The 54,703-nt window shown below is 63.1% G+C and carries 58 protein-coding genes, 1 pseudogene and 1 riboswitch (2 of these 60 only partly in view); of the genes and pseudogenes, 21 read left to right on the top strand and 38 right to left on the bottom strand.

Annotated features, from left to right (window positions below; translation table 11 throughout):
* Both ctaD and coxB read right to left on the bottom strand, forming a co-directional pair.
* Positions 1-374, bottom strand: partial view of a cytochrome c oxidase subunit I gene (gene ctaD, locus FJ977_RS04460; RefSeq protein ID WP_140768894.1) — the beginning only. 1,279 nt of this gene lie to the left of the window's left edge; 374 of the gene's 1,653 nt are visible here — the first part of the coding sequence; the start codon lies at positions 372-374; its stop codon lies off the left edge, out of view.
* A gap of 38 nt (positions 375-412) precedes the next feature.
* On the bottom strand, positions 413-1,429 hold the full coding sequence (gene coxB, locus FJ977_RS04465) for a cytochrome c oxidase subunit II (protein ID WP_181179586.1): 1,017 nt from the start codon (positions 1,427-1,429) through the stop codon (positions 413-415).
* Positions 1,430-1,688: 259 nt separating this feature from the next.
* On the opposite strand from coxB, the gene FJ977_RS04470 reads away from it, so the two are divergent.
* The 5 genes from FJ977_RS04470 (at position 1,689) to FJ977_RS04490 (ending at position 5,932) form a co-directional block, all read left to right on the top strand.
* Positions 1,689-2,249 (top strand): invasion associated locus B family protein, encoded by a 561-nt coding sequence (locus FJ977_RS04470; protein ID WP_140768898.1) that lies wholly within the window; start codon positions 1,689-1,691, stop codon positions 2,247-2,249.
* Between the two features lie 76 nt (positions 2,250-2,325).
* Positions 2,326-2,793 carry a YbjN domain-containing protein gene (locus FJ977_RS04475; protein WP_181179589.1) on the top strand — a complete coding sequence of 156 codons (468 nt, stop codon included), beginning with the start codon at positions 2,326-2,328 and terminating at the stop codon, positions 2,791-2,793.
* Positions 2,794-2,910: 117 nt separating this feature from the next.
* Positions 2,911-4,323, top strand: coding sequence for a metalloprotease TldD (gene tldD, locus FJ977_RS04480; RefSeq protein WP_140768902.1), 1,413 nt, complete (start codon positions 2,911-2,913; stop codon positions 4,321-4,323).
* Between the two features lie 66 nt (positions 4,324-4,389).
* Positions 4,390-5,097, top strand: coding sequence for an NAD-dependent deacylase (locus tag FJ977_RS04485; RefSeq protein WP_140768904.1), 708 nt, complete (start codon positions 4,390-4,392; stop codon positions 5,095-5,097).
* 145 nt (positions 5,098-5,242) lie between these two features.
* A complete protein-coding gene (locus FJ977_RS04490; protein ID WP_181179592.1) occupies positions 5,243-5,932 on the top strand; it encodes a transglutaminase-like cysteine peptidase in 690 nt (229 codons plus the stop codon).
* Between the two features lie 164 nt (positions 5,933-6,096).
* Here FJ977_RS04490 and FJ977_RS36610 read toward each other — a convergent pair whose 3' ends face one another.
* From FJ977_RS36610 to FJ977_RS04510, 5 genes are all read right to left on the bottom strand, one after another.
* Positions 6,097-6,222, bottom strand: coding sequence for a hypothetical protein (locus FJ977_RS36610; protein ID WP_274534531.1), 126 nt, complete (start codon positions 6,220-6,222; stop codon positions 6,097-6,099).
* Positions 6,212-6,556, bottom strand: a complete 345-nt coding sequence (locus FJ977_RS36195) for a hypothetical protein (protein ID WP_246682815.1) — start codon at positions 6,554-6,556, stop codon at positions 6,212-6,214. The genes FJ977_RS36610 and FJ977_RS36195 overlap by 11 nt, the downstream gene beginning before the upstream one ends.
* Positions 6,557-6,612: 56 nt before the next feature.
* Positions 6,613-8,988 carry a caspase domain-containing protein gene (locus FJ977_RS04500; protein ID WP_140768910.1) on the bottom strand — a complete coding sequence of 792 codons (2,376 nt, stop codon included), beginning with the start codon at positions 8,986-8,988 and terminating at the stop codon, positions 6,613-6,615.
* 136 nt (positions 8,989-9,124) lie between these two features.
* On the bottom strand, positions 9,125-10,369 hold the full coding sequence (locus tag FJ977_RS04505) for a class I SAM-dependent RNA methyltransferase (RefSeq protein ID WP_140768912.1): 1,245 nt from the start codon (positions 10,367-10,369) through the stop codon (positions 9,125-9,127).
* Complete coding sequence (locus FJ977_RS04510) at positions 10,366-11,130, bottom strand: TlyA family RNA methyltransferase (RefSeq protein WP_140768914.1); 765 nt, start codon at positions 11,128-11,130, stop codon at positions 10,366-10,368. The genes FJ977_RS04505 and FJ977_RS04510 overlap by 4 nt, the downstream gene beginning before the upstream one ends.
* 165 nt (positions 11,131-11,295) lie before the next feature.
* Between FJ977_RS04510 and FJ977_RS04515 the strand changes: the two genes are divergently transcribed.
* Positions 11,296-11,697, top strand: coding sequence for a GFA family protein (locus tag FJ977_RS04515; protein ID WP_140768916.1), 402 nt, complete (start codon positions 11,296-11,298; stop codon positions 11,695-11,697).
* On the opposite strand, the gene FJ977_RS04520 is transcribed toward FJ977_RS04515, so the two are convergent.
* The 6 genes from FJ977_RS04520 to FJ977_RS04545 all read right to left on the bottom strand — a co-directional run bounded on the left by FJ977_RS04520 (position 11,694) and on the right by FJ977_RS04545 (position 16,673).
* Positions 11,694-11,987, bottom strand: coding sequence for a hypothetical protein (locus FJ977_RS04520; RefSeq protein WP_140768918.1), 294 nt, complete (start codon positions 11,985-11,987; stop codon positions 11,694-11,696). The genes FJ977_RS04515 and FJ977_RS04520 overlap by 4 nt on opposite strands.
* Positions 11,988-12,135: 148 nt before the next feature.
* Positions 12,136-14,049 (bottom strand): 1-deoxy-D-xylulose-5-phosphate synthase, encoded by a 1,914-nt coding sequence (gene dxs / locus FJ977_RS04525; protein ID WP_140768920.1) that lies wholly within the window; start codon positions 14,047-14,049, stop codon positions 12,136-12,138.
* Between the two features lie 102 nt (positions 14,050-14,151).
* Positions 14,152-15,072: a pirin family protein gene (locus FJ977_RS04530; RefSeq protein ID WP_140768922.1), complete on the bottom strand. Its 921-nt coding sequence runs from the start codon at positions 15,070-15,072 to the stop codon at positions 14,152-14,154.
* Positions 15,073-15,112: 40 nt separating this feature from the next.
* Positions 15,113-15,379, bottom strand: a complete 267-nt coding sequence (locus FJ977_RS04535) for a DUF2277 domain-containing protein (protein WP_140768924.1) — start codon at positions 15,377-15,379, stop codon at positions 15,113-15,115.
* A 112-nt stretch (positions 15,380-15,491) separates the two neighbouring features.
* Positions 15,492-15,743 (bottom strand): exodeoxyribonuclease VII small subunit, encoded by a 252-nt coding sequence (locus tag FJ977_RS04540; RefSeq protein WP_056565628.1) that lies wholly within the window; start codon positions 15,741-15,743, stop codon positions 15,492-15,494.
* A 3-nt stretch (positions 15,744-15,746) separates the two neighbouring features.
* The gene (locus FJ977_RS04545; RefSeq protein ID WP_140768926.1) at positions 15,747-16,673 is read right to left on the bottom strand and encodes a histone deacetylase family protein; all 927 of its coding nucleotides are present in this window, start codon (positions 16,671-16,673) and stop codon (positions 15,747-15,749) included.
* A gap of 177 nt (positions 16,674-16,850) precedes the next feature.
* A riboswitch (cobalamin riboswitch) is annotated at positions 16,851-17,033 on the top strand.
* Between the two features lie 92 nt (positions 17,034-17,125).
* Between FJ977_RS04545 and bluB the strand changes: the two are divergent.
* Positions 17,126-17,710 (top strand): annotated as a pseudogene (bluB, locus tag FJ977_RS36200) (5,6-dimethylbenzimidazole synthase); the annotation flags it as partial.
* 122 nt (positions 17,711-17,832) lie between these two features.
* Here the strand turns inward: bluB and FJ977_RS04555 are convergent.
* Entirely contained in the window at positions 17,833-18,816 is a 984-nt protein-coding gene (locus FJ977_RS04555) for a hypothetical protein (RefSeq protein ID WP_246682816.1), read from the bottom strand.
* A 92-nt stretch (positions 18,817-18,908) separates the two neighbouring features.
* Positions 18,909-19,517 carry a TetR/AcrR family transcriptional regulator gene (locus tag FJ977_RS04560; RefSeq protein WP_140768930.1) on the bottom strand — a complete coding sequence of 203 codons (609 nt, stop codon included), beginning with the start codon at positions 19,515-19,517 and terminating at the stop codon, positions 18,909-18,911.
* 120 nt (positions 19,518-19,637) lie between these two features.
* Between FJ977_RS04560 and FJ977_RS04565 the strand changes: the two genes are divergently transcribed.
* Positions 19,638-20,861 (top strand): MFS transporter, encoded by a 1,224-nt coding sequence (locus tag FJ977_RS04565; protein ID WP_140768932.1) that lies wholly within the window; start codon positions 19,638-19,640, stop codon positions 20,859-20,861.
* A gap of 57 nt (positions 20,862-20,918) precedes the next feature.
* Here the strand turns inward: FJ977_RS04565 and ribB are convergent, their stop codons facing one another.
* Both ribB and aroC read right to left on the bottom strand, forming a co-directional pair.
* A complete protein-coding gene (gene ribB, locus FJ977_RS04570; protein ID WP_140768934.1) occupies positions 20,919-22,019 on the bottom strand; it encodes a 3,4-dihydroxy-2-butanone-4-phosphate synthase in 1,101 nt (366 codons plus the stop codon).
* A 116-nt stretch (positions 22,020-22,135) separates the two neighbouring features.
* Positions 22,136-23,242 (bottom strand): chorismate synthase, encoded by a 1,107-nt coding sequence (gene aroC / locus FJ977_RS04575; protein ID WP_140768936.1) that lies wholly within the window; start codon positions 23,240-23,242, stop codon positions 22,136-22,138.
* 184 nt (positions 23,243-23,426) lie between these two features.
* On the opposite strand from aroC, the gene FJ977_RS04580 reads away from it, so the two are divergent.
* Positions 23,427-23,687, top strand: coding sequence for a DUF1344 domain-containing protein (locus FJ977_RS04580; protein ID WP_056564015.1), 261 nt, complete (start codon positions 23,427-23,429; stop codon positions 23,685-23,687).
* A 10-nt stretch (positions 23,688-23,697) separates the two neighbouring features.
* Here FJ977_RS04580 and FJ977_RS04585 read toward each other — a convergent pair whose 3' ends face one another.
* From FJ977_RS04585 to FJ977_RS04600, 4 genes are all read right to left on the bottom strand, one after another.
* The gene (locus tag FJ977_RS04585; RefSeq protein WP_140768938.1) at positions 23,698-24,285 is read right to left on the bottom strand and encodes a histidine phosphatase family protein; all 588 of its coding nucleotides are present in this window, start codon (positions 24,283-24,285) and stop codon (positions 23,698-23,700) included.
* Positions 24,286-24,337: 52 nt separating this feature from the next.
* On the bottom strand, positions 24,338-25,159 hold the full coding sequence (fabI, locus tag FJ977_RS04590; RefSeq protein WP_140768940.1) for an enoyl-ACP reductase FabI: 822 nt from the start codon (positions 25,157-25,159) through the stop codon (positions 24,338-24,340).
* A gap of 105 nt (positions 25,160-25,264) precedes the next feature.
* Positions 25,265-26,191, bottom strand: a complete 927-nt coding sequence (locus tag FJ977_RS04595; RefSeq protein WP_140768942.1) for a DnaJ C-terminal domain-containing protein — start codon at positions 26,189-26,191, stop codon at positions 25,265-25,267.
* Between the two features lie 100 nt (positions 26,192-26,291).
* Complete coding sequence (locus FJ977_RS04600; RefSeq protein WP_140768944.1) at positions 26,292-26,753, bottom strand: RT0821/Lpp0805 family surface protein; 462 nt, start codon at positions 26,751-26,753, stop codon at positions 26,292-26,294.
* A 40-nt stretch (positions 26,754-26,793) separates the two neighbouring features.
* Here FJ977_RS04600 and pdxH point away from each other — a divergent pair, with 40 nt between their 5' ends.
* On the top strand, positions 26,794-27,411 hold the full coding sequence (gene pdxH, locus FJ977_RS04605; protein WP_140768946.1) for a pyridoxamine 5'-phosphate oxidase: 618 nt from the start codon (positions 26,794-26,796) through the stop codon (positions 27,409-27,411).
* 7 nt (positions 27,412-27,418) lie between these two features.
* Here pdxH and FJ977_RS04610 read toward each other — a convergent pair whose 3' ends face one another.
* Together FJ977_RS04610 and FJ977_RS04615 are read right to left on the bottom strand one after the other, a co-directional pair.
* Positions 27,419-28,168, bottom strand: a complete 750-nt coding sequence (locus FJ977_RS04610; protein ID WP_140768948.1) for a crotonase/enoyl-CoA hydratase family protein — start codon at positions 28,166-28,168, stop codon at positions 27,419-27,421.
* A gap of 19 nt (positions 28,169-28,187) precedes the next feature.
* The gene (locus FJ977_RS04615; protein WP_140768950.1) at positions 28,188-29,957 is read right to left on the bottom strand and encodes an acyl-CoA dehydrogenase family protein; all 1,770 of its coding nucleotides are present in this window, start codon (positions 29,955-29,957) and stop codon (positions 28,188-28,190) included.
* A gap of 213 nt (positions 29,958-30,170) precedes the next feature.
* Here FJ977_RS04615 and FJ977_RS04620 point away from each other — a divergent pair, with 213 nt between their 5' ends.
* Positions 30,171-30,407: a hypothetical protein gene (locus FJ977_RS04620; protein WP_140768952.1), complete on the top strand. Its 237-nt coding sequence runs from the start codon at positions 30,171-30,173 to the stop codon at positions 30,405-30,407.
* A gap of 65 nt (positions 30,408-30,472) precedes the next feature.
* Here FJ977_RS04620 and FJ977_RS04625 read toward each other — a convergent pair whose 3' ends face one another.
* Entirely contained in the window at positions 30,473-31,573 is a 1,101-nt protein-coding gene (locus FJ977_RS04625; protein ID WP_246682817.1) for an autotransporter domain-containing protein, read from the bottom strand.
* Between the two features lie 428 nt (positions 31,574-32,001).
* Between FJ977_RS04625 and FJ977_RS04630 the strand changes: the two genes are divergently transcribed.
* The gene (locus FJ977_RS04630) at positions 32,002-33,444 is read left to right on the top strand and encodes a caspase family protein (RefSeq protein WP_140768956.1); all 1,443 of its coding nucleotides are present in this window, start codon (positions 32,002-32,004) and stop codon (positions 33,442-33,444) included.
* A 245-nt stretch (positions 33,445-33,689) separates the two neighbouring features.
* Positions 33,690-34,787: a glycoside hydrolase family 25 protein gene (locus FJ977_RS04635; protein ID WP_181179594.1), complete on the top strand. Its 1,098-nt coding sequence runs from the start codon at positions 33,690-33,692 to the stop codon at positions 34,785-34,787.
* 17 nt (positions 34,788-34,804) lie between these two features.
* On the opposite strand, the gene purD is transcribed toward FJ977_RS04635, so the two are convergent.
* Together purD and FJ977_RS04645 are read right to left on the bottom strand one after the other, a co-directional pair.
* Positions 34,805-36,082: a phosphoribosylamine--glycine ligase gene (purD, locus tag FJ977_RS04640; RefSeq protein WP_140768960.1), complete on the bottom strand. Its 1,278-nt coding sequence runs from the start codon at positions 36,080-36,082 to the stop codon at positions 34,805-34,807.
* Positions 36,083-36,235: 153 nt separating this feature from the next.
* Complete coding sequence (locus FJ977_RS04645; RefSeq protein WP_140768962.1) at positions 36,236-37,057, bottom strand: phytanoyl-CoA dioxygenase family protein; 822 nt, start codon at positions 37,055-37,057, stop codon at positions 36,236-36,238.
* 90 nt (positions 37,058-37,147) lie between these two features.
* Here FJ977_RS04645 and FJ977_RS04650 point away from each other — a divergent pair, with 90 nt between their 5' ends.
* Both FJ977_RS04650 and ubiA read left to right on the top strand, forming a co-directional pair.
* Complete coding sequence (locus tag FJ977_RS04650; RefSeq protein ID WP_140768964.1) at positions 37,148-38,059, top strand: LysR family transcriptional regulator; 912 nt, start codon at positions 37,148-37,150, stop codon at positions 38,057-38,059.
* A gap of 68 nt (positions 38,060-38,127) precedes the next feature.
* Positions 38,128-39,111, top strand: coding sequence for a 4-hydroxybenzoate octaprenyltransferase (gene ubiA / locus FJ977_RS04655; RefSeq protein WP_181179661.1), 984 nt, complete (start codon positions 38,128-38,130; stop codon positions 39,109-39,111).
* A 95-nt stretch (positions 39,112-39,206) separates the two neighbouring features.
* On the opposite strand, the gene FJ977_RS04660 is transcribed toward ubiA, so the two are convergent.
* From FJ977_RS04660 to FJ977_RS04670, 3 genes are all read right to left on the bottom strand, one after another.
* Positions 39,207-39,773, bottom strand: coding sequence for a DUF6101 family protein (locus tag FJ977_RS04660; RefSeq protein ID WP_140768968.1), 567 nt, complete (start codon positions 39,771-39,773; stop codon positions 39,207-39,209).
* A 184-nt stretch (positions 39,774-39,957) separates the two neighbouring features.
* Positions 39,958-41,388: an FAD-binding oxidoreductase gene (locus FJ977_RS04665; RefSeq protein WP_140768970.1), complete on the bottom strand. Its 1,431-nt coding sequence runs from the start codon at positions 41,386-41,388 to the stop codon at positions 39,958-39,960.
* A gap of 9 nt (positions 41,389-41,397) precedes the next feature.
* On the bottom strand, positions 41,398-42,372 hold the full coding sequence (locus FJ977_RS04670; protein WP_140768972.1) for an L-threonylcarbamoyladenylate synthase: 975 nt from the start codon (positions 42,370-42,372) through the stop codon (positions 41,398-41,400).
* 178 nt (positions 42,373-42,550) lie between these two features.
* Here FJ977_RS04670 and FJ977_RS04675 point away from each other — a divergent pair, with 178 nt between their 5' ends.
* Together FJ977_RS04675 and FJ977_RS04680 are read left to right on the top strand one after the other, a co-directional pair.
* Positions 42,551-42,991: a hypothetical protein gene (locus FJ977_RS04675; protein WP_140768974.1), complete on the top strand. Its 441-nt coding sequence runs from the start codon at positions 42,551-42,553 to the stop codon at positions 42,989-42,991.
* Between the two features lie 178 nt (positions 42,992-43,169).
* Positions 43,170-43,559 (top strand): hypothetical protein, encoded by a 390-nt coding sequence (locus tag FJ977_RS04680; protein ID WP_140768976.1) that lies wholly within the window; start codon positions 43,170-43,172, stop codon positions 43,557-43,559.
* A 78-nt stretch (positions 43,560-43,637) separates the two neighbouring features.
* On the opposite strand, the gene FJ977_RS04685 is transcribed toward FJ977_RS04680, so the two are convergent.
* From FJ977_RS04685 to FJ977_RS04695, 3 genes are all read right to left on the bottom strand, one after another.
* Positions 43,638-43,931, bottom strand: coding sequence for an ATPase (locus FJ977_RS04685; RefSeq protein ID WP_140768978.1), 294 nt, complete (start codon positions 43,929-43,931; stop codon positions 43,638-43,640).
* 110 nt (positions 43,932-44,041) lie between these two features.
* On the bottom strand, positions 44,042-46,420 hold the full coding sequence (glyS, locus tag FJ977_RS04690; RefSeq protein ID WP_140768980.1) for a glycine--tRNA ligase subunit beta: 2,379 nt from the start codon (positions 46,418-46,420) through the stop codon (positions 44,042-44,044).
* Positions 46,421-46,496: 76 nt separating this feature from the next.
* The gene (locus FJ977_RS04695) at positions 46,497-46,889 is read right to left on the bottom strand and encodes a DUF559 domain-containing protein (RefSeq protein WP_140768982.1); all 393 of its coding nucleotides are present in this window, start codon (positions 46,887-46,889) and stop codon (positions 46,497-46,499) included.
* Positions 46,890-47,148: 259 nt separating this feature from the next.
* Between FJ977_RS04695 and FJ977_RS35695 the strand changes: the two genes are divergently transcribed.
* Entirely contained in the window at positions 47,149-47,325 is a 177-nt protein-coding gene (locus tag FJ977_RS35695) for a hypothetical protein (RefSeq protein WP_181179597.1), read from the top strand.
* A gap of 1 nt (position 47,326) precedes the next feature.
* Here the strand turns inward: FJ977_RS35695 and FJ977_RS04700 are convergent, their stop codons facing one another.
* The gene (locus tag FJ977_RS04700) at positions 47,327-48,247 is read right to left on the bottom strand and encodes a glycine--tRNA ligase subunit alpha (RefSeq protein ID WP_181179663.1); all 921 of its coding nucleotides are present in this window, start codon (positions 48,245-48,247) and stop codon (positions 47,327-47,329) included.
* 228 nt (positions 48,248-48,475) lie between these two features.
* Here FJ977_RS04700 and FJ977_RS04705 point away from each other — a divergent pair, with 228 nt between their 5' ends.
* On the top strand, positions 48,476-48,937 hold the full coding sequence (locus FJ977_RS04705) for a GNAT family N-acetyltransferase (RefSeq protein WP_140768986.1): 462 nt from the start codon (positions 48,476-48,478) through the stop codon (positions 48,935-48,937).
* Between the two features lie 68 nt (positions 48,938-49,005).
* Here FJ977_RS04705 and FJ977_RS04710 read toward each other — a convergent pair whose 3' ends face one another.
* The 5 genes from FJ977_RS04710 to FJ977_RS04730 all read right to left on the bottom strand — a co-directional run bounded on the left by FJ977_RS04710 (position 49,006) and on the right by FJ977_RS04730 (position 53,969).
* Positions 49,006-50,781, bottom strand: a complete 1,776-nt coding sequence (locus FJ977_RS04710; RefSeq protein WP_140768988.1) for a tetratricopeptide repeat protein — start codon at positions 50,779-50,781, stop codon at positions 49,006-49,008.
* 183 nt (positions 50,782-50,964) lie between these two features.
* A complete protein-coding gene (locus FJ977_RS04715) occupies positions 50,965-51,402 on the bottom strand; it encodes a DUF1284 domain-containing protein (protein WP_140768990.1) in 438 nt (145 codons plus the stop codon).
* Positions 51,399-51,992, bottom strand: a complete 594-nt coding sequence (locus FJ977_RS04720) for a biotin transporter BioY (RefSeq protein WP_140768992.1) — start codon at positions 51,990-51,992, stop codon at positions 51,399-51,401. Before FJ977_RS04720 ends, FJ977_RS04715 begins: the two co-directional genes overlap by 4 nt.
* Positions 51,993-52,176: 184 nt before the next feature.
* A complete protein-coding gene (locus FJ977_RS04725; protein WP_140768994.1) occupies positions 52,177-52,845 on the bottom strand; it encodes a GntR family transcriptional regulator in 669 nt (222 codons plus the stop codon).
* 107 nt (positions 52,846-52,952) lie between these two features.
* Entirely contained in the window at positions 52,953-53,969 is a 1,017-nt protein-coding gene (locus tag FJ977_RS04730; protein WP_140768996.1) for a polyprenyl synthetase family protein, read from the bottom strand.
* A gap of 199 nt (positions 53,970-54,168) precedes the next feature.
* On the opposite strand from FJ977_RS04730, the gene FJ977_RS04735 reads away from it, so the two are divergent.
* Positions 54,169-54,393 carry a DUF2007 domain-containing protein gene (locus FJ977_RS04735; RefSeq protein ID WP_056564102.1) on the top strand — a complete coding sequence of 75 codons (225 nt, stop codon included), beginning with the start codon at positions 54,169-54,171 and terminating at the stop codon, positions 54,391-54,393.
* Positions 54,393-54,703, top strand: partial view of a methyltransferase gene (locus FJ977_RS04740; RefSeq protein ID WP_140768998.1) — the 5' portion only. Its footprint extends 505 nt past the window's final position; the window shows 311 of its 816 coding nt (coding positions 1-311); it begins with the start codon at positions 54,393-54,395; its stop codon lies beyond the right edge, outside the window. The genes FJ977_RS04735 and FJ977_RS04740 overlap by 1 nt, the downstream gene beginning before the upstream one ends.

Raw genomic sequence — 54,703 nt, forward strand, 5'->3', positions numbered from 1 at the left:
ATGTCGGGAGCGCCGATCATGATCGGCACCATCCAGTTGGCGAAGCCGCCGATCAGGGCCGGCATGACCATGAAGAAGATCATGATCAGCGCGTGCGCGGTGGCAAAGGCATTGTACATGCTCTTGCCGCCATCGATCGCGGCGTCACCGTTCATGCCGTAGACCATCTGCGCCAGACCGCTGAAGATCTGGATGCCAGGCTCCTGCAGTTCCATACGGATGGCAACCGACAGGGCGCCGCCGATGATGCCGGCCATGATCGCGAAGATCAGGTAGAGCGTACCGATGTCCTTGTGGTTGGTCGAATAAACCCAGCGCACCCAACCGTGATAAGGCTTGTGGTCGTGCCCGTCGTGAGCTGCAGCGTCTGCCATGTTCCGCTCCGTTCCCTAAATCTTGCTAACCCGCGGCATCAATTGCCGGCGGCCGCTACCTTGTTCTGGCCTTCGACCTCGGCCATGAGCGTCTTGTTGGCGCCGGGCAGGTCGGTCTTGGCTGCCGCCAGCCAGGTCTTGAACTGCGCATCCGAGACGACACGAATGGCGATCGGCATGAAGGCATGGTCCTTGCCGCAAAGCTGCGAACACTGGCCATAATAGAGGCCTTCCTTCTCGGCCTTGAACCAGGTCTCGTTGGTACGCCCCGGAATGGCGTCGATCTTGATGCCGAAGGACGGCATGGCGAAGGAGTGGATCACGTCGGTCGCGGTGACAAGCACGCGCGTCATCGTGTTGACCGGCACCACCAACTCATTGTCGACGGCGAGCAGGCGCGGATAGACCTTGCGATCCTCCTTGCCTGCCTTGGCGCGATCGCCATCCTGGAGAATGGCCGAATTGAAGGAAAGCGTGTTGTCGGTCTGGTACTCGTAATCCCAGTTCCACTGGTTGCCGGTCGCCTTGACGGTCAGCTTGGCTTCTTCCGGCGGGGTGTACTGCGCGGTCAAGAGCTGGAACGAGGGAATGGCAAGGCAGAGCAGGACCACGACCGGTCCAACAGTCCAGATCACCTCGATCAGCGTGTTGTGGCTGGTCTTGGAGGGGACCGGATTTGCGCTCGCGCGGAATTTCACGATGCAGTAGGCGAGGAGAAGCAGCACCAGAACGGTGATCGGGACGATGAACCACATCGTGTAGTTTCCGAACCACTCGATCTGCCGCATCATATCGGTCGCCGGCGCCTGGAAGGTCGTCTCCCACGCCACGGGCTGATCGGCATGGGCGGATGTGCCGGCAAAAATCGTGGCAGCGGCACAAGCACTCAGAAACTTGGCACTTGCTAGAAACCTGGCGCCAGCTAGGAAATTTCTCATCGCCCTCTTCGTCTCCCAGTTCCTCGCGGCTGCGCCAACGAGAATAACGAACAATGCCGGGACGGGAATCCCGACAGTCTCAAGGTGGTTCAAACCATACTCTTTTTCCCTCCGCAAGAAAGGAGCGGAGGAAACTGTGCGGCATTTTTGCGCGCAAGCTGGCACGGCTCTTCCGTGGCGGCGGCCACGGCGGCGAATCGCGGATGTTCGGCGGGTCGCCCGCCTCATGCCGGCGGAGCGCGCGAAGCGTCGTAATTCAGGCAAAATTGGCAGGGAAAAGCGCTGTATTGCCTGTTTCGGGACAGTTCGGACGCGGTCACGTCCTTTACTTGGCATTGGCGCGGCTTAAAGTGCCGTGATTCGCAATGGAGCCGTCATGAACTCTTGGCTTTCGAGACTGAGGCACACGAGACCGGGGCTTTCGACAGCCCTGGCGAAGGTCATGTTTCTCGCCGTCATGTCCACAGCCGGTCTGTTCGTCGCGAATGAGGCCGATGCGGCCCAGCCGAGCGGCACGGTGCGCTCGACGCATGGCGCCTGGTCGATCATCTGCGACACGCCGGCAGGCGCGACCTCCGAGCAATGCGTCATGATGCAGAATGTCGTTGCCGAGGATCGTCCGGAGATGGGACTGTCGGTGGTCGTGCTGCGCACCGCCGACAACAAGGCCGAGATCCTGCGCGTGCTGGCGCCGCTAGGCGTGCTGTTGCCCAACGGGCTCGGCCTCAACGTCGACGGCAAGGATATCGGCCGCGCCTATTTCGTGCGCTGCTTCCAGGACGGCTGCTACGCCGAGGTCATCCTCGAAAAGCCGCTCCTCGACACGCTGAAGACCGGCACGTCGGCGACGTTCATCGTCTTCCAGACACCTGAAGAAGGCATAGGCATCCCTGTCGATCTCAAGGGATTTGCCGAGGGTTTCGCCGCCCTTCCCTGAGAGCAGGACGCTTGCGAGGAAACCGGTCCTGACGCAGAATTCCCCAGGGATGAGGGTTTTGGCGGTGGGGGTAACAATGCGCTCGTTTTCCTGGCTTCTATCCACTGGTCTGGTTCTGACGGGCGCGGTTTCCGCTGCGTGGGCTGAAGATACCGAAATCATCACGTCGCCTGATCCGGCCGCAATTCTCGACATTGCCAAGGGTTACGGCTCGGCCAAGCTCGACAAGGACGACGGTGGCGACCCCATGGTCTCCGGCCGGCTCCAAGGCATGAAATATGTCATCTACTTCTATGGCTGCGAAAACCACGAGAAGTGCAAATCCATCCAGTTTTCCTCGGGATACACCGATGCCTTCACGGCCGAGCAAGCCAATGCCTGGAACAAGAAGTATCGCTGGGTCAATGCGTTTTCGGGTGACGGATCCAACTTCAAGATGGATGTCAACTTCATCGGCGGCATAACCAAAACCAATCTTGAAGAACAGTTCTCGAACTGGGATTCAATGACCACCAACATCAAGGACTTCATCAACCAGAAGTGACGCCGGCGGCCTGTCGGCGGCCGCATTTGCCCTCATGGCGCGTCGGGACGATTGTCTCGGCGCGGCTTCGCGCCTACATCGTGGGAAACAAGCTCTCTTCCCACGAATGGATGCGCCATGAACAGCCTGATCGGCCAATTCGACATTTCAGACGATCGTATCAAGCAGATCGTTGCCGACACCATAAACGGCGCCGACGACGGCGAACTGTTTCTCGAATACAGCGAGAGCGAAGCGCTGATGTTCGACAATGGCCGGTTGAAGACCGCCAACTTCAACACCGACCAGGGCTTTGGCCTGCGTGCGGTCGCCGGTGAAGCCAGTGGCTACGCTCATTCGAGCGACCTCTCCGAGGCCTCGCTGCTGCGCGCCGCTGCTGCCGTTGCGACCGTCAAGGGCGGCTATTCCGGCATGCTTGCCACTCCGCCCGCCCGCACCAACCGCCATCTCTACGGCGACGGGAACCCGATCCCCTCGCCTTCCTTCGAGGCCAAGGCAAAGCTGTTGCAGGAAATCGACGCCTGGCTGCGCGCCGAGGATCCGCGCGTGCGCCAGGTGACGGCCTCGCTCGCCGCGTCCTGGCAGCATGTCGAGATCGTACGCGCGGACGGTCAGGTGGTGCGCGATATCAGGCCTCTGGTCCGCATCAACGTCTCGGTCGTGGTTGGCGACGGCGACCGCCAGGAAAGCGGCTCCTACGGCATGGGCGGACGCAAGGCCTTTGGCGAATTCCTGATCGAGGACAGTTGGAAGCATGCCGCCAGGGAAGCGCTCCGTCAGGCGCTGGTCAATCTCGAGGCCATTCCCGCCCCGGCCGGTACATTCGACATCGTGCTGTCCAGCGGCTGGCCGGGCGTCATGCTGCACGAAGCCGTCGGGCACGGGCTGGAAGGCGACTTCAACCGCAAGAAGACTTCGGCCTTCGCCGGCCTTTTGGGCCAGCAAGTCGCCGCCAAGGGCGTCACCGTGGTTGACGACGGCACAATCCCGGAGCGGCGTGGCTCGCTCACCGTCGACGACGAAGGCACGCCGTCGGCCCGCAACGTGCTGATCGAGGACGGCAAGCTGGTCGGCTACATGCAGGACCGGCAGAATGCCCGGCTGATGGGCATGAAGGCCACCGGCAACGGAAGGCGCGAGGGCTATGCGCACCAGCCGATGCCGCGCATGACCAACACCTACATGACTTCTGGCGACATGGAGCCGGAAGAGATCATCGCCTCGGTCAAGAACGGCATCTATGCCGTCTCCTTCGGCGGCGGCCAGGTCGACATCACTTCGGGCAAATTCGTGTTCGGCTGCACCGAGGCCTACATGATCGAGAACGGCAAGGTAACACAGCCGATCAAGGGGGCGATGCTGATCGGCAACGGGCCTGATGCCATGCACCGCGTCTCGATGGTCGGCAACGACATGAAGCTCGACAATGGCATTGGCATGTGCGGCAAGGCCGGACAGGGCGTACCGGTCGGCGTCGGCCAGCCGCATCTCAGGATGAACCAGATGACGGTTGGCGGCACAAGGGTTTGAGGCCTTGGAGCCGTTTCAATAACATCATCGGCCACAGTGATGTTTCCGAATGCAGGCGGCCCGACTATGCCCAGATCAAGGATCGTCATCCTGACAGGTGCCGGCATTTCGGCGGAATCGGGCGTCGCGACCTTTCGCGATCCCGACGGTGTCTGGGCGAAATTCAACCTCGAAGACGTTGCGACGCCGGAAGGTTTTGCCCGCGATCCCGCCAAGGTGCAGGACTTCTACAACATGCGCCGGCGACAAATGGACAGCGTCGAGCCGAACGTGGCCCATGCGGCACTGGCGAGGCTGGAACGCGAAGTCCGAGGCGACATCCTCCTCGTCACCCAGAACATCGACGATCTGCATGAGCGCGCCGGCTCGAGAAACCTGATCCATATGCATGGAGAACTCGGCCGCGCGCTTTGCCAGGACTGCGGCGCAAGCAGCGTCTGGGCCGCCGACATCGCCGTTCAATCCGGATGCCCAGCCTGCGGTGCGAAGGGACGGTTGCGGCCTGATGTGGTCTGGTTCGGCGAGATGCCTTACCGCATGGAAGAGATCGGTGAGGCGTTGACGCGTTGCGATCTGTTCGTGGCGATCGGAACGAGCGGCAGTGTCTATCCGGCGGCGGGTTTTGTCGAAGAGGCGCGCGCCGCCGGCGCCTTGACGATCGAACTCAACCTGAAATGCGCCGGCTGGGCCTCCCGCTTCGACGACCAGATGGAAGGACCGGCGACGCAAGTGGTGCCTGCCTTCGTCGAACGTATTCTCTCGGCGACAGGCTGACGCTGACGTTTTCCGGCCTGAATCCTGGCCGGCACCTTGAAGTGAACACAATCCAAGTTAGGAAATTGTTAAGTGTTTAACTGCCTGGGCTGCATTTGCGCACGAACGCAGCACCAGTTCCCTCGTTGCGGTGGTGGTTTTGGCAATGCGGCATTCCTCCGTCCTGACCTCGTCTATCCTGCTTGGCTTCGTTTCGTTGATCGGTGCGACGTCGCTGCAAGTCAGCCCGGCGGCGGCGCAGTCGACCTTGTTCAAGCGAATATCGACGCGCCCATCCACGGATGGGTCACTCTCCGCCGCCGTTGGCGGCTCCACCAGCGTCCCCTACGGTTGGATCGATTTCTGCCATCGCCGACCAAAGGAGTGCAAGGTGCCCGCTCTCCCGGCCGCCAGCGTCAAGCTGACCGCGCAGAACCTGCGCACCCTCGAGCGGATAAATCAGAAGGCGAACAGGTCCATCAAACCCGTCAGCAATTTCGACCACTGGGGCACGATGACGGACCACTGGGATTACCCGGTTGACGGCAAGGGCGACTGCAAGATCTACGCACTCTACAAGCGCAAGCTTCTTCAGGAGGCTGGATTTCCCCGGCAGTCGCTGCTGATGACCGTGGTGCACGACCTTGACAATGAAGGCCACACCATCCTGACGGTGAAAACCGACAAAGGCGATCTGGTCCTCGACAATCTGGTCGACGAAATCAGGCCCTGGAACGCAACAGGCTACTATTTCCTGAAACGGCAGTCGCAGCAGAACCCGAATGTCTGGGTGTCGATCAACCAGCGAGGTGGCACGCCGAAGGCCATCACGAATGTTGCCAAACTCGTGAACTGAACGGCCTGGCGATCCGGCCATCCAGGCGTTTGGTGGGTTTCATCCGCCCTTGATCTGGCCCAGGCGAACAGATCTCGGACGGAAACCCGGTTCACATTTTCCGGAATTGCCGCCAGCCTTGCTGGCAGGCTGGCGGCGAAACCTTCACCCGCGAAGGCGGCTGATCAGCCGGCCTTGCCGCCGTTCTTCTTGCAGTCGGCCCGGAACTTCTCGCGTGCCTTGCCGTGCAGCTTCTGGGCATCGGCAAGCGCGGAACATTGCTTCGAAATCGCGGTTTTCTCAGGCGTCATGGCAGTCGTCTTTGCCTTCTTCGCTGGGGCGGTCGTTGTGGTGGCCGGCGCCGTCGTGGTCGCTGCCGTCGTCGCTGCCGCGGCAGCTCCCGTCGCAATGAACCCGGCCAGGGCGATGGACGTCAGAACGCTTGCAATCCTCATTGTGGTCACTCCCTTTGGCACCCCACCCGACATCGACTGGTAACAGCGAGCCGAGGCACTGCGCAATCTTGGCCGTGGCCAACCACGCAGTTGTGATCTGATCGCAGGTCGCCGCCGCGGCCCGCCATGTTTTGCCGCCGGCCGGCAAAGCCGACTCGCCCCACACCACGCGACCAGCAACGCGCTTCAAGCCTTTGTCCTAGGCATGTCCCGACCCAAGCGGATCACCTTTTGGGGGGACATGCGCTATTTCTTGCAAGCGGGCTCACTGGGATGCCCGCAAGACGGCTTCCTGGCAGCTGGCGGCTGCGGCGGCCTTGGCTGTGCCTGCCGCTGCACCTGCTGCTTCGGCTGGGCGTGGAACTCTGGCCTCTGCGGCCTGGGCTGCACCTGCTGCCTCGGCTGGGCGTGGAATTCCGGCCTCTGCGGCCTGGGCTGCCCCTGCACTTTCAGCTGCGGGTTGCCGTTGTTGACCTTGAATTTCTGCTGGACATTGCCACCACTGTTGCCGTTGGCAGGTAACTTGTGGAATTTGGGAGCCTTGCCATCGCCCTTGAGCCCATTGCCTTGCCCGTTGGCCTGGGCGTTCGTCTGGCCACTGCCCTGATTGTGAAGTTTCCTGAACTTGCCGTTAGGCGGATTCTGGCCTGAATTCTGGCTATTGAGCGCCGATGGGTTGTTCGCTCGATTCGCCGCAGGCGTGCCGTTGACGCCCGGGATCTTGCGGAGCTTCTTGCCGGTACCGTTCTGGCCCTGGCCATTGGTCCCGTTTTGCCCATTCACCACCGGGTTGCCGGTCACGGCGGCGTTTCCACCTGCCGTGACCTGCTTGTTCAAGAGCTTCCTGGACTTGTTGTTGGGCAGGTTCTGTCCATTCAGCACCGGCTTGCCATTGACGAGCGGCAGGGTCTTGCCGTCAGCGCCGGGCAAGGCATGACCTGTCAGCTTGTCGGCAGGCAATGTCTTCGACAGCGGCCTGGCACCGCCCGGCTGTTGGCCACCCTGCCCCGGCTTCAGCGGCAGGCCGCCGGGGTTCTGTTTGGACAGCACGGTTTCCTTTTTCTGCAGGAAAGCCGGCAACGCCACCTTGGTCGCCAGGGCGGCAGCACCCAGGCCCACGGCGCCAGCAGTCAGCTTCTGGCCGGTGAGGCCACCGCCCTGGTTGTTGGTCTCGTTGATCGTCGTGTTGTTGATGATCGTGGTGTTGTGGATGTTGTTGAAGATGACGTCGTTCGGCGGCGGGAAAATGTCGTGTGGCGGGTTGACCCAGGTAGGCACCGGCACAAAGACAGGCGTCGGCAGCACGAATATCCCGACCGGCGGCGGCGGAGGTGGCAATTCGATGAAGTCGCGCGGCCGCGGCGGCAGGAAGATCACCGCCACGGGCGGCGGCGGGTCGAAGTCGAATTCCGGATCGTCGAAATAGAGCACGGGCCGGTCGACATAGACGATCTCTTCCGGCGGTGGCGGCGGCACGTCATAGTCATAGACCGCGAAATTCTGCGGCGGCTCCAGGGCAGCGTCGAAATGCTCGAGCCTGCGGCGGGCGTCCCAGGCATGGGGGCCATGCGGATAGCGATCGAGATAGGACCAGTAGGCTTCGGGCGTGTCCCTGAGCCAGGTCTGGCGCCAGGTGATCGCCTCGCGCCGCGCCGCCAGGATCGCGCGCACGCGCTTGGCCATCGGGTCATGCGGATAAGCGACGATGAAATCTTCGTAGCCGCGCATCGTGTCGCGATCCAGAGCCGCGATATAGGCATCATGCGCGTCGAAATCGCGTATCTCCTTGGTTCGGTTGGTACGCACCTCGGCGGCGGAGACCTGCGGCGCCGGAGCATCCGGGCCGCGGTCGAAGAAGACAAAGGGATCGGTGATCTTGGAGGCGTTCCAAGGCACCTCCGCGCCATCAGTCACTTCATTGACCCGCAGCCGCGTGCGGTCAAACACATCGCCCAGTTGCAGGCCACCATCCCTGATCATCTCGGCAAGCGCCTGGGCATAGGCCCCATAGGGTCCCTTGCCTTCCGGCGCGACCGTGCCCGGGGCTGCGTTGAAGGCAATCAGCATGTTCGGGTCGGGATCGACCAGTGCGAGGCCACCGGCCAGCGGCTGGTTCGACTTGGCGAAGGAATTTGGCCGCGCCGCATCGAGCACGACGATGTTGACCTTCGTCGGCAGCGCGGCGAGCGGCTTGGTGAGGTCGGAAACCCGCACCGCGGCCATCGGCACGTCAGCCGCATTGGCGATCTCGGCATCGACGGGCGCGAAATAGTTCTCGCCTTCGAACTGCAATCCCTGCCCGGCCAGATAGACAAACACCACCGCGTCGGGGCCGGCTGCGGTCACCTTGGCGAGGAAATCGCGATAGGCGCCACGCAGCGATTCCTGGTCGACGTCACGCGCGCCCACCACGTCGAACCCGGCCGCCTGCAATGTCTGGGCGATCAAGCCCGCATCATTGGCCGGCGTTGTCAGCGCGCTAGCGGGATAGGCGGCATTGCCGATGACGAAGGCAAGGCGCTTTTCGCCTTGCGCCAGCGCCCCGGTCGTCGAGCCGAATGCCAAAATGGAGAGGGCGAGGAAGAAAGCGAGGAATTTCAAGACCGTCCGCATTACGATCATCCGTCAGGTAAGATGCTTCCGCCCCAGAGCCCAGACTAGGCTTGCGCAAAAAGGCGGCTTTGCGGCGTTAATCCGGCGTCTTTCGGTATCGCGCGGTCGATTGCCCAGTTTCAACGAAACGTGATCATTCTCCGGCTCAGCCGCGCCTTTTCCTGGGCTTTTCCAGCAGGGCGACCGCCTCGACATGCGGCGACCACAGGAACTGGTCGATCGGCGTCACGCTTTTCAGGGTGTAGCCGCCGTCGAGGAGGATGCGCAGGTCGCGAGCCAGCGTCACCGGGTTGCAGGACACGGCGGCAACGAATGGAACATCCGAGCGGGCGATCTGCTTCGACTGGTCCTCGGCACCCGCTCGCGGCGGATCGAAGACAAGGCCGTCAAAGGCGTTCAACTCCTTGAAGGTCAAGGGTCGGCGGAACAGGTCGCGGCGTTCGCCCGTCACCCGCTTGATGCCAGTCGCGAAGCGCGATCCCCGGTCGAGCGCCGAAAGTGCCGCCGCATCGCCCTCCACCGCATGGACTTCCGACTTCGCTGCAAGCCGGAGCGCAAAGCTGCCGCAGCCTGCGAAAAGATCGGCGATCTTCTTGGCGCGCTTCAGATGCCCGCCGACAATCTCGGCCATGGTCTGCTCGGCTGCTTCGGTTGCCTGCAGGAAGGCACCCGGCGGCACGGCGACCGCGACGCTGCCGAACATCACCACGGGCTTTCTCGGTTCGATGATGATCTCGTCATCGATGGACAGCCTGGCAAAGCCTTGCGCAAGGACAAAATTGGACGCGATGCGGCGCTGGTGTTCGCCGAGCTTGCCGGACTCATGCACCGCGACATCGAGGCCGGAACCCGTCACGGTGACGGCCATCCGGAACGATTTGGTGGTGGCGCATATCAAGTCTGCGAGCGCCTTCAACTGGCCAAGCGCTCCGACGATTCCGGGCAGCGAGATCGGACATTCCGATATGGAAATGATTTCCGGCGACAGATGGCGATTGAAGCCGAGCAGCATGCCCGTATCGGTGCGACGCGCGGCAAGCACGACACGGCGTCGCGTCTGCGGCGCGCAGGCAACCAGCGCGTCGATGTCGCACTCGATGCCCTTGCCCTTCAGGGCGTGCACCACCTTCTCGCGTTTCCACTGGCGATAGGCTTCGGCCTCGAAATGCTGGAGGGCACAGCCTCCGCACTCCGTGAAATGGCGGCAGGCCGGCTCTATGCGCAGCGGCGAAACCTCCAGCACCGCCATCAACGTGGCGCGATCCCGCTCGCGCGCGGCGGTGACGGTCTCGCCGGGCAGCGTGAAGGGAATGAACAGATCGCCGCCTTCGGTCTCGGCAATGCCGTCGCCCTGGGCGCCAAGCTTTTTGATGGTGAAGCGCGCGCTCATCGATCCTTGATTCCACCGAGCAGGAATTCGCGATTGCCGTCGCCGCCTTCGATTGGCGACAGATGCAGGCCGAGCGAGCGCCAGCCGGGCACGGCGTCCAGCCAATCCTGCAGCAGGCCGGCGACCCGGGCGGCATCGAAGGGGTCTTTCAAGAGACCGCCCTTGCCGATGGCCTCGCGACCCGCCTCGAATTGCGGCTTGACCAGAAAGACCGCGGCGGCACCGGGCTTCGCAATGGCGAGCGCCGGCGGCAGCGCCAACTTCAGCGAGATAAAGCTGACGTCGGAGACGATGAAACCTGGAACACGGCCGGCAAGATCGGCGATGGTGAGATCGCGTGCATTCAGCCCCTCGATGACCGTCACGCGGGGATCGCCACCAACATCAGGATGTATCTGGCCGTGACCGACATCGATCGCCGTGACATGGGAGGCGCCGCGTTCGAGCAGCACCTGGGTAAACCCGCCGGTCGAGGCGCCGATGTCGACCGCTTCGCAGCCTTCTGGGTCTAGGCTGAAGTGGTCGAGCCCGCCGATCAGCTTCAGCGCCGCGCGCGAGACATAGCCTTGCGCCGGATCATCGATGGCAACAAGGCATTGCGGCGAAACGTTCTGACCGGGCTTGCGGGCAATGGAGCCATCGACCGTCACCGTGCCACGCTCGACCGCGTCGCGGGCACGCGAGCGGCTGGCAAACAGTCCGCGCTGGACGAGCAGGTCGTCGAGCCGCTGGCGGGTGCTGGCTGGCAGAGGCGAGTTCATCGGCCTTCATGGCGAAAGCCGGCGGCGAAGGCAAGGACATTGGGCCGAACAAGCAAAGAGCGGCGAGCGCACCAGGCCGCGCCGTGGCTTGCGTGCATCGCATCGGGTTCGGCAAAATGGTAATCGAGGAGGAGAACCTCCATCGTCGGAACCCGGGGACAACGAATGCTGACGGGAACCTGCCACTGTGGCGCAACCCACTGGACCCTTGAGGGCGATCCCGGGCCGGTCACCGCCTGCAACTGCACGCTCTGCCGCCGCTATGGCGTGCTCTGGGCCTATGACTATGTCGATGAGCGCATTCGCGTCGCGGGGCCGATGGCCAGCTACACGCGCGCCGGAAAGGATACGCCTTCGCTCGAAATCCTGTTCTGCCCGACCTGCGCCTGCGTGCTCGCCTGGCGCGGGCTGCGCGCCGGTGCCTCCGGTCGAACACGCATCGCCGTCAATGTGCGGCTGGCGCCGCCCGAGGCCGTCGCCGATCTGCCGATCGACCATTTCGATGGGCTCGACACTTACGACGACCTGCCTCGCGATGGCCGCTGCGTGCGCGACATGTGGTTCTAGAAGATAGTGCGCGACACCTGGCGCTCGACGGCGGGAGACAAGCCGTCGTGCCGATCCCTTGAAGCTTGCTCACCTGGGTGCTCGGCGGCAACCGCGGACGCCGGCACAGGGTCAGGCAGGACCACAAGCTGCGGCACCTGCTTGTAGGAAAAACCGCCACGGATATCGCCCATCTTGCCGGCGACGATGCCCACTGCCGCCCTTTCGAGATTGCGGTCGTAGCGCGTCTCGGCGGCGGCGGGTGCCGCGATGATGGCCAGAAAAACCACGCCGCACAGAAGCGTCTTCATTGTTATTATCTCCCTGCCTGACGTCGATCTAGCAGGGCGCCGTTGAAAAACGGCCAAGGGACACGGTAAGCAAAACGCCAAACGGCAGTGTTAACAATGCGTTATGAAATCAAGCCGGCAAATTGATTCAAGCGCTTGAGGTTTTGATTCAGGCGCGCTGGGCGCGGGCCGTATGCCCGAGCGCGGTGAAAACGGTGCGCACGATGCCGGCGGCATCGAGGCCAGCATCGGCATACATTTTTTCCGGCTTGGCGTGGTCGGCGAACACGTCGGGCAGCACCAGCGGGCGCACCTTCAGGCCGCTTTCCAGCAGTCCTTCATGGGCGAGGAACTGCAGCACGTGGCTGGCGAAGCCGCCAATGGCGCCCTCCTCCACCGTCACCAGAACCTCGTGCGAGCGAGCCAGCCGCCGGATAAGATCCTCGTCGAGCGGCTTGGCGAAGCGGGCATCGGCGACGGTGGTGGAAAGCCCGGCCGCGCCGAGTTCCTCGGCAGCGATCAGACAATCCTGCAAGCGCGTGCCGAAGGACAGCAGCGCCACCTTTGTGCCTTCCCTGACGATGCGGCCCTTGCCGAGTTCGAGAACCGAACCGCGCTCCGGCATGTCGACGCCGACGCCATTGCCACGCGGATAGCGGAAGGCGATCGGGCCGTCATCATAACTTGCCGCGGTGCGCACCATGTGGCGAAGTTCCGCCTCGTCGGCGGCGGCCATCACGACAAAGCCCGGCAGGCTTGCCAGGAAGGTGGTGTCGAAGGCACCGCAATGAGTGGCTCCATCGGCGCCGACGAAGCCGGCGCGGTCGATGGGGAAACGAACCGGCAGTTTCTGGATCGCGACGTCGTGGACGACCTGGTCGTAGGCGCGCTGCAGAAAGGTCGAATAGATCGCCGCGAACGGCTTGTAGCCTTCGGTCGCCAGGCCCGCCGCGAAGGTGACCGCGTGCTGCTCGGCGATGCCGACATCGAAGGTCCTGGCCGGAAACACTTCGCCGAACAGGTCGAGACCGGTGCCGCTCGGCATGGCGGCGGTGACCGCGACGATGCGATCGTCCTCACGAGCCTCCTGGATCAGGCTTTCGGCGAACACCTTGGTGTAGGCCGGCGCGTTGGCCGGCGCCTTGGCCTGCGCGCCGGTAATAACGTCGAACTTGTTGACGCCATGATATTTGTCGGCGGCGGCTTCCGCCGGCGCGTAGCCCTTGCCCTTCTGGGTGACGACATGGATCAGCACCGGGCCTTCGCCATTGTCGCGGACGTTTTTCAGGACCGGGATCAGATGCTCAAGATTGTGACCGTCGATCGGGCCGATATGGTAGAAGCCGAGCTCCTCGAACAAGGTGCCGCCGGTGACGTAGCCGCGCGCATGCTCGACCGCCCTTGTAATGGCACGATCGGCGCGCTTGCCGAGATAGGACGTCAGTTTCTTGCCGAAGTCGCGCAGGCCGGCATAGGCCTTGCCCGACGCCAGCCGCGCCAGATAGGCGCTCATCGCACCGGTCGGCGGCGCGATCGACATGTCGTTGTCGTTGAGGATGACGATGAGCCGGGCATCGAGCGCGCCGGCATTGTTCATGGCCTCATAGGCCATGCCGGCAGACATGGCGCCGTCGCCGATGACGGCGATGACATTGTTGCGGCCGCCGGAGAGGTCGCGGGCAGCGGCCATGCCAAGGCCTGCCGATATCGAAGTCGAGGAATGGGCGGCGCCGAAGGGATCGTATTCGCTCTCGGCGCGGCGGGTGAAGCCGGACAGGCCGCCTTCCTGGCGCAGCGTACGGATGCGATCGCGGCGGCCGGTCAGAATCTTGTGTGGATAGGCCTGATGGCCGACATCCCAGATCAGCCGGTCGTCCGGGGTGTTGAAGACATAGTGCAGGGCGATCGTCAGTTCGACCACGCCAAGGCCGGCGCCAAGGTGACCACCGGTGCGGGACACCGCGTCGACCAGCTCGAGGCGAAGTTCTGATGCCAGTTGCGGCAGTTCGCTCTCGTCAAGCGCACGCAAATCCGCCGGAATGCGGACCTTGTCGAGAAGCGGCGTATGCGGCGTTGCGTTCACGGGAGCTCGGGCTTTCTGTTCAACGGCGGGATAGGCCGCCGGCCTGCGAAAGTAAATGCGTGTCGGCGACGCGGATCAAGCAGGTCCCCTCGCCGATTTTGCTCAGCTCTCCGGCAGCGGAATAAACTCTTTCGCGTCCCCGGGAACGATATCGAAGCGGCCCGTCTTCCATTCCTGCTTGGCCTGTTCGATGCGCTCCTTGGAGGAAGAGACGAAATTCCACCAGATGTAGCGCTGCGAGCCGAGCGAGGCGCCGCCGAACAGCATGAAATGCGCACCGGTTTGCGACGACACGATGATCTCGTCGCCGGGCCGGAACACCAGCAGGCGTTCAGCCGGGAAGACGTCACCCGAAATCGTGACCTCGCCTTCCAGTGTGTAGATGGCGCGCTCCTCGGCATCGGCCGGAATCTTTATGCTGGCGCCGGGCGCCAGCCTGAGGTCGGCATAGAGCGTCTCGGCGTCGGCCCGTACCGGGGAACGCAGTCCCTGGAAGTCACCGATCACAACGCGGCCTTTGACGCCTTCGGCATCGATCTCGGGCAGCCGCAAGGCAGCGGTGTTCTCGAATACGGGCGCCACTTCCTCCTTGCCGTCCGGCAGTGCCAGCCATGTCTGCAGGCCGGAGATCGACATCGGCGCGCCGCGCAATTCCTCGGGCGTGCGCTCGGAGTGCACGATGCCACGGCCGGCGGTCATCAGGTTCACGTCACCGGGCTGGATGACCATTTCGGTACCGAGCGAATCGCGGTGCCTGATCTTGCCGTCGAACAGATAGGTCACCGTCGACAGGCCGATATGCGGATGCGGACGGACGTCGAGCGCCTGGCCTGCACGCAGGATCGCCGGACCCATGCGATCGAAGAAGATGAACGGCCCCACCAGCCGCCTCCTGGCGGTCGGCAAGGCGCGACGGACCTCGAAGCCGCCAATGTCCTTGGCGTTCGGGATGACCATTAGTTCGATCTGGTCGCTGGCAAAGGCGTCGCCGGCCTCAGGGTCTTTCCCCGGGAAGAAGCTCATGAACTCTCCTTATCAGCGTTCGGTGACCGCTTTGGCGGCATCAGGCAAAGCGGATCGCCGCCTTTGCCCGCAGTTTGGCGGCCACTTCTTCGCGGTTGCGCGGATGCTGGTTGGTTTCGAGCGAATCGAGAAGTTCGCGCGCCGATGCCGCGATGGTCTCCACGGCGTGGTCGAACGCATGCTGGTTCTGTTTCGAAGGCCGCGTCGTTCCGCTCAGCTTGCGGACAAATTGAAGGGCTGCGTCACGCACTTCGTCATTGGTTGCAGGCGGATCAAAATTGAACAGGGTCTTGATGTTTCTGCACATCGCTTCCGTATCTCCTCTTGTCCTGGAGCTGTTTCAATCGGGACGAGTTTTATCCTCAATCATGATCGTGTCCAAAAACCGGTGAGGCAAGACCATGGTTCGCGGCCATGCCTCAGTCCGCGTCGAGCGGTTCCGTTCCAACCGGTTTGCCGTCGCGCGACAGCCTGATCTTCTCGACCTTGTCCTCGGCCGCCTTCAGCAGCCGGTCGCAATGCGCCTTCAGGGCCTCACCACGCTCATAGATGCGGATCGACTGGTCGAGCGGCACATCGCCGCGCTCCAGATCATCGACGATCTTCTCCAGCGCGTCGAGTGCCTGCTCGAAGCTCATCGCCTTGACGTCTTCGTTGGTCTCAGCAGCCATCATTCATCCTTTCATCAGTCGCCCGACATGGGCGGCGACCGAAAATGCCAGTCCCTGCAGATCGTAGCCGCCCTCAAGCAGGCTGACGAGCCGGTTGCCGCTGTGGCGGGCGGCGCGCTGCATCAGCTGGCCGGTCGCCCAGTCGAAATCGTCCTCGGTCAGGTTGATCTCGGCCAACGGATCACGGTGATGCGCGTCGAAACCGGCCGAAATGATGATCAGGTCGGGTGCGAAATTGTCGAGCGCCGGCAGGACGCGCGACAGGAAGGCATCGCGAAACACCTCGCTGCCTGTCTGCGGCGCCAGTGGTGCGTTGACGATGTTACCGGCGCCGGTCTCGCTCTTTGCGCCAGTGCCGGGATAAAGCGGCATCTGGTGCGTCGAGCAATAGAGCACCGAGGGATCGTCCCAGAAAATATCCTGCGTGCCATTGCCGTGGTGCACATCCCAGTCGACGACAGCGACACGCTCGACGCCGTGCTTCTTCTGCGCATAGCGGGCCGCGATCGCGGCCGTGTTGAAGAAGCAAAAGCCCATTGCGGTGGTCTTTTCGGCATGGTGGCCGGGTGGCCGGGCGGCGACGAAGACATTGTCGGCGCGGCCCGCGAAGACGTCGTCGACGGCCGCGTTGGCAGCGCCGATCGCGGTTATCACCGCCTGCCAGCTCTTCGGGCTGGCGGTGGTGTCGGCATCGATGCGGGCAATGCCCTCGTCAGGGATGGCGGCGCGCACGCGCGCGACGAAATCGGCCGGATGCGCGTAAAGGATGGTGGCCTCGTCGCCTTCAGGCGCCTTGACGCGGTCAAGCTCGGCAAAGGCTTCGTCGTCAAGCACGCGCTCGATGGCGCGCAAGCGGTCCGGCCGCTCGGGGTGACCGGGGGGCGTGATGTGCTCAAGGAAGATCGGATGCGTGTAGAGACGAGTGGCCATGGTCCCTATCTAGTGCCCCAACGCCGCGATGGCCATGCGTCGCGGCCCGATGGCTGGGGAAAATCACTTCTGCGTCCATTGGCGTCGCTGTGGGGATTGGCGCCGCGAACACTTCGGCATAAGGTCGCCGTCACTGCCTGGTGCCCGCCAGTTTGTTTGTCTAGCCGCATTCTGCGGCGCCAAGTGATTCCACTTGGCTGCAAATGCTCTGGCGGGAGAATCGGGAACACGGTTGAATTCCGTGGCGTGCCCAACGCTGTGAGGGGGACCGCGCCGGTAAATGCCACTGTCGATGACGGGAAGGCACCGGACGCGGGTTGATCCCGAGCCAGAAGACCGGCCTGGCAGGCACCGTCATCCGCATGGTCAGGCGGAGGACATGGTTTGCAATCGCAAGGGGACAAGCGATGCCGGATGCTATGACCGCTCCTGTCAGCGATGGATTTGACCAGATGGCGCGCGACGCGGTCTACCGCGCCATGTTCACGCGGCGCGATGTGCGCAGTCATTTCCTGCCTGCTCCTCTCGACGATGAGGTGCTGGCGCGGCTGCTGCTTGCCGCCCATCACGCGCCGTCGGTCGGGTTCATGCAGCCGTGGAATTTCATCGTCATCCGCGATGCCGCGCGACGGGAGAAAGTGCGCGATCTGTTCCTCGCCGCGCGAGAACAGGAACTGCCCGAAATCGAGGAAGAACGGCAGGCGCTTTACCGGAAGCTGAAGCTGGAAGGCATCTGCGAAAGCGCGCTCAACATCTGTATCACCTGCGACCGCCAGCGCTCGAAGGGCTCGCCACTGGGACGTTGGCACAATCCGGAGATGGACCTCTACAGCACGGTCTGCGCGGTGCAGAATTTCTGGCTGGCGGCACGCGCCGAAGGCGTCGGCGTCGGCTGGGTCAGCATCATCGAGGCGCAGGCACTGAAAAGCCTGCTGTCCATTCCCGACCATGTAACGCCGATCGCTTATCTCTGCGTCGGCCGGGTTTCCGAATTCGCGCCCAAACCGGACCTTGAAACGCACGGCTGGGGCCGGCGCCTGCCCCTGCCCGAACTGATCATGAGCGAGACCTTTTGCGGGCAAGGTGAGGCATCGCTCAAGTCAGCGGTGGCGCGCCTTAACGCCGTCGATACCGTACAGGCGACCGCCTGCCCGGCCGATCAGCGCGTCGCGCCGGCCGTGCCCCAGCGCGAGCCGCCGAAGGAGGAAAGCGCCTTGTCCTTGAGTTCCCTGAATTTCGATGATGCCTCGGCCAGCCTGATGTCCCAGGCCGGATCAGGCACCTGGCCGGCGATGGTCTTGAAATAGACCTGCATCAGGCAGGCGATGGCGAAGGGTTCGATGAACGCCGCCTTGAAGGCCCAGGCAAAGACGATGGCCAGCACGAAGGCCCAGCCGGCGAGTTGTCCGGGCATCAGGAAGAGAATGGCGCCGGCCGGCGCCAGCATCAGCAGGAAGATCACGAACGACACGCCCCACATGATGACCGCCAGCCAGACGGCGTTCTTGACCATGGTCTTGCCGTTCTGGGCGTAGAGAACGACGCCTTGCCGCGCGGTCTCGAAGGGTGAGGACGAATTGATGCGGATGTTGTAGCCGAGGATGATCTCGTCGACATAGGTCAACGACAGGCGGATCACCGTGTTGATGAAGGAGACCAGGCCGCTCAGGCCCGGAATGGGCAGAAAGGCGGCGACGCCGCCGAGCAGGCCGGTGATGGCGCGGATGGCGCCTTTGACCAGTTGGTCGACGACGAAAAGGATGTTGGCTTCGGCGAAACGCTCGGTCACGACCTGCCGGGCATAGGCGATCTGGTTCTGGCCGTCAGGGACATCATGGCCGTCGATCAGGTGGACCATGACGGCGATATGGCCGGCCTTGACGACGTAGAGGATGTATTCGCGGATCCAGTAGACGGCGATAGAGACGATGCCGAAACCGACCACGCCGCCCCACAGGGCAAAGGACAGCGGCCCATCGGGATCAGTGGAGATATGGCCGACGCCATAGCCGACCGAGGCGCCCGTGCCGGTCGCCATGATGTAGGCCAGCGTGATGCCGAAATAGACGATCATGCGAAAGACAATGAAAGGCCAGGTCCGCATCATGATGGACACCGACCTGCCGATATCGAAATCCCACATGCCCCGAATCTCCCCTCAGAGATGGCTGGGGAGGATGCGCTCTAACCGAAGATTGTCAATCATGGGCGGGGCACCAGGCCGCAGACAGGACTTCAGCTCGATTGCGGACCCGGTTCCTTGAGCAGACCCTCAAGCAGTTGCTTGAACGCCGCCACCACCTTCCTCGACGTGGCTTCGGGGTCGTTTGAATTGGCGATCCGCTGCGACGCCTGGCTGCTCGCCCCGTTGATAAGCCGTGCGGCCGTTTCAGGGTCGACGCCCGGGACGACCACACCTTCCCCCTGCAGCGCGGTCAGATGATCGGTCATTGAGCCGACGCAGGCATTGGCATTCGGCCATTGTGCCGGATCGCCCAGCACAGCCGGGCCATCCCGGAACATGATACGCTGGATTTCCGGCTCCAGCGCCATCTCGATATAGGTGGTGCATTCGTCGACGAAACGCTGCCAGCGGGTCGGCGCTCTCGACGCGACTTCGTTCACCCGAGCCGCCATCTCGCCGTCGATTTCGGCGATAACCGCCTCCAGCAGCCCCTTCTTGTCGCCGAAGTGATGATAGAGCGCGCCGCGCGTCAGTCCGGCGGATGCGGTGAAATCGTCCATCGACGCCTCGGCATATCCGATCGTCCCGAAGGCCTGGCGGGCCGCGGCGATCAGCTTGGCGCGCGTTTCGGCGATCATCTCCTTGCGGGGTCTGCGCATGCTTCGGGTCCTATTAACATACGTCTCGTATGCCAATTGACATACGCCGCGTATGGTCTATCTAGTTCTCATACGCTCCGTATGTAATTGTCGGAGCGCCTTTTGTCGAGGAACCGGATCATGCAGAACCCTTACTCAGAGATATTTCGCGCCCCCGGAGCCAAGGGCTTCGCTGCCGCCGGTTTCCTGGCGCGCCTGCCGATAGCCATGGCGCCTATCGGCATCGTGGCGATGCTGTCGCAAACGCGTGGCGAATACTGGCTGGCCGGCGCTGTCTCGGCGACATTCGCATTGGCCAACGCTTTCCTGGCGCCGCAAATATCAAGACTGGTCGACCGCCTTGGCCAGACCCGGATCGTCGTGCCTACCACAATCATCTCCGTGCTCGCATTCCTGGCACTGATTGCATCGGCCAATCAGGACTGGCCGGTCTGGACGCTGTTCGTGTCGGCGTTGCTGGCCGCGGCAATGCCCAGCATGCCGGCAATGGTGCGCGCACGCTGGACCGAGATTTTCCGCGGCCGGCCCGAGATGAACACCGCCTTCGCCTTCGAGTCGGCGGCGGACGAGTTGGTCTACATCGCCGGTGCATCGCTGTCGGTGGGCTTGAGTGCCGCCCTGTTCCCGGAAGCGGGCATGCTGGCGAGCACGCTGTTCCTTGCCTTGGGCTCGACGGCGTTCATCCTGCAGCGATCGACCGAGCCGCAAGTGCGGCCGATGGGTCACGGCTCGAGCGGCTCCGCAATCCGCCTGCGCCCGGTACAGATCATCACATTCGCCCTGATCTTCATCGGCGCCACCTTCGCGACGACGGAAGTCAGCACCGTGGCAATCACCAAGGAACTCGGCCAACCCGGCGCCGCCAGCCTCGTCATTGGCGTCTACGCGCTGGGATCGTTCGTGCTCGGCATCATTGTCGGCGCGCTCAATCTGAAAACACCGCTGCAACGCCAGTTGGCCATCGCGGTAGCCGTCATCGCGGTCAGCACGCTGTTGCCGCTCACGGCCGGCACCGTGCCGCTTCTCGCACTCACCGTCTTCATCAGCGGCGTGGCCATCTCGCCGACCTTCATCACGGCCTTCGGCCTGATCGAGCGGCATGTGCCCGAAGCGATGCTGACGGAGGGCATCACCTGGGTGACCACGGGGATCGGTATCGGCATGGCGCTGGGCTCCTTCGCCGCCGGCGCCGTGGTGGACGCATTCGGCGCCCAGAACGGGTTCTGGGTTTCAGTGGCGGCAGGCACCATCGCGCTGATCACCGTGCTGCTTGGCCAGCGCAGCCTTGCCACCCACAAATGCGAGTTGGAGGGATGCGACGCCGCCGCCGTTCCGGCCGAGTGACCGCCTGGATATGTCGAGATTCAGGTCAGGCCGACCTCACCTGAATATCAACATGGCCTAGAGAATCTCGGTCTTCGCAATGTGGATGCCGAAGCCTTCAAGGCCGACATAGTGGCGCTCGCGCGAGGCGATCAGGTTGATCGACGAAATGCCGAGGTCCTTCAGGATTTGCGCGCCGAGGCCGATCTCGCGCCATTCGTTCTCGCGCCGGCGGGCCTCTTCATGATCCTCGCGGTCGCCGCTTGCCGGCCGTTTGCGTTCCTGATGCGCAACGCCGACGGACCCCTCGCGCAGATAGACGATGACGCCGCGCTTGCGCTCGCCCATCGCCTTCATGATGCCGTCCAGCCGATGGCTGGTGCCGAAGACGTCGGTCACCACATCCTCGGAATGCAGCCGCACCGGCACGTCCTCGCCATCGCGGATGTCGCCGAAAACGACAGCGACGTGATGCATCGTGTCCCACGGCAGCGTGTAGGTGAAGACCTGCGCCTTGCCGCCGAGCGTGTCGATATCGGAGCAGGCGACGCGCTCGACCAGCGTTTCCTTGCGCTGACGATAGGCTATGAGGTCGGCAACCGACACCTGTTTCAGGCCATGCTCTTCGGCGAAAGCCTGCACCTGCGGGCCGCGCTTGACGGTGCCGTCGTCATTGACGAGTTCGGAAATGACGCCGATCGGCGGCAAGCCGGCGAGCTTGCAGAGATCAACGGCGGCCTCGGTATGGCCCGAACGCATCAGGACCCCGCCTTCGCGCGCGATCAGCGGAAAGATGTGGCCGGGACGGACGAAATCGGAGGCGCCGACATTGCCATTGGCGAGGTTGCGCACGGTGAGCGTGCGGTCGTCGGCCGAAATGCCTGTCGTCGTGCCATGCTTGAAATCGACGCTGACGGTGAAGGCGGTGGTGTGGGCGGAATCATTGTCGGCGACCATCGGCTGCAGGTTGAGCCGCTTGGCCTCCTCGCGCGGCATCGGCGTGCACACGATGCCGGAGGTGTTGCGCACGATGAAGGCCATCTTTTCCGGCGTACAGTGAACAGCGGCGACGATCAGGTCGCCCTCATTCTCGCGCCCGTCATCGTCCATGACGACGACGATCTCGCCACGTTCGAAGGCTCGGATGGCTTCGACAATCTTCTTCTGATCGTAAGGCATTGGCGCTCGCTTTGCTCGCAGGGCAGTAGGGGAATAGGGCAGTAAGGCAGTAGGGAAAAGGAAAATTGGGCTCTTTCGGCAGGCAGCGTAACATACTGCCCTACTGGCTTACTGCCCTATTCCCCTCCCTTCCCCGTCTGTCCTCGATGCCGCAGATAATGATCGGCGATCGCGCAGGCAACCATCGCCTCGCCGATCGGCACGGCGCGGATGCCGACGCAGGGGTCGTGGCGGCCCTTGGTCATTACCTCGACGTCGTTGCCGTCCTTGTCGATCGACTTTCGCGGCGTCAGGATCGACGAGGTCGGCTTGACGGCGAAGCGTGCAATGATCGCCTGGCCGGTCGAGATGCCGCCGAGGATGCCGCCGGCATTGTTGGACAGGAACACCGGCTTGCCGTCATTGCCCATGCGCATCTCGTCGGCATTCTGTTCGCCGGTGATACGGGCGGCCTCGAAGCCGTTGCCAATCTCGACGCCCTTGACGGCATTGATCGACATCAGCCCGGAGGCGATGTCCTGGTCGAGCTTGGCGTAGATAGGGGCGCCGAGACCTGGCGGAACGCCGTCGGCGACGATCTCGATCACCGCGCCGACCGACGAACCGGCCTTGCGGATGCCGTCGAGGTATTGCGTGAAGACGGGAACCGAGGCGGGATCAGGCGTGAAGAACGGGTTCTCGGCATCACCGATGAAATTCCAGTTCCAATTGGCGCGATCGATCGACTTCTCGCCCATCGACACCAATGCGCCGCGCACCACCATGCCCGGCACGACCTTGCGGGCAAGCGCTCCGGCAGCAACGCGTGCGGCCGTCTCGCGGGCCGAGGAGCGGCCGCCGCCACGATAGTCGCGTATGCCGTATTTGACGTCATAGGTGTAGTCGGCATGGCCCGGCCGGTACTGGCGTGCGATCTCGCCATAGTCCTTCGACCGCTGGTCGACATTCTCGATCAGCATCGAGACCGGCGTGCCGGTGGTGATCATCGTCTGGCCGTCCCCGTCGAGGACGAAACCGGACAGCACCTTCACCTCGTCCGGCTCGCGGCGCTGGGTGACGAAGCGCGACTGGCCCGGCCGGCGCTTGTCGAGTTCGGCCTGGATCTCGTCCCGCGTGAAGCGGATGCCGGGCGGGCAGCCGTCGACCACGCAGCCGAGCGCCGCCCCATGGCTTTCGCCCCAGGTGGTGACGCGGAAAAGATGGCCGAACGTGTTGTGAGACATGGAAAACTGCCCTGCCCGGCAGCCGAGCCGGTTGAAGCCTGCCTTCTATTGGCGTTTTTTGCGGTGGTCAAACTGTCATCCCCGCCGTTTAAGTTTTGACACATTCGGCTGGTTTCTGCTTTCTTCCATCCGCCGTTGAGGATCCGCCGCCACAGTGCCGGCGCAATGACCAAAGAGGACAATCATGCGTACCCTGATTGGCGCTGTTGCCGCCATGCTGCTTTGTTCCACCGCCGCCTTCGCCGGACAGACCGAAGGCCTGATCAAGAAGATCGACAAGGATGCGCTGACGCTGACGCTGGACGACGGCAAATCCTACAAGCTGAACGCCGAAACCGATCTCGACTCCCTGAAGCCGGGCATGGACATCGTCATCGCTTACGACGTGACCAATGGCGAGAATGTCGTGACCGATATGCAGTTGCCGGACAGCGACACGAACTAGCCCAGGCGGCTTAAAGCCACTCCAGGCTCTGTCCTTCGAGTTTGAGCACGCGATCCTGCGGTATCTCCAGGTTCGCGGCCTCGTCCTCGGCCATGTCAAGCACGAAGCGGAACAGGGTGCGCATCACGCCGCCATGCGTCACGCAGATCGTCCTGCGGTCGATCTCGTCGAAACAGGGTTTCACCCGTTCGAGCAGCATCTGGTAGCTTTCCGCCCCCGCGCCGGGCGGCTGAAAATTCCATTTGTCCAGGGCGCGTGACCGGCTTGCTCCGGGAGACTCCGTCTCGAGCTCGGCAAAAGTAAAGCTCTGCCAGTCGCCGAAATTGACCTCAACCAGCCTGACATCGGTTCGATAGGCGAGCGGATCGAGTTTCATCGCGGCGCGGATGCGTTCCATCGTTTCGCGCGTCCGCCGCATCGGGCTCGCGACGAAATCGAAATCCCTGACATCACCGACAAGTTCGGCCAGCCGATGCCCGTTTCCGGTCGCCTGTTCGCGGCCAAGCGCATTGAGATCGGTGTCGGCCTGGCCCTGAAGCCGGAACTCGGCGTTCCACGCAGTCTGGCCGTGGCGCACGATATAAACCAGCGGGTACATCAGGTCTTCCGGAGGTCGGGCAAAGGCCTGGGCGGAGGATGAGCGGAGGGAGTTAGTCCTTGACCGTCGAAATATCGGGCGCGTCGACCGCCTTCATGCCGACAACGTGATAGCCGGAATCGACATGATGCACTTCGCCGGTGACGCCACGCGACAGGTCGGACAGGAAATAGACGCCGGAATCGCCGACCTCTTCCTGCGTGACCGTCTGCTTTAGCGGCGAATTATATTCGTTCCACTTAAGGATGTAACGGAAGTCGCCGATGCCGGAGGCGGCCAGGGTCTTGATCGGCCCGGCGGAGATGGCATTGACGCGGATCTTCTTGGCGCCAAGATCGACGGCGAGGTAACGCACGCTGGCCTCGAGCGCGGCCTTGGCGACGCCCATGACGTTGTAGTGCGGCATCACCTTCTCGGCGCCATAGTAGGTCAGGGTCAGCAGCGAGCCGCCATCGGTCATCAGCGCTTCGGCGCGCTTGGCTATGGTGGTGAAGGAATAGACCGAAATGTCCATGGTGCGCAGGAAATTGTCGCGCGTCGTCTCGACATAGCGGCCGGTCAGTTCGTCCTTGTCGGAAAAAGCGATGGCGTGGACGAGGAAGTCGAGCTTGCCGCCCCAATGCTTGGCGACATTGGCGAAAACCTCGTCGAGGCTCGCCGGGTCGGTGACGTCGCAATGGCCGGCGACAAAGGCGCCGAGTTCCGCCGCCAGCGGCTCGACACGCTTCTTGAACGCCTCGCCCTGATAGGTCAGCGCGATTTCGGCACCATGATCAACGCAGGCCTTGGCGATGCCGTAGGCAATCGACCTGTTGTTCGCGACGCCAAGAATGAGGCCGCGCTTGCCGGCCATCAGGCCCTGTCCACCCGCCATGTGAGCGCTCTCCGCAAGGTTTGTGCTTTGTGGAGTGCCTATCGCACAGGCACACTGCCCCTTCAAGCGCTCAAACCGGACAGTTCGGGGGACAAAAGCGCTGGATCAGCCTTTTTCGCCGCGCAACAGCGTTTCCAGCGCGTTGTCGCCGCCTTCCGGCAGCATGATGCGCACATGGGCGTAGAGGTCGCCATGGCCGCCGGCCTTTTCCGGAAGACCCCGCCCTTTCAGGCGCAGCACCTTGTCGGAACTCGACCAGGCGGGAACGTTGACCGCGAGCTTGCCGGTCGGTGTCTCGACCGGCACCTTGGCGCCGAGCACCGCATCCGCCAGCGGCACCGGCAGATCGGCATGCAGGTCGCGGCCTTCGATGCGGTAGCGCGGGTGCCGGCGGATATGGATCTTGACCAGCGCGTCGCCGGGTTGGCCCGGCCCCTGCTCGCCTTGCCCCTTCAACCGGATGGTCTGACCATCCTCGACAAAGGCCGGCAGTTTGACCGCCACTTTTCGGCCATCGGGAAACATCGCCGTCACCTTTTCGGCGTTCGCGGCTTCCTCGATGGTGACGTCGAGCGTGACGTTCAGATCGGCCGCCGTCGCGGGCTGGCGGCGGTCGCCCTGGCCCGCGCCGCGCGCGCCGGAAAAGGCGTCGCCGAAAATCTGGCTGAAAATATCGCTGTTGCCGTCGAACGGATCGCCACCGGGACGCCCCGAGCGGAATTCGAACCGCGAGCCGCCTGCCCCTTGCTGGCGGCGAAAGCCGCCGAAGGGATCGCCGCCGCCGGCGCCTTCAAACCCCTGGAAGCGCGGCTTGCCGTCGGCGTCGATCTCGCCGCGATCGAAAGCCGCACGGTTCTTCTCGTCGCCGACGATCTCATAGGCCTGGTTGGCCGCGGAAAAACGGTCCTTCGCCTTGGGATCATTCGGATTCTGATCCGGATGATGTTTCTTGGCGAGTTTCCGGTACGCCGATTTTATGTCCTTGGCCGATGCGTTCTTTGCAACGCCCAGCACCTCATACGGGTCGCGCATGCGTTCTGCCCTGGAGAAGAGTTGAGTCCATACTTGCCCCCTATATGCGCTCGCATAGGAAGAAATTCCAGTAGCGGGGCGTCATATCAAAAGCGGAAAGTCAGAGCGCCTTGAAGCCCTGCATGCGCCAGCCGCCGGCGCCGGCGAGGCACAGTTCACCCTCGAACATGGCAACGCCGTCAAAGCTTTCGCGTGAGGCCCTGAAGCGGCGGCACGTCTGCCCCCTGTCCTTCAGCTCCGCCAGTTCGGTGATGGAGCCACGCGACCCGGTGCCGGCATTCGCCCACGGCACGGCCTGGCCGCCGAGTTGCTCGATATCGGCGGAGGACACCGCATTGCCGATCGTCGTCTGATCGGAGTCGCGATCCGAATCGGCGGGCGCGGATGAAGCCGAGGTGCTGCTGGTCAGGATCGAGCGGTCGACTTCGGCTTTTTCCAGGCTGAATCCGCCCGCGCCGCAGCCAACAAGTGGCAGGGCGATTGACACGATCGCCGCTTTCGCGCTGGCCGAAGCGATAACGCTCCATTGCCTGCTGTCAAAAGCTTGCGCAATACGCGACAATCGGCAACCTCCCCCGGTTCATGACAATTTGAGAAAAACTATGAGTGACACAGAGTTAACAAGCAGTGACTTTACCGAGTCGGCCGAGCCGTTTCGGCTCTTTGCCGCATGGCTGGACGACGCCACCAAGAGCGAAATCAATGATGCCAATGGCGTGGCGCTGGCTACCGTCGATGCCGAGGGCATGCCGGATGTGCGGATGGTGCTGCTCAAGGGATTCGATGAAGGCGGCTTTGTTTTCTACACGAATTTCGAGAGCGCGAAGGGCCAGGAGATTCTTGGCAGCATGAAGGCGGCGATGTGTTTCCATTGGAAATCGTTGCGCCGCCAAGTGCGCATTCGCGGCCCGGTGGAAATCGTCAGCGACGCCGAGGCCGATGCTTATTATGCGACGCGGCCGCGCGGCAGCCGCATCGGTGCCTGGGCCTCGAAACAGTCACGGCCGCTCGAAAGCCGCTTCGCGCTGGAGAAGGCGGTCGCCGAATACACGGCGCGTCATGCCATCGGCGAGATTCCGCGGCCGAAACACTGGTCGGGTTTCCGCATCGTTCCGAAGACGATCGAGTTCTGGCACGACAGGCCGTTCCGATTGCATGACCGGGTGGTCTTTTCACGCAGCGCCAAGGGCGGCTGGGACAAGACGCGGCTTTATCCCTGAGGAATTGCTACTTCTTCCTTGTCATGAACGCCGTGAGCGCCGCGCGCGCCTCGTCGGACTTCAGCCGCTCGCGGAAATGCTCGCTTTCCTCGCCGATGCGCGCGACGAGATCGTCGCGTGAGCCGCGCATGAGGTCGCGCGCGATCTTCAGCGCCTGCGGCGGCTTGGCCGCGATCTGGCCGGCAGCCGCCAGCACCGAGGCCTCCAGTGCCCCCTCCTCGACCACATCGTAGATAAGGCCGGCGGCCTTCGCGCGCTCGGCGGAAAAGCCCTCGCCAAGGCCAAGCAGCGCGAACGCGCCTTGCTGCCCCAGGACCCGCGGCGCCAACAGACTCGATCCGGCCTCGGGCACCAAGCCAAGGTCGACGAAAGGCGTCCTGAACACGGTGCGCGGCGTGGCGAAGGTCAGGTCGCAATGCAGGTTGATCGTGGTGCCGATGCCGACGGCGATGCCGTCAACGCCGGAGACGATGGGTTTTTCGACCCTGGCCAGCGCCATCAGGAAATCCCAGACTTCGGTGCCGCCATCGCCACCAGTGGCCACGACCATGAAATCGGCAAGGTCGTTGCCCGAAGAGAACGCGCCAGGCACGCCGAGGAACACATGGACGCGGATCGCCGGATCGGCGTCACCCTCGGCCAGGGTTTGCGACATCTTGGCGTACATGGCGCGCGTCAGCGCGTTCTTCTTGTCCGGGCGGTTCATGCGGATGACCTGGATGGCGCCCTGGCGCTCGACGAGGATATGGTCAGTCACAGTGCTTTCCTTGTGAACGTCAGGCTGAGATCAGCGTTTTGCCGGCAGCCGCGAGGCTTTCCGCGCCATCGACAACACGCCCTTTCAGGGCACCCGCCTCGCCGAGCAGGTTTTCGGCAAAGAAGCGGCAAAGGCCGATGCGGCCCTGATCGGCAAGAGCGCCCCGCGCCAGATAGGCGCCGCCGGCGGCAAGCGAGATCAGCCTGAGATAAGGCGTTGCACCCGCCAGCGCCTCCTCCGTCCGGCCGTCCGCCAACAGTTTTTGCAGGAAACGCGTCGCCTGCGTCAGATCGCCGAGTGCTGCGTCGAGCGCATCCGCGGTGCGACCGAAACCCTGCAGATTTGAGGTGCGCACGGCGTTGGCGGCCGCAGCCAGTTCGCTGATGAAGCCATGCACATGCTCGCCGCCGCCGAGCGGCAGCTTGCGGGTGACCAGGTCAATCGCCTGGATGCCGTTGGTGCCCTCATAGATCGGCGCGATGCGCGCGTCGCGGTAGAGAGCCGCCGCGCCGGTCTCCTCGATGAAGCCCATGCCGCCATGCACCTGGAGGCCGAGCGAGGCCACTTCGACGCCGACATCGGTCGAAAACGCCTTGGCCAGCGGCGTCAAAAGATTGGCACGATCACGCCAATGCGCGGCCTGGTCACCGTCCGAGACCCGCGCCATGTCGATCGCATAGGCACAGGAGTAGCTGATCGCCCGCGCCGTCTGCGTCAGCGCCTTCATGGTCAAGAGATTGCGTTGCACGTCGGGGTGGTGAACGATCGGCGCCATGCCGGCGCCGGCGTAATCCGCCGCCTTGCCCTGGCGGCGCTCATTGGCATAGGCGATCGCCTTCTGGGTGGCGGCTTCCGCGACGGCGACCCCCTGCATGCCGACGGCCAAGCGGGCATTGTTCATCATGGTGAACATGCAGGCGAGGCCCTTGTTCTCCTCGCCGATCAGCCAGCCAATGGCGCCGGGCTTGGAGCCCTGGAACCCATCGCCATAGATCATGGTGCAGGTCGGCGAGGCATGGATGCCGAGCTTGTGCTCGAGGCCGGAACAGAAGACGTCGTTGCGGGCGCCGAGCGAGCCGTCGTCGCCAACCAGGAATTTCGGCACCAGGAACAACGAGATGCCGCGCGTGCCGGCAGGCGCGTCGGGCAGCCGCGCCAGCACCAGGTGGATGATGTTGTCGGTGAAATCGTGCTCGCCATAGGTGATGAAGATCTTCTGGCCGAAGATGCGGTAGGTGCCGTCGCCGGCAGGCTCGGCGCGGGCGCGCAAGGCAGCGAGGTCCGAGCCCGCCTGCGGCTCGGTCAGGTTCATCGTGCCCATCCATTCTCCGGAGACGAGCTTTCCGAGATATTTTGCCTTGAGCTCTTCCGAAGCATGCTTGTCCAGCGCTTCGACCGCGCCCATGGTCAGCGTCGGGCCGATGCCGAAGGCCATGGCGGCCGAATTCCACATTTCGAGCGCGGCGACGCCCAGCATGGTCGGCAGCGCCTGGCCACCATACTCCTCGGGCCCGGACAGCGCGTTCCAGCCGCCATCGATCCAGCGGCGATAGAGCTCCTTCCAGCCGGGCGGCGTGGTGACGGCAGCGTCCTTCAGCACCGCACCGTGTTCGTCGCCGATCTTGTAAAGGGGAGCCACTTCCTCGGTGGCGAAACGGCCTGCTTCGCCAAGGACGGCATCGACCAGATCCTCGCTGAGATCGCCAAATGCGCCGGTATCGAGCCCCTGCTTGAGCCCAGCCACGTGCTTCAGCGTAAAGGCGATATCCTCGACCGGTGCTCGATACATGCCGCTCGATCCTCCTGATGCATCGGCCTCGCCGACCCTAGAGCCAGCGCCACCGCAAAACTACCCGCCTTTGGGCGGTCTGCCATCTTCTTTTTACGTAAACGTCAAATTTTGTCACGCGGATTTTGCAATCGCGCTCGCCTGTATTAAATTCTATCGAAGCCGGATCAAGTCGACCGGCGGCGGACCAGAACCAGCCGACCGGAACATCTCATGCTCGCCAGACCCGACGCCTACCGCTGCATCGAATGCGGCCTGCCCTATCGCGCTCCGGGGTTCTGGTACCATGAGGGCAGGCTGGAACATGGTGCGGCCTACTGGTCGGATCGCGGCATATTGTGCTCGCCGCAATGCTCGCTGGCCCACCACCGCAAACGCGCCGCCGAAGGCACGCTGCAGCAGGAGCCCGCGCCCGACCCGTTTGAATTTCCGCCAAGCGTCCGGCGCTAGCGGATAATCGCCCGCCGAGCATCTTGCGTTGCCGGCGACAGAAATGACCATCGTGTCGTCTATGTTCAGAAGGCGATCTTTACGCCCAGCTTGCCACTGACGGTTGAACTGTCTTGGGACCATTTGCCCCGAATCTCGCTGCTGACGGTGGTCGATTGGGACATTTTCAGATTGAAGCCTGCCGACACCGCCGCCGAGAAGTCCGCATCTTCGAAGCTACTCTCGATACCGGACACGCTCGCGGTGTTTGAATAGCCGAAGCGCTGCTGCAGATCGGCTCGCGCGTAAGGGCTGATCACCATACCGTTTCCGAGTTGATAATCGGCATAAACTCCAGGTTCGAACTTGATCGCGCCAAATGACAGGCGGCTTTTTCCGTACGAAACGCCAGAGCTGTCCGTGTAGTCGTCGCCGGTGAAACTGACACCAAGCAATCCGCCACGCAGATCGAAGCGCACCCGATCGGTCAAGTTGAAGATGTGGCCGATCGACCCCGTCACGGCGTAGCCTTGTGTGTCATACGTGCCGGAGCCGAGGCCCGTGCTTTCGACATCGGTGTTGCCGAGGAACGCCGATGCAGCCACCAGCATATAGCTGGTGCCGCGACGATAGAGCCCATAACCGCCGAACATGCCGCTTCTGTTGGTGGCTTCGCCGTTGGGAGGAAAGAAACCGAGCGCATTGGCGTCTACGTTGGCCGATGCATAACCGCCAAACAGCCCCAGGTTCAGACCGTGCTCATTGTCGAAACCGAAATGCTTTGCAGCGTTGAAGTCCACGCTGACCGCGGCGGAAAATTCGTCGACGTCGAAATCCGGTCCGGTGATCACGGTCGGTCCCTGTGAAATCGTAAAACCGTCGTGCTTCGTGTGCGCCAACTGGCCCGAAGCGAAGACGCCGAACGGCGTCGACAAAGCTTGCGGGGGTCCGTTCGCAAGGCCGACATCTGACTCGATTGCGTTATCGACAACCCCCAGAAGCGCATCCAGGGACGTGTCGACAACCGCGCCATTGGCTATGCCGTTGAGATAGCACTGCCCTGACAGAAAAGTCCCCTCGCCAACGAAGACGCAGGCAGCGGCCTTCGAAGGCAGGAGGACGACCATAGCACCGATCGAGAGCGCAATCGCGTTGACCGGGTCAAAATGCCATTTCCTTGCTGTCATTGTCATTTCCCCGCTTTATTACAAGTAAGACAATAATAATCAGGGATGCAATTCGCCGACGATATTCAAAACATCCGTCCGGCTTCAGCGTGCGCGCTCGTCATAGTGCGACTGCACTATGACGACTATAACAGGTTATGCCCCGGGAAGATACGGTTTCGAATGTCGAATCGATTTCCGCGTGCCGGCACGGCTGCGGTCCTTGCCGAGCGGGTCTTTCGACGCGCGTGTAAAACGATGGTTCGGGCCGCCCCGCTCGACCGATCAAACGCGGGTCGCGAGACCCTCGCCCTTTCTTTGAGGCGGTTTGTGGTGTAAAATTCACTGGTCTTCGGAGATATGGGTTTCCGGCGTCCGAGGGGCGACGAATCAGCCGGACGGACACTTCGACGGCGCGAACGTTGTCGCAGCTGAAACGAGCCCGTGACATGACCCACAGTTTCTTCCGGCACTTTGCTGCAATTCTGCTGGTCGTGTTTTTCGGTTCGATGGGGGCCCGAGCAGCGGTCGAGGAAGTGCTTGCATCAAAGCCAAGCAAGCGGCTTGCCATCGTCATTGGCAATTCGAATTACCAAAGCGCGCGCCTCCAACATTTGACCAATGCGGTAAACGACGCCACGCAACTCTCCGAAAGTCTGAAAAGGCTGAATTTCGACGTGCTGACGGGGCTCGACCTTTCGTCGGACGGGTTTGCCAAGCTCTTTGACAGGGCCGACAGCAAACTCGCGACCGCCAGCGCCGTGGCGATCTTCTACGCCGGCCACGGCGTTCAGTTGCAGGGGGAGAACTATCTCCTGCCCGTCGATACACCCGATCCCGAAACCCTGGAAAAACTGACCGCGGGCGCGGTCAAGCTAAACGACGTGATCGCAAAGTTTTCCAACCGGGAGAGGCAGACGTTCATTTTTCTTGACGCTTGCCGCAACAACCCGGTCGGCAAAGGCGCCAGCGTCATGGATGGCCTTGCACAGGTCGAAGTGGGTGAAAACACGTTTGTCGCCTTCGCGACCCAGCCAGGCAACATCACGGCCGATGGCTCGGGAGACAACAGCCCCTTCACCACAGCCCTGTTGAGGAACGTTGAGATTCCCGGGCTCAGCATCTCGGATATGATGATCCGCGTTCGCAACGAGACCGAGGCACTCACCGCAGGTCGTCAGGTTCCATGGGACCAGTCGAACCTTCGCGAGCAGTTCTATTTCACCGAGCAACAAGAGCTCGACCCGGCTCAGTTGAGCGCCAGCCTGTCTCGCATTCTGTCGGACCCGGCCGCCAAGAAAAAACTGCAGGTCGAGCTTGCTTCCAACGACCTGCAGACCGCCGTGCTTATCGTGGGACAAACATTGCGATCTGCCGAGATTTCAGCCCCGCCCAGCGTTTCACCGGAACCGGCAGGTACGCAGCTTGCCAGCCTTGAAGGAGCCCGGCAAAGCGTGGTTTCCGGTCTTGAAACATTGATCGTCGGCACGTCGGCCGATGAGCCGGCCCCTGCGAAAGCGACCGACCTCGCACGCAACATCCAGACGGAATTGCGCCGCTTGGGCTGCTATCGCATGACGGTCGATGGAGATTGGGGCAAGCACTCGGTCCAAGCTCTCAACAGCTACTACAAGAACACCAAGCGGGTCGCCTCGGCGACCGAGCCAACGGTTGAACTTCTGGGCGATCTCTTCTTGCACTCCGGCCGCGTCTGCAAGGATCCGGTCGTCATGAAGGTCAAGCCGGCGAAGGTCGCGTCGGACACCGCTCCGCTGCGCCAGAAGGGAGCGGCGAGCCGGAAGGCCTCCACGCCCTCACGCTCGCCATCGTCGCGTCCCGCCGCTCCCCCTCCCGACATCAGTGGCGGAATTGGAATTGGCGGTGTGTTCTAACCTGGCACGGGGTGCCCCGGCATCGAGAAGCATTCCTTAACCATGACGGTTCAGGATTTGCCTTTGATCAACGGGGATTCCCTGTTTTGAAATTGCCAAGGCGTTTCCATCGCCGTTCAAAGAGCGCTGTGCCAACGCTCGTCAAACCCCTTTTCCCTGGGCATACAGCTTCTCTAAAACCTCTGTCTATTTTCTGGCGACACGCACTGACGCCTCTGGCTTTCGCGGCGACGGTGGCGCTGTCGATGGCGGCACAGGCTTCGGATTTCTCCGAGCCGTGGAAGAATGCCGACCGCGCCCTGGTGGTCGATGCCTACGAATACAATTCAATCGACTGGGCGCAACTTGCCACCGACAAGCGCATCGTCGGATTCATCAACAAGGCTTCCGACGGCATGCCGCCGCCCTATTTCTGTTTTGGCGGCGACACCGACGTGAAGCTCTGCAAGGCGCTGTGGAAACGCCATGCGGTGACGCGCGAACTGTTCCAGACGCGTCGGGTCGTGGCCAAGGCGCTCGGCATGAAATGGGGCGCCTATCACCTGGCCCGCCCCGGCAACCCGGTCGAGCAGGCCAACAATTTCCTCGATTTTGCCGATCCCGCGCCGGACGATCTCATGGTTCTCGACCTCGAGGGCAATGATCCCTCGCAATGGATGTCGCTCGAAGATGCCGAGGAGTTCGTACGCCAGGTGCATCGGCGCATGGGCCGCTTCCCGGTGCTCTATACCAACGGCAAGACGGCCCAGTACATCGCCGACAATCGCTACAAGTACCGGCTCCTGTCGCGGTTGCCGCTTTGGTACGCGCGCTACAAACCTGATATTGACGTGCATTTTCCGATGGGCAACTGGCAAGGCTATGCGCTCTGGCAATTCTCCGCGCAGGCCAATTGCGGCCGCTTCCGTTGCCCCTACAGGGTTGCCGGCACGCCTAACGATATCGACGTCAACGTCGCACCGACCGATGCCGCCACGCTGCGCCAGCAATGGCCCTTTGGCGGGCTGATCGACGTACCATCGGACTATCTTGCCAGCGTGCCGGTGCCGCTCTCGCGCGAGGCAGCGCTCGCCGGCAAGGCGACACTGACCTATGCGGATGTGGCAACACCGCCGACGTTCGAGGAAATGGTCGCGGTGCTTGGCTCGCGCTGGTCGAAATTCCGCGACGGGTTCCGCATGCCTGTGGTGAAGACGGTGCCGCGCCGGCCGGGCTTCGGCATTGTGCAATATGTCGCCTGGAAGCGAACCGAACAGCGTTCACCCGAGCAGCTCGACGCCGCTTTCGCCGGGGCCGATCCGGTCAGCACCGCTTCAACCGAAATCGACCGCGGCCAGCAATAAGCCGCCGCGCCGTAATCTCAGCTCGCCTGCTCGCGCGCCACGGCCTGCCAGCCGATGTCGCGACGGCAGAATCCGTCCGGCCAGTCGATCCGGTCGAGCGCGGCATAGGCCCGCGCCTGCGCCTCGCCGACCGTGGCTCCGGTCGCCGTGACATTGAGGACGCGGCCGCCATTGGCAACCAGAGCGCCGCCATTGATGGCGGTGCCGGCGTGGAAGATCTGGACGCCTTCGCCCGCCGCCTGCTCGACGCCGCGGATGACGGAGCCTTTTTCCGGCGTGCCTGGATAGCCCCGCGCGGCCATCACCACGGTGAGCGCCGCCTCGTCGCGCCAGCGTATGGAGGTGTGCGCCAACTGGCCGTCCACGGCGGCGTTGAGCAGCACCAGCAAATCGTCCTTCAGCCGCATCATCAGCACCTGGCATTCCGGATCGCCGAAACGGGTGTTGTATTCGATCAGCTTCGGCCCCTTGTCCGTGATCATCAGCCCGGCGAACAGAATGCCGGCGAAGGGCGCGCCAAGATCGGCCATTCCGCGCATCGTCGGCTCGATGATTTCGCGCATGGTGCGCTCGACCATCTCAGGCGTCATCACCGGCGCCGGCGAATAGGCGCCCATGCCGCCCGTGTTGGGGCCGACGTCGCCGTCGCCAACGCGCTTGTGATCCTGTGCCGTGCCAAAGGGCAGTGCGGTGGTGCCGTCGCAGAGGCAGAAGAAGCTCGCCTCCTCGCCGGTCATGAATTCCTCAATCACCACTTCCGCGCCGGCGGCTCCGAAGGAACCCTCGAAACAGGCATCGAGTGCCGCCAGCGCCTCGTCCAGCGTCATGGCGACGGTGACGCCCTTGCCGGCGGCGAGCCCGTCGGCCTTGATGACGATCGGCGCACCAGTCTTTTCGACATAGGCCCTGGCGGAGGCCAGATCGCCGAAACGGCCGTAGGCGGCGGTCGGGATGTTATATCGCGCGCAGAGGTCCTTGGTGAAACCCTTCGAACCCTCCAGCCGCGCGGCGGCTTTCGAAGGTCCAAAGACGCGGATGTTTTCGGCGCGCAGGTCGTCGGCAATGCCGGCGACGAGCGGCCCTTCCGGGCCGACCACGACGAGGTCGATTTTTTTCTCCCGGCAGAAGGCGGTCACGGCGGCATGATCGGTGATATCAAGCTTCACCAGTTCGGCCTCGCTGCCGATGCCCGGATTGCCGGGGGCCGCGTAGAGCTTGGTCAGCAGCGGCGAGGCGGCGATCTTCCAGGCAAGCGCATGTTCGCGGCCGCCGGAGCCGAGAAGAAGAACGTTCATGGCCACCTCACAATGCAAACCCTGGAGAGCACCCGCTATTGCTCTCCGGGCGATGGGTCAAGGCATCAGGGTGTTTTGATCAAAATTGCACACGGGAACGTTATCCCGGCCGAATATGGGCGCCGAATTCTGGCGCCCATATTCTGGCCCGCTTCAGGCGGGAAAAACCACCGGGAACCAGTCCTCGCGCAATTTCTGGCCCGGCTGCATGCCATGACCGTGATAGGGCGGCGATGTGCGGCCCGGCCGTTCGACATAATGGGCATCGTCGCCGACCCAGCGCAGTGACAGTGCCCGGCGCCGTGCCGCGGTAAGGTTGCCGCGCGCGCCATGTGCTGTGCGGAAGTCGAACAGGATGGCATCGCCCGGCTCCATTTCCCATTCGAGAACCTTCATGGACGGATCGTTGTCGGGATCGGGGACCGGCAGATAGTCGCCCTCGCCGGCATAGAAATTGCTGTCGTCGAGCCAGCGCACCGGCAGGATCATCTTGTCCCATTTGTGCGAGCCGGCGATCAGGCGCAGCGTCGCCTCCTTTACCGGATCGATGGGAATCCAGAAGCTTACCGTCTGCTGGCCGTCGACGAAATAATAGGGGATGTCCTGATGCCAGGGCGTCGGCTTCTGCGTGCCGGGCTCCTTGACCAGAACGTGGTCATGGAAGAACTGCGCGGTGCGCGACTGCATCACCGCCGCCGCCAGTTCGGCGGCCGGCGATCCGCGCACCACCCTGACGAATTCGGGAATACGCTCCCAGTTGCAGTAGTCATCGAAGAAACTGCCGCGACCATTGGCGATGTCGGAAGCGGTGGCGCTGCGGTTTTGCATATTGCGCTCGATGCCGGCGGCAATCGTGTCGACCCAGCCCTTGAAGGCGCCGCGGATGCAGACCGCACCGTCCCGCTGGTAGTCGGCGATTGTGTCCGCATCGATCAGGTCGGTGTCGATGGCGCGGATAGCAGTCTGGGAAGCCATGGTGTCCTCCTTTCAGGATCGACACGACTATCGCAATCCGTACTCATTCAGTAAAATAATAACTTCTCATCTGACACATAGAGTGAGACTATGAGCCTAAGCCTCACGCAGTTGCGTTATCTGGTCGCGGTTGCCCGCCACGGCAGCGTCACCGGCGCGGCCAGGACACTGAACATCTCCCAACCGTCGATTTCGGTGGCGATCGACGCGATCGAAAAGGATTTCGGGCAAAAGCTCTTCGTGCGCCAGCGTGGAAGCGGCGTTTCGCTGACCTCGTTCGGCCGTGTCGCCGTGGCGAAGGCAAAGCAGGTTCTTGCCGCGACGGACGAACTCATGAGCCTGGGCTCGGGCAACTCGGCCGTCGGCGGCGAGTTGGTGCTTGGATGCTTCGAGGATCTGGCGCCATATTTCGCACCGGGTCTCATCCGCGCGTTTTCCGAGCGCCATCCAGACGTGGCTGTTGTCGTTCGCGACGAAACGTTCGAAACGCTCGGGCGGCGTGTGGCGGACGCCGCCATCGATCTTGGCCTCAGTTACGACCTCGGCCTGCCATCGCATTTCGCCCGTATCCTGCTGCACGAACTGCGACCGCACGCGCTGTTGCCGGCAGGCCATGCTCTGGTGGATCGCCCCGAGGTCAGCCTGGCGGATCTGGCCGCCTATCCGCTGATCACGACGGACCAGCCGCAGAGCTGGCAGCACATGCTCGATCTGTTCCGCAGCCGTGGTCTCGCGCCAGCGGCCGACAGGGCGACGAGTTCGTTTGAACTTCAGCGCAGCATGGTGGCGAACGGTTTTGGTGTCGCCGTCAGCTACACAAGGCCGCACGGGGACCGCAGCTATGACGGACTGCCGCTGATCTGCAAGCCGCTATCGGATCCGCTGCCGATGCAGCGCATCATCCTCACCTATGACACGCATCAGCGCGTATCGAACGCGGCACTCGCATTTGTCGAAACAGCGAAGGCCTGGTTTTCCACGCGCGACATCTTCGCCTCCTGACGGGTTGACGGTCGTCCCTGTTCCGCTTGCCGCTTGACGGTTTCCACGCCTGCTGCCACTCCATGGACATGGAACCCATCCAGTCGAAAACGGCCCAGGGCCGTGTCGCCGATGCGCCGAATGGCCATTGGGTCTACCGCGTGCTGCCGCGCGCGGTTTGGCCCTACGCACAACTTGCGAGATGGGACAGGCCGATCGGCTGGCAATTGCTTCTGTGGCCGTGCTGGTGGTCGGCGGCGCTCGCGGCGAGCGCCTATCCGCGTCCCGGCGACCCGCTGCTCTCGCTGCTGCCGGCGCCATGGTATCTCGTGCTGTTCCTGGTCGGCGCCATCGCCATGCGCGGCGCCGGCTGCACCTACAACGACATCGTCGACGAAGGCATAGACAACCAGGTCGAGCGCACCCGCTCGCGCCCGCTGCCGTCCGGCCAGACCACGCGTCGGCGGGCCTGGCTGTTCCTTGTGCTGCAAGCCCTGGTCGGCCTTGCCGTGCTCCTGCAGTTCAACAGCTTCGCCATTCTGCTCGGCATCTGCTCGCTGGCGATCGTGGCCGTCTATCCATTCATGAAGCGGATAACCAATTGGCCACAACTGTTTCTCGGCCTTGCCTTTTCCTGGGGTGCGCTGATGGGATGGGCGGTCGAGTTCGGCGATCTCGATGGCCCCGCCATCATGCTCTATATCGGCTCGATCCTGTGGGTGGTCGGCTACGACACGATCTATGCGCATCAGGACAAGGAAGACGACGCCATTGTTGGCGTACGCTCGACGGCACGGCTGTTCGGCGACAACACCAAGGCGTGGCTGGCAGGGCTTTATGGCGGCACGCTGGTCTGCTTCGCCATCGCCTTCGCCTCGGCGCAGGCACCGGTGGTGGCGCTGGCGGGATTGATCGCCGCCGGCGCCCACATGGCCCGCCAGATCGCGGTTCTGGATATCAACGATCCGGACCAATGCCTGCGGCTGTTCCGGTCGAACAACCAGGTCGGCTGGCTGATCTTCCTCGGCCTGATCGGCGGCGCATTGTGGGTGGCGCTAAAGCCGCTGGTGTAGCGGCTTTTCTTATGCCTTGGCCCTTCGCAGGCTCAGGGCGTTCGAAGCTCGAAAAGCCAAGCAATTGGCTTTTCGTTCGCTGCGCGAACCGCTTCTCACTCCCTCGAAATAATCTCCTGGCCGCCGATGACCAGCCTGAGACCAAGGTTGCCGGCCCTGCGGCGGGCGAGGAAGCGCGGGCGGCGCGTGGTCGAAATGCGGCCCTTGCGGCGATCCTGCGGCGGCAGCGTCTTGATGGCGGCGCCGAGCGATTCTTCCAGCGTGCGGGCAACGCCATCCGATTCGATCAGGAGCATCGGCAGGCGGTAGGCATCGGCCCATGCGCGCCAGTCGGCGGCGACATCATCGAGGTCGTCGGCCACCAGCAGGGGCACCGACAGCATTGGGTCGTTGTGCAGGAGTTCGAGGGTAACCGTGACATTGCCGTCCGGATCCTCCATCGCGCGGGCGGCAACGCCGCGGAACGCATTGGCGGGCAGTGCGATGATCGCCGGCACGCCGCTCATCTCCAGCATGCGACGGATCACGGCGCCGCGCTGGTCGATGGTGAAGGTCACGTCGCCATAGTCGTCGCGTGTGGCGTAGCTAACCACCTGCGGCAGGCGGAATGGGTCGAGGCGCATGTTGCGTCCCGCCCAGACTGGCTTCAGTCCAGTGTTCATAGAGTGCCTTCCTGTCTGTCTCCTGAGAGCCGGTGTCCGGTTCTCTCCGGGCCAGTTTTCCCGGCCTCGTTATGGGGAAACAGTAGCGTGGGCTCCTTACCGCCGCGCTTAAGAAAGTCGGTTAAATTTTGCTGATCTCAGGGATGGTTATCGGAATGCCACTGGGCACAATATGTTGAAAGGATCAGATAACCTTACCGGGATTCATGATGCCGGCAGGGTCGAAGGCAGCCTTCACCCTGCGCATCAGATCGATGGCCATCGGCGGCGCGGTGGCGATCAGTTCGTCGCGCTTCAACTGGCCGATGCCGTGCTCGGCGGAGATCGATCCATGAAAGGACCGCACGACATCGTGCACGGCCTTGTTCATCGGATGGTAGAGGGCGAGAAACGCCTCGTCATGCCAGTCCACGGGGCGCGAGATGTTGTAGTGCAGATTGCCGTCGCCCATGTGGCCGAAGCAGACCACGCGGGCGCCGGGACAGACCCCTTCCACCACGCCGGCCGCCTTGTCGATGAACTCCGGGATCGCGGCTGTCGGCACCGAGATGTCGTGCTTGATCGAAGCGCCCTCGGGCTTCTGGCACTCGGGCAGCGTCTCGCGGAAATTCCAGAAGGCATCGCCCTGGGCAAGGCTTGCCGAGACCACTGCGTCGTCGATGATGCCTTGCTCGAGCGCTTCAGCCAGAATCTCCTCGACCAGCGCCCTGCCGTCTTCCTCGGAACGTCCTGAAGAGACCTGCATCAACACATACCAAGGCCAATCATCGGCCAGCGGCCGCGTGATGCCTTGGCCATGCTTCAGCGTGAAGTCGTAAGGCCTTTTACCGATCAGCTCGAAAGCGGTGAGCGAGGCGCCGGCCCGGTCCATCGCCAAAGTAAAGAGCGACAGCGCCGCCTTGGGCGACGACATGCCGGCAAAGGCGACCTCCCTGCCCTTCGGCTTCGGGAAGAGTTTCAGGACAGCGGCGGTGATGATGCCGAGCGTACCTTCGGCGCCGACGAACAGGTTCTTCAAATCGTAGCCGGTGTTGTCCTTCTTCAGCTTGCGCAAATCGTCGAACACCTCGCCCGTCGGCAGCACCACTTCGACCCCGAGGCAGAGTTCGCGCGCGTTGCCGTAGGCCAGCACGCCGGTGCCGCCGGCATTGGAAGACAGGTTGCCGCCGATCTGGCAGGAGCCCTGTGCGGCCAGCGACAGCGGAAACAGCCGGTCGGCGGCATCGGCCGCCTCCTGCAGCGTCTGCAGGATGACGCCGGCCTCCGCCGTGACCGTATTGGACAGGACATCGATCTCGCGGATGCGGTTCAGCCGTGAAAGCGACAGGATGATCTCGTGGCCGGATCTGTCCGGCACCTGGGCGCCGACCAGCCCGGTGTTGCCGCTTTGCGGCACGACCGGCGTTCCCGTCTCGGTCGCCAGCCGCATGATCCGGCTGACCTCGTCGACACTGCCCGGCCGCAGCACCAGCGATGTCGCGCCATGCCAGAGCCCGCGCCGCTCGATGAGATAGGGCGCGATGTCCTGCTCGTCGCGCAGCGCGTATTTTTCGCCAACGATCGCCGCGAAGCGGTCGATGAGAGCGGGATCGAGTTTTTGCGAAATGTCGGTCATGTGGGAAAACTACGGTGCGGGCTGTACATTGTCACGAGGGGCGGCGGCACGCGAGAGCCGGTCGTTGATGGCCTCGCCAAGACCATCGAAAGGAATCGTCTCAACGGCGATGGTGCGCGCGCCGCTGCGGTCGAGTTCCTGCATATAGGCGAAGAGATTGCTTGCCGCTTCGCGCAGGTCACCGGCTTCAGACAAATTGAGGAACGCTGCAGCATCACGCCAGCCTTCGGCCCGCTGATCCCCAAAGGCAAGCAGCGCTTCACCTTCGCCGACCGTTCCTGCATTGAGCCGCACCCCGGCACCCGGCGCGTAGTGCGAGGCAAGCATGCCCGGCGCCTCGATGCCGGCGGCGCCGCCGCGCAACAGCTTCACGCCAATGGCCGCCTCGATTTCCTCGGCGGCGAAGCCGCCCGGCCGCAGCAGCCGCAAGCTCCCTCCTTCGGCCTTGACGATGGTCGATTCCAGCCCGACCGGCGTCGCGCCGCCATCGACCACCAGCTTGATGCGCGTGCCGAGATCCGCCGCCACTGCTTGTGCCGTCGTCGCGCTGATCTTGCCGGATGAGTTGGCGCTGGGTGCGGCAAGTGGCCGGCCAAGTTTTGCGATGAGGTCACCGCCAAAGCCCCTCGGCATGCGCAAGGCAATCGTGTCGAGCCCGGCCGCGACCAGCGGATGGATGCCGTTGCCGGGCCGCTGCGGCAACACCAGCGTCAGCGGACCTGGCCAGAACGCCTGCGCCAGTTTCCTCGACAGCGGATCGAATATTGCGATGCGCTCGGCCATCACCATGTCGGCAACATGGGCGATCAGCGGATTGAAACGCGGCCGCCCCTTGGCCTCGAAGATACGCGCCACGCCGATGCCGTTGGTGGCATCGCCGGCAAGCCCGTAGACGGTCTCCGTCGGGATGGCCACGACATCGCCCCCCTGAAGCAGAGCCAGCGCCCGCTCCAGCGCTTCGTCGACGGCAAGTATCTCAGCCACTCTCGTCACCTCGCAGATGCCGGCTGCGTAGTACGATGGCGGCTATTGGGCAAGCCGGCTGTTGGGCAAGAGAGGGTCTTGGCGATTTATCAATTCCTAAAATGCTACGTTTCCGCGAAAGCCGGTATCAATTCCGGTCCGCTACCGTGGGGGTCTGGGCAAAGGGGAGTGGTCAAACGTGTCTGTGCGTATCCTGCTGGGGATCACCCTGGCGGCGTTGAGCGGTGGAGCTCAAGCCTCGTCGCTTGTCTTTCCCGGCGCGCCGGCCGCGACGCCCTCTATCCTTGCCCTGAAGGCGGACGGCATCCGGGCAAGCGACGCGCTGTCCGTCGTTGTGCTCGGCGAACCAGACGTCACCTATGAAAAGGTGGCGGCGATCCCCAACGCGCCCGAGCCACGGCATGGTTTCATGCCAGGCCCGATGATCATTCGCGGCGGCGTGGTCGGCGGCGACTTCTCGACACCGACGCAAGTCAAGGCACCGGCCACGACCACCACCACCGCTCCCGCTCCAGCCCAGACTACCGCCTCGGCGGCTCCGGCGTCGGGCACGCAGAAGAAGCCGACCGCACGGGCAGCCGCATCGACGCCCGCTTCCGGGGCCGGCAAGGTCAAGTAGCGGCCACAAATTGCTGGGCTGGCCAGATCGTTGACAGCTTGACGGCGCCCTGCGCACCATTGCCGCGCGAGTTCGTCCTGGCGTATCTGGCCGCTCGAAGCCGCCTGGATTTGGTCAAGCGATTCAGGCTAAGGGGCGGCTCGGGCAGACGGGCTTCGCCGTTCAAAGGGGGTTGATCATGAGACTATCCAAGACCGTTACCGTGGCCGCGCTTTTGCTGGCATCGCTGCTGGGTGCCAGCGCGGCGCAAGCCGATGACATGCTGGGATCCTATGTGGCGCGTATTTCCGATCGGGATCATCAGGCGAGCGACGGCTATGCGCTGGACGGCGCCGCGCAGATGGTGCGGCAGGACCGCGCCAACTGGCACAAGTTCCATCGCCGCGACCGCGACGATGAGGGTGATGCCTGGTTCAGGACCAACGACCAGCGCGCCGATCTGCAGCGCATGCTGGAGCGTCCCGGCGCGATGAGTTCCTCGACCAAGCGCGCCATCGTCAATGGCGAACCGCTGATCCAGGTCGATGTCTACGAAAACAGCGTGCGGGTCAGCATCCTGGAGAACTGACAAGCATCCGGGACGACGGATAAAAAAGGGCGGCGCCGATGCGCCGCCCCTTCTTCCCGACAGAACCGGATTGAAATCTCAGGCCGCTTCTTCCTTGTCGTCGTCTTCCTCGGACTCGCCGTCTTCGGCGTCCTCTTCGTCCTCGGCGTCGTCGCCTTCGGCCTTCACGGCTTCATCGTCGTCTTCGTCAGACTCTTCGCCGTCTTCATCGTCGCCTTCTTCGTCATCGCCGTCCTCGTCGTCATCCGACAGATCGGCGGCTTCGACCGTGGCGGCGGCGGCGTGATCGATGGCGGTTTCGGAAGCGGATTCAAGCGCCTCGGCGGCGGCCGAGGTTTCTTCAGTCACTTCGATTTCGTGATCGGAATTCATGGAAGCCTCCGTTGGGTTGGGGAACATGTCCCTTCTGCCATGCAGAGATCATCGTCATATGACTGTAAGCCGGCTCGAACGGTCAGCTTACAGATATTTTTCCTGAGCGCTCAACCGGCGATTTTCGAGAAATCAGCGACCTGACCGGTGGCCGCGCGGATGCGCGTGAGAAGCGCCAGACGGTTGGCCCGCACCGCCAGGTCTTCATCATTCACGAGAACGCCTTCAAAGAATGAATCAACGGGTTCGCGCAACGCGCTAAGCGCCAGCATCGCGGCGGAAAAGTCTTCGTTTTGAATCGCTTCGCCGGCTTGCTTCTCGGCCTGATTCACCGCCGCGAACAGCGATTTCTCGGCATTCTCCTTGAACAGGGCCGGCTCAACTGCCTCGGCGACCGCCGTTTTCTTCTTCTCCTCAGCAGCCAGGATGTTGGCCGCGCGCTTGGTGCCGGCCAGCAGGTTCTTGCCGTCCTCGGTGTCGAGGAAGTAGCCGAGCGCTTCGACGCGGCGGACGATCTGCAGGAGGTCGTCGGACTGCGGCGTGATGACGGCGTCGATAAGATCGTGACGGGCGCCTTGGTCGCGGAGGTAGACTTTCAGGCGGTCGTGGAAGAAGGCAACGAGGTCGGCGATGAATGGCGACAGCGATGCATTCAGCTCCATCAGACGCTGGCCATCGAAGAACTCACGCTCCTGATCGGCGGAGCCAAAAGTTTCTGCACTTGCGTTGGCAAGCCCGCCTTTCAACAAGTTGGAAATCAGGCCCGCTTCCGACAAGAGCTGACTTGTTCCCTTGTAATCGCGAATGCGGGAATCGAGCATCGCGACCACGCCACGACTCTCTGCGCCTTCGCCTTTTTGCTCGTATACAGCGAGAGCCGACGAGATCGCGGCAGCAATGGCGACGCCCAGCGAAAGCTTGAGCTTGTTTTCCAGAATGGTCCTTACCACACCCAGCGCGGCACGACGCAGCGCATACGGATCCTTCGAACCCGTTGGCTTTTCATCGATGGCCCAGAAGCCGACCAGCGTATCCAGCTTGTCGGCGAGCGCGACGGCGACCGATACCGGATCGCGCGGCACATAGTCGGACGGGCCCTGCGGCTTGTAGTGTTCCTCAATGGCCGCGGCCACGGATGAATGTTCGCCCTGTAGCAGCGCGTATTTGCGGCCCATGGCGCCCTGCAGTTCGGGGAACTCCCCGACCACTTCAGTGGTAAGATCAGCCTTGGCGAGAATGGCGGCGCGGGCGGCGAGCGCGGGATCGGCGCCGACGATTGGCGCCAGCTCTTGCGCCAATCGCACGATCCGCTCCACCCGTTCGCCTTGCGTGCCGAGCTTGGCATGGAAGGTGACGCCGAGATGGTCGAGCCGGGCCATGCGCTGGTCGAGCGACTTTTTAAGATCGAGCCCAAACTTTTTCGCCGAAGCTTCGAGCTGGCCGAGATCCGGCAGATCGCCCTGGTCGGTCGTCCAGAAATAGAGCGCGTCGGAGAGGCGCGCGCGCACCACCTTGCCGTTGCCGTGGGCAATCTCCTTACCACCGTCCCTGGCCTCGATGTTGGAGGTGAGGATGAAGCGGTTGGACAGCGCGTCGCCTTCGCCTTGCGGCCGCGTGACAAAGCACTTCTGGTTGGCGCGGATGGTCAATCGGATCACCTCGGCCGGAATGGCGAGAAATGCCTCTTCGAACTCACCCATCAGCACGACAGGCCATTCGACCAGCCCGGACACTTCCTCCAACAGCCCATCGTCCTCGACCAGGTCGAGCCCGTTGGCGAAGGCGAGGTTGCGAGCGTCGGCGAGGATGATCTCCTTGCGCCGGTCGGCGTCGAGCACGACCTTCGCGGCCTCCAGCTTGCTCACATAATCGTCGAAGCGACGCACGGTGATTTCGCCGGGCGCCAGGAAGCGGTGGCCATAGGTGGTGTTGCCAGAGCGAATGCCGTCGATCTCGAAATCGACCACGACAGGCTCCTCGGTCTCCGGGCCGAAGGTGCACAGGATCGACTGCAGCGGCCGCACCCAGCGCAGCGAGCCCGGCTTGGCCGAGGCCGGCCCCCAACGCATCGATTTCGGCCAGGGAAAATTGCGGATGATGCCAGGCACCAGCTCGGCGATGATCTCTTCAGCCGCCCTGCCCGGCTTCGAAATGTGAGCGACATAGAAGTCGCCCTTCTTCGGATCGGAGTGGACATGCGCCTCGGCGACCGAAGACAGCCCGGCCTTGCGCAGGAACCCCTGGACCGCCGGCTCGGGGGCAGTGGTGGAAGGTCCCTTGATCTCTTCACTTATGTCCTTCGAGCGCGCCGTCAGCCCCCTGATGTCGAGCGTCAGTCGCCGCGGTGTCCAGTACTCGCGCGCCGCCTCATAGGTCAGCCCCGCCTCGACCAGACCGTCGGTCAGCATCTTCTTGAGATCACCCGCCGCCTTGCGCTGCATGCGGGCGGGAATCTCTTCCGAGCGGAGTTCTAGAAGCAGGTCAGGCATTGGTTAGCTCCTCACCCTCCCCTTGATGGGGAGGGTCGGCGCGTTAGCGCCGGGGTGGGGTGGCGGCGTCTCGGTCTCAAGCGCCTTCGGCGTCTCGCGGGCCAAGGTGGGATTTTCGTTCTTCCACCGCCGCATAAATCGTATCGAGCACGGAATCCAGTTCGTTTTTGATTTCATGGTTCCAGAAGCGGATGACGCGATAGCCCTGGCTCTCAAACCATTTTGTTCGACGCTCGTCATAGCGTTGCTGGCCATCGAAGCTGTGATGGGTACCGTCCACCTCGATAATCAGCTTCAGCCGATGTGAGATGAAATCGGGGAAGTAGATGCCGACCGGCGCCTGTTTGCGGAAATGAGTGCCTTCGACTGGAATGCGCCACAGATGCCGCCACAAGATGCGCTCTTCGTCGGTCATTGCCGCACGAAGCCGTTGCGCGGACTGCAGCTTGAACCGATCGAGTTTCGGCATGGAAAGTCGCGCCAGCACCCCCACCCGCCGCTTCGCGGCGACCTCCCCCATCCAGGGGGAGGTAAGAGGGCATAGCAACTCGGCTGGCCGCTGTCACCCTTTCCGCGAGGTGATCGCCGACTTCGGCTGATTTCCAGAAATTTTGGCTGCCCTGTCGGGCCTCGGGGATCCGGCCCGTCCTTGGATCAAAGATTTCCATGAACCGAACGCAGCGCTGAAGCGACCCACGCTCAGGCAGGAAACTATTGGCTGAACGACGATGAAAACGGCATCCAGACTTCTGCAGATCCTCGCGCTCAGCGCCTGCTTCACGGCGCAGGTCCACGGCGCCTTCTCGATGCCGGGCGTGCGGCAGGCGCTGCGGACAATGGCCGGACAAAGCAGCCAGGTCCTGTCGCCGATCAACGCTTCCCTCGAAATAATAAGGGGTGCCTGACTCAGGCCGCCAAACCACCAGCCTGCGTCTTCAAGAACGCCTCGCCGCAGGCCTTCGCCAGATTGCGCACCCGCAGGATGTAGCTTTGCCGCTCGGTGACCGAGATCACGCCGCGCGCGTCGAGCAGGTTGAAGACGTGGCTGGCCTTGATGCACTGGTCGTAGGCCGGGAAGACCATCTTGTGCATCGGCAGATTGTCGTTCGACGCCGGCGCACCGGCATCGAGCAGTGCCTTGCACTCGGCCTCGGCGTCCTCGAAATGCCTGAGCAGCATCGCCGTGTTGGCGTATTCGAAATTGTGGCGCGAATATTCCTGCTCGGCCTGCAGGAAGACGTCGCCATAGGTCACCTTGTCGGCGCCTTCGCGGCCGTTGAAATTGAGGTCGTAGACATTGTCGACGCCCTGCACATACATGGCCAGCCGCTCCAACCCATAGGTCAGTTCGCCGGCCACCGGCGCGCATTCGATGCCGCAGACCTGCTGGAAATAGGTGAATTGCGAGACTTCCATGCCATCACACCAGCATTCCCAGCCAAGGCCCCACGCGCCCAGCGTCGGGCTTTCCCAGTCGTCCTCGACGAAGCGGATGTCATGCAGCAGCGGGTCGACGCCGATCGCCTGGAGCGAACCGAGATAGAGTTCCTGCAAGTTCGGCGGGTTAGGCTTCAGGATCACCTGGTACTGGTAGTAATGCTGCAGCCGGTTCGGGTTCTCGCCGTAGCGGCCATCCTTGGGACGGCGCGAGGGCTGGACGTAGGCGGCGTTCCAACGACGCGGCCCGAGCGCGCGCAGCGTCGTTGCCGGGTGAAACGTTCCGGCGCCGACCTCCATGTCGTAGGGCTGGAGGATGACGCAACCATAGACGGCCCAGTAATTGTGCAAGGTCAGGATCAGCCCCTGGAATGAGCGGCTGGGATGCATATGGGCGGGAATTTCAATCGTCACGGGTGGCCTCGACAGCAAAGGCTAGCTTGCCGGCACGTCCTAGAGACACGACGGCGAAGCGTCAAGCAAGGCACGTCGGATGCGGACGCCGAACGGGTGCGACGCAACGTTGAAGGTTTGCCGGGAACTGGCCCATTGCCGACCTCGGGAGGCTGCGGTCTGTTTCGTCCCCTGCAGCTCACAACAATAACGACAGGTCCAATCATGCCCAGCCCCATCCTCGTCCGCCCGGTCACGCGGCAGGATTTCGACCGATGGCTGCCACTCTGGGATGGCTACAACGCGTTTTATGGCCGCTCGGGCGAGACGGCGCTGGCGAGCGGGATTACCGCGATGACATGGTCGCGCTTCTTCGATGCCTATGAACCGGTCCATGCGCTGGTGGCCGAAAGCAAGGGACATCTCCTCGGCCTCGTGCACTATCTCTTTCATCGCAGCACGACGGCAATCGCACCAAACTGCTATTTGCAGGACCTTTTCACGACAGAGGATTCGCGTGGAAAAGGCATCGGCCGGGCGCTGATCGAAGGCGTCTATGAGCGCGCCCAGGCCGCCGGCTCGGGCCGGGTGTACTGGCTGACGCACGAGACTAACCAAACGGCGATGAAGCTCTATGACAAGGTCGGCGAACGCTCCGGCTTCGTCGTCTACCGGAAGCTTTTTTAAGAACTGCGCACCGCTTCAAACGAAAACGGGGCCCTGAAAAGAGCCCCGTTCGCATTCAAAAGCCGACCTCACCCCTTCGGGGCAGGCACCGGCTCGGGTTTGACCTTCGGGGTTTCCTGCGCCGTGTTGGATTCGATCGGCGGCAAGCCCTTCATCAGCTTCTGCTGCAGCGTAGCCAGCACATCGGGATCGGGCTTCAGGTCGCGGGCCTGGTTCCACTGGAAGGTGGCTTCCAGCTTGCGGCCGACGCGCCAGTAGGCATCGCCGAGATGATCGTTGAGAACCGGATCCTCCGGCTTCAGCGATACGGCACGCTCCATCTCGCGCACCGCGTCATCGAACCTGCCGAGCCGGAAATAGGCCCAACCCAGCGAATCCACGATGTAACCGTCGCTCGGCCGGAGGTCGACGGCCTTCTGGATCATCGCCAGGCCTTCCTTGAGGTTAGTGTTCATGTCGACCCAGGAATAGCCGAGATAGTTCAGCACCTGCGGCTGGTCGGGCTGCAATTCCAGCGCCTTGCGGAAATTCGGCTCGGCCTTTGGCCATTCCTTCAGGCGCTCATAGGCGATGCCGCGCTGGTAGAAGATGTTCCAGTTGGCCGCGGTCGGGGTCTTCAGCACCTCGACAGCCTTGTCGTAGAGATTGGCGGCCGAGCGGAAATCATCCTTGGAGGAATAGACGCCGCCGAGCGCCAGATAGGCGCGCATGTCGTTGGGATGGGCGTCGACGAAGGCCTTCAGGTGGGTGATCGCCTCGTCATGGCGGTCGAGATCGGCAAGGTTGAGGCCAAGCTGCAAGTCCGAAAGCTCTTTCAGCGGCGAAGAATCAGGGATGCGCCGATAGAGCGCGATGGCGCCCTCGCCGTCCTTCAACTGTTCGGCGACGGCGGCAAGCTGCACGAGGGCCGCGTCGCTGTCAGGCCGCAGAGCCAGGGCGTATTGCAGATAAAGACGGACGAACGGCTCGCCGCCGCCACGGTTGAGCGCGGTGGCGAGATCGAGCAGGATTTCGGAAGCGCCGTCGGACGGACCTGAGACAAACGGCGCGATCTTGTCGCCCTTGGCGATCCTGTCGCGCAAGGTGACGATTTCGAGCTTGCCCGGCGAAAACGTTTCGGCCTGATCCAGCACCGATATCGCCTTGGCCTTGTCGCCCTTGCGGGCCAGGAACGACGCATAGGCCTGGGCATTGCGCATCCAGGTTTCAGGCGCCGCGCCGCCGGCGGTCGTGTCCTGCATCGTCGCGGCGTAGATCGCCTCGGCCTTCTCGGGCATGTTGGAGGCATCGGCGATCAGCGCGCGGTGGAAGGACTTGAACAGGCCGAACCAGTCCGGGCCCTGAAGCTTGTCGATGGAGGCCATTGCATCGCTGGCCTGGCCGGCACCCTGTTGGGCCCAACCGGACATGACGCCGGAGATCAGCCGGTCGAGGTCGGATTCCAGCGACAGCTTGAGCCAATACTGCGCCTTGGTGAAATCCTTCTTGTGGAAGGAATCGACAGCCAGCGCCAGGCGCGAGAAGCGCTCGACATCGGGCACCTCCTTGAGCTTGTCGGCATAGACCAGGGATTCGTCGAATCGGCCTTGCGCGATCAGCGACAGCATCAGGCTCTGTTGCAGGCCGGTGTCGCTCGGGTCGAAGGCCAGGGCCTGCTTGTAGTAGGCGATGGCGCTGTCGAGGTCGTTGTCGCCTTCGGCGATCCGGGCAGCCAGATAGGCACCCGAGAACGAGGAAATCTTGACCGGTTCGGTGGATTGCTTGGCATAGGCCGGCAAAGCCGAGATCGCCATGCCCGTCACAATTGCCAGCCTTGTCAGCCAGCGCGCACGTCCTTGCTGCATCGTATCCCTTTCAGCCAGGCGCCATCTCCGCGTCAGCGGGATCGACGTAGACTCGATCTTTCCGGGCAAAGCATGGCCTTTTTGGGGTCGCGCTTCAATCCGCCTGAAATTCACAATCGGGTCAGCCGATTAACAAACCATGGCTGGAGCGGATTTTCGACCGGGGAAAAGCCGGCGTCAAGGTCAGCGCGGCACGACGGACCGCTGCACCTTGGTGTCAGGAAAGCCGCCGGCCGCTATCGCGCTGCACAACTCGTTCCATTCGCAGCCACCGCAAGCCTTGCGTACGCCACCAACGGAAAACGCCCGGCGCATCCGCGCCAGTGTTGCCGCATCGAGATCGAGGCGGACGCCGGGTTGGATTGGCAGGGCCAGCAAATCCTCGACATCGCGTGCCGCAAGCCGGTCCCGCTCGATGACGCTCTCGTTGAGACAATGCGGTTCCGACCCGTCGAGCAACGGCGCGCAGACATCATCCGGATCCGAGACGAGGAGGATGTCCTCGCCCCGGCTCAGGCGCTGCGCGATCGCGTCATAATTGACGGTGAAGGCGGGGCTGTATCCCTTGCCCACATAGGTCAGCAGGCAAAGGAGGTGATGGGCGCGCAGCCTGACCGTCACGGATTGGCCGGCCTGGCCTTGCCGCCGCGCAGCGCCATGAGTGTCGCCGCACCGAGCGCCGACTTCAGCAATCCGCCGACGATGAACGGCAGGAAGCCGAAGGTTATGGCCTTCTCGGCGCCGATCATGACGGCAAGCCAAGCCGTGCCGAGAGCCAGGCAGACCAGATTGCCGAGCAGCATGGCGGCGAAGGCAAGCACCACCCTGTTGCCGTTCCAGCCGCGCTCGGCCAGCCAGCCGACCAGCGCGCCGGTGACCGGAAAGGCGAAGAGATAGCCGCCGGTCGGCCCGACGAAATGCGCGGCACCGGCAGCGCCGCCGGCCAGGACCGGAAAACCGGCCGCGCCTTCGACAAGCCATGCGGCGATGGTGATTGCGCCCAGACGCCAGCCATAAAGCGCACCGATCAATGTCACCGCGAAAGTCTGCATGGTCACCGGCACCGGCACCATCGGCACTTCGATGTAGGATGACAGCGCCAGGAACAGCGTCCCGAGCACGACGGCTCCAACTTGCCAGGCGAGCGAGCGATCCTGGAGCCGAAGCGGGCTGAAGGACGGCTTGCGGGACGTGAATGCGATGTCTGTCATAGGGTTTCCTTCGACCGATTTGAAATTATAGATAATTTCTGTTTTCAATCTATTATCGAATCCACATTTCTCGCGACATAGCAAGCCTTCCCACGACAAAGACCCGTCTGAACTGCGTCGCGACGCGCTTTGAGGTCATTGCTTTGTGGCTCCAAATTGGGAGCCACTTTTGGGCGACATTCCTTCAACCCACGATCGCGAAGGCTTCGCGCGTCGCGCCGGAGGCCGTCCTGACCGGCTTGCGGCCGATCCATTGGACATGGCGCCCCAGCGTTGCAGCGGCCGATTCGGTGTTTCCCTGCCGCAATGCGGTCAGGATCGCCCGATGGTCCTGATCGGTGCGCGTCTCCCACTCCGATCGCCATGCCGCGAACAGGAAGCGGGCACTGGCAGCATGCAGATCGTCGATGGTGGCGAGCAGGCGGGGCATGGCGCATGGCGCCAGGATCAGCCGGTGAAAGGCGCGGTTGGCTTCCTCCCACGACCTGACGTCGCGGGACTTGTCGCCGGCCTTGGTCGCTTCCTCGGCGAGGTCGAGAATGGCCGAAGTCAGATGCGGCGCGGCGTGGCGTAGTGCCAGCACTTCGAGGGCCGCCCGCATTTCGGCGACCTCCTTGACCTCGCCAAGATCGAATGCGGCGACACGCACGCCGCGGCGCGGTTCGCTGACGGCCAGGCCTTGCGCCTCCAGGCGGCGGAAGGCCTCGCGCACGGGAACATGGCTGGTGTTGAATTCCTCGGCGACATGATCCTGCCGCAGCCTGGCCCCCGGCTCTATCGCACCCGAGATGATGCGGTCCGCCAGCACCTTGCTGATGCGCACCGCGATGGTGTCGTCCGTGCCCTTTGCCATGTTTTATAGATAATTTGCGGCAGGGCAGCTTGTCGAGACGGCGAGGCCGTATTCATCGGCGTTCTCCCCAGCACAGAGCCAAGGGAATTCCGATAGGGCCGGCCTTTTCAGTTCACCCGGCTGATGCAGAAATCGATGACGTCGATCAGCGCCGATTTCTGCGGCGTTTCTTCCAGCGGCGCCAGCGCGTCGCGGGCGATTTCACCGAAATGGCGGGCGCGGCCGATCGTGTCGGCGATGGCGCCATGGCGGGTCATCAGGCCGATCGCCTTTTCCAGGCCCGCGTCGTCGACGATATTGTCCTCGATGGCGCGTTTCCAGAAAGTCCGCTCGGCCTTAGTGCCGCGCCGGTAGGCGAGAATGACCGGCAGGGTCACCTTGCCCTCGCGGAAATCGTCACCGACATTCTTGCCCAGATCCTTGCTGGTGCCGCCATAGTCCAGCGCATCGTCGATCAGCTGGAAAGCAAGGCCGAGATTCATGCCGTAGGAGCGCAGGGCCGCGCGATCGTTGCGGGTCGCCTGGGCAATGACGGGGCCGACTTCGGCGGCGGCCGAAAACAGCGCGGCGGTCTTGGCCTTGATGACGGCGAAATGCTCGTCCTCGGTGGTCTCCAGGTTCTTGGCGGCGGCAAGCTGCATGACCTCGCCCTCGGCGATGATCGAGGCAGCGCTCGACAGGATGTCGAGCGCCTCGAGCGAGCCGACATCGACCATCATGCGGAAGGCCTGGCCGAGCAGGAAGTCGCCGACGAGCACGCTCGCCTGGTTGCCCCAGATCATGCGGGCGGTCTTCTTGCCGCGCCGCATGCCGCTTTCGTCGACGACATCGTCGTGGAGAAGCGTGGCCGTGTGCATGAACTCGACCGAGGTGGCGAGCTTGACGTGGCCCTCGCCGGCGTAGCCGAACATCTGCGCGGCGGCGAGCGTCAGCATCGGCCTGAGCCGCTTGCCGCCGGACGAGATCAAATGGTTGGCGACCTCGGGAATCATCTCGACGTCGGAGCCGGCCTTGGACAGGATCAATTCGTTCACGCGCCCCATATCGGCGGCCGTCAGATCGATGAGATCCTTGATGGAGGCGGGTTCCCGCTTCCCGTTTTCGATGTTGAGAACGACACCCACGACAATCACTCCCGTCTTGGTATAACGCGTGCGACGGCACCCTTAGTCCCGGCATGGACTCTAGGGCGGCGGACACGGCCACGGCAAGTGGCGAATTGGCGCGGCGTCGGTAACAGCCTGTCAACCGCTGGAGGAGCGAGGTTCGGCCAGGGAATCTCCGCCCGTTTACATCAATAGCGCAAACTGCGAGTTTCATCGGATGATAGAACTTGTCCGCACAAACGATGCCGTGATCATCTCCTTCGTCGAATCGCTGATGCGCGACGCCGGCATCGCCTGCTTTGTCGCCGATCAGAATATGAGCATTCTCGAAGGGTCGATCGGTCTTTTGCAGAAGCGCGTCATGGTCGACGCCGACCAGGTCGATGCCGCGCGGCGCATCCTGACGGACGCCGGCATCGCCAACGAGATCCGCACAAAATAATGTCGGCCGCGCCAGCCGCCCCTGCCCTTGACACCCTTGGCCCGGACACGCCGGCCCATACGGTCGACGCCTTCCATCGCGGCCGGTTCTGGCTGGTGCAGCCCAAGCATGGCGGCCATCGCGCCGGCATGGATGCGATGATGCTGGCTGCATCCGTACCATCCGCCTTTGGCGGACGCCTCGCCGATTTCGGCGCCGGCGCCGGCGCCGCCGGCCTGGCCGTGCTGTCGCGATGTCCGGCGGCCCAGGCCGTGCTGGTCGAACGCGCGCCGGAAATGGCGGCCTTTGCCGCGGCCACCCTTGCTCATCC

This window comes from Mesorhizobium sp. B2-1-3A (assembly GCF_006442655.1).
In the GTDB taxonomy this organism is placed as follows: domain Bacteria; phylum Pseudomonadota; class Alphaproteobacteria; order Rhizobiales; family Rhizobiaceae; genus Mesorhizobium.

What these genes read in the sequence shown, in the direction of transcription:
- FJ977_RS04635 (WP_181179594.1), top strand. Translation starts at nt 33,690, where the DNA reads ATGGCGGCACAGGCTTCGGATTTCTCCGAGCCGTGGAAGAATGCCGAC.
- FJ977_RS04535 (WP_140768924.1), bottom strand. Translation starts at nt 15,379, where the DNA reads ATGTGCAGAAACATCAAGACCCTGTTCAATTTTGATCCGCCTGCAACC.
- FJ977_RS04490 (WP_181179592.1), top strand. Translation starts at nt 5,243, where the DNA reads ATGCGGCATTCCTCCGTCCTGACCTCGTCTATCCTGCTTGGCTTCGTT.
- FJ977_RS04520 (WP_140768918.1), bottom strand. Translation starts at nt 11,987, where the DNA reads ATGAAGACGCTTCTGTGCGGCGTGGTTTTTCTGGCCATCATCGCGGCA.
- FJ977_RS04630 (WP_140768956.1), top strand. Translation starts at nt 32,002, where the DNA reads ATGACCCACAGTTTCTTCCGGCACTTTGCTGCAATTCTGCTGGTCGTG.
- FJ977_RS04470 (WP_140768898.1), top strand. Translation starts at nt 1,689, where the DNA reads ATGAACTCTTGGCTTTCGAGACTGAGGCACACGAGACCGGGGCTTTCG.
- FJ977_RS04580 (WP_056564015.1), top strand. Translation starts at nt 23,427, where the DNA reads ATGCGTACCCTGATTGGCGCTGTTGCCGCCATGCTGCTTTGTTCCACC.
- FJ977_RS04530 (WP_140768922.1), bottom strand. Translation starts at nt 15,072, where the DNA reads ATGAGCTTCTTCCCGGGGAAAGACCCTGAGGCCGGCGACGCCTTTGCC.
- FJ977_RS04625 (WP_246682817.1), bottom strand. Translation starts at nt 31,573, where the DNA reads ATGACAGCAAGGAAATGGCATTTTGACCCGGTCAACGCGATTGCGCTC.
- pdxH (WP_140768946.1), top strand. Translation starts at nt 26,794, where the DNA reads ATGAGTGACACAGAGTTAACAAGCAGTGACTTTACCGAGTCGGCCGAG.
- ribB (WP_140768934.1), bottom strand. Translation starts at nt 22,019, where the DNA reads ATGCCTTACGATCAGAAGAAGATTGTCGAAGCCATCCGAGCCTTCGAA.
- FJ977_RS04700 (WP_181179663.1), bottom strand. Translation starts at nt 48,247, where the DNA reads ATGCATCCCAGCCGCTCATTCCAGGGGCTGATCCTGACCTTGCACAAT.
- FJ977_RS04710 (WP_140768988.1), bottom strand. Translation starts at nt 50,781, where the DNA reads ATGCAGCAAGGACGTGCGCGCTGGCTGACAAGGCTGGCAATTGTGACG.
- ubiA (WP_181179661.1), top strand. Translation starts at nt 38,128, where the DNA reads ATGGAACCCATCCAGTCGAAAACGGCCCAGGGCCGTGTCGCCGATGCG.
- FJ977_RS36610 (WP_274534531.1), bottom strand. Translation starts at nt 6,222, where the DNA reads ATGACGCCTGAGAAAACCGCGATTTCGAAGCAATGTTCCGCGCTTGCC.
- purD (WP_140768960.1), bottom strand. Translation starts at nt 36,082, where the DNA reads ATGAACGTTCTTCTTCTCGGCTCCGGCGGCCGCGAACATGCGCTTGCC.
- fabI (WP_140768940.1), bottom strand. Translation starts at nt 25,159, where the DNA reads ATGGCGGGTGGACAGGGCCTGATGGCCGGCAAGCGCGGCCTCATTCTT.
- FJ977_RS04540 (WP_056565628.1), bottom strand. Translation starts at nt 15,743, where the DNA reads ATGGCTGCTGAGACCAACGAAGACGTCAAGGCGATGAGCTTCGAGCAG.
- FJ977_RS04735 (WP_056564102.1), top strand. Translation starts at nt 54,169, where the DNA reads ATGATAGAACTTGTCCGCACAAACGATGCCGTGATCATCTCCTTCGTC.
- FJ977_RS04650 (WP_140768964.1), top strand. Translation starts at nt 37,148, where the DNA reads ATGAGCCTAAGCCTCACGCAGTTGCGTTATCTGGTCGCGGTTGCCCGC.
- FJ977_RS04660 (WP_140768968.1), bottom strand. Translation starts at nt 39,773, where the DNA reads ATGAACACTGGACTGAAGCCAGTCTGGGCGGGACGCAACATGCGCCTC.
- FJ977_RS04485 (WP_140768904.1), top strand. Translation starts at nt 4,390, where the DNA reads ATGCCCAGATCAAGGATCGTCATCCTGACAGGTGCCGGCATTTCGGCG.
- FJ977_RS04595 (WP_140768942.1), bottom strand. Translation starts at nt 26,191, where the DNA reads ATGCGCGACCCGTATGAGGTGCTGGGCGTTGCAAAGAACGCATCGGCC.
- FJ977_RS04695 (WP_140768982.1), bottom strand. Translation starts at nt 46,889, where the DNA reads ATGCCGAAACTCGATCGGTTCAAGCTGCAGTCCGCGCAACGGCTTCGT.
- FJ977_RS04645 (WP_140768962.1), bottom strand. Translation starts at nt 37,057, where the DNA reads ATGGCTTCCCAGACTGCTATCCGCGCCATCGACACCGACCTGATCGAT.
- glyS (WP_140768980.1), bottom strand. Translation starts at nt 46,420, where the DNA reads ATGCCTGACCTGCTTCTAGAACTCCGCTCGGAAGAGATTCCCGCCCGC.
- FJ977_RS04500 (WP_140768910.1), bottom strand. Translation starts at nt 8,988, where the DNA reads ATGATCGTAATGCGGACGGTCTTGAAATTCCTCGCTTTCTTCCTCGCC.
- aroC (WP_140768936.1), bottom strand. Translation starts at nt 23,242, where the DNA reads ATGTCTCACAACACGTTCGGCCATCTTTTCCGCGTCACCACCTGGGGC.
- FJ977_RS04555 (WP_246682816.1), bottom strand. Translation starts at nt 18,816, where the DNA reads ATGTGGGATTTCGATATCGGCAGGTCGGTGTCCATCATGATGCGGACC.
- FJ977_RS04585 (WP_140768938.1), bottom strand. Translation starts at nt 24,285, where the DNA reads ATGTACCCGCTGGTTTATATCGTGCGCCACGGCCAGACTGCGTGGAAC.
- FJ977_RS04665 (WP_140768970.1), bottom strand. Translation starts at nt 41,388, where the DNA reads ATGACCGACATTTCGCAAAAACTCGATCCCGCTCTCATCGACCGCTTC.
- FJ977_RS04560 (WP_140768930.1), bottom strand. Translation starts at nt 19,517, where the DNA reads ATGCGCAGACCCCGCAAGGAGATGATCGCCGAAACGCGCGCCAAGCTG.
- FJ977_RS04505 (WP_140768912.1), bottom strand. Translation starts at nt 10,369, where the DNA reads ATGAGCGCGCGCTTCACCATCAAAAAGCTTGGCGCCCAGGGCGACGGC.
- FJ977_RS35695 (WP_181179597.1), top strand. Translation starts at nt 47,149, where the DNA reads ATGAAAACGGCATCCAGACTTCTGCAGATCCTCGCGCTCAGCGCCTGC.
- FJ977_RS04680 (WP_140768976.1), top strand. Translation starts at nt 43,170, where the DNA reads ATGAGACTATCCAAGACCGTTACCGTGGCCGCGCTTTTGCTGGCATCG.
- FJ977_RS04720 (WP_140768992.1), bottom strand. Translation starts at nt 51,992, where the DNA reads ATGACAGACATCGCATTCACGTCCCGCAAGCCGTCCTTCAGCCCGCTT.
- FJ977_RS04725 (WP_140768994.1), bottom strand. Translation starts at nt 52,845, where the DNA reads ATGGCAAAGGGCACGGACGACACCATCGCGGTGCGCATCAGCAAGGTG.
- FJ977_RS04545 (WP_140768926.1), bottom strand. Translation starts at nt 16,673, where the DNA reads ATGGCCACTCGTCTCTACACGCATCCGATCTTCCTTGAGCACATCACG.
- tldD (WP_140768902.1), top strand. Translation starts at nt 2,911, where the DNA reads ATGAACAGCCTGATCGGCCAATTCGACATTTCAGACGATCGTATCAAG.
- FJ977_RS04475 (WP_181179589.1), top strand. Translation starts at nt 2,326, where the DNA reads ATGCGCTCGTTTTCCTGGCTTCTATCCACTGGTCTGGTTCTGACGGGC.
- FJ977_RS04515 (WP_140768916.1), top strand. Translation starts at nt 11,296, where the DNA reads ATGCTGACGGGAACCTGCCACTGTGGCGCAACCCACTGGACCCTTGAG.
- FJ977_RS04705 (WP_140768986.1), top strand. Translation starts at nt 48,476, where the DNA reads ATGCCCAGCCCCATCCTCGTCCGCCCGGTCACGCGGCAGGATTTCGAC.
- FJ977_RS04565 (WP_140768932.1), top strand. Translation starts at nt 19,638, where the DNA reads ATGCAGAACCCTTACTCAGAGATATTTCGCGCCCCCGGAGCCAAGGGC.
- FJ977_RS04685 (WP_140768978.1), bottom strand. Translation starts at nt 43,931, where the DNA reads ATGAATTCCGATCACGAAATCGAAGTGACTGAAGAAACCTCGGCCGCC.
- FJ977_RS04615 (WP_140768950.1), bottom strand. Translation starts at nt 29,957, where the DNA reads ATGTATCGAGCACCGGTCGAGGATATCGCCTTTACGCTGAAGCACGTG.
- FJ977_RS04620 (WP_140768952.1), top strand. Translation starts at nt 30,171, where the DNA reads ATGCTCGCCAGACCCGACGCCTACCGCTGCATCGAATGCGGCCTGCCC.
- FJ977_RS04510 (WP_140768914.1), bottom strand. Translation starts at nt 11,130, where the DNA reads ATGAACTCGCCTCTGCCAGCCAGCACCCGCCAGCGGCTCGACGACCTG.